Below are 57,671 nucleotides of genomic sequence, written 5' to 3'. Positions count from 1 at the left end.
CCGGTGCCCCGGCAGAAGGCCCTGGACGTGCGGACGGGTCCCGGTGAGCTGCCGCCGACGCTGATCCTCCAGGCCGAGCGGGACGCGGCGACGCCGTACTCGGGCGCGCTGGAGATGAACCGGCGGCTGGCCGGTTCGGTGCTGGTGACCGAGCGGGACGCGGGCACGCACGGCATCGGCGGCGGGCCCAACAAGTGCGTCAACGGCTACCTGGAGGCCTACCTGCTGGAGGGCCGGCTCCCGGGCCGGCGCGCGTCCTGCGCGGGGCGTCCGGAGCCGAAGCCGGCGGCGCCGGCCGGCGCGTCCGCGCACAAGGGTGTGCGGGACTCCCTGAAGGGCAAGGCCGACCAGCGCTGACGGGCGTCAGGCGAGGCCCGCGACCAGCTCCGCGATGTCCTTGCGGCGGCCCGTGAAGAACGGGACCTCCTCGCGGACGTGCATCCGGGCCTCGGAGGCGCGCAGGTGACGCATGAGGTCGACGATGCGGTACAGCTCGTCGGCCTCGAAGGCCAGCAGCCACTCGTAGTCGCCCAGCGAGAACGAGGCGACCGTGTTGGCGCGCACGTCCGGGAAGCCGCGGGCCATCTTGCCGTGGTCGGCGAGCATGCGGCGGCGGTCCTCGTCGGCGAGCAGGTACCACTCGTAGGAGCGCACGAACGGGTAGACGCTGACGTAGTTGCGCGGCGTCTCGTCGGCCAGGAACGCCGGGATGTGCGAGCGGTTGAACTCGGCGGGGCGGTGCAGCGCCATGTTCGACCACACCGGCGTCAGGGCGCGGCCCAGCCGGGTGCGGCGGAACAGGTTGTACGCCTCCTGGAGCTGGTCGCTGGTCTCGGCGTGCCACCAGATCATCAGATCGGCGTCGGCGCGCAGCCCGGAGACGTCGTAGGTGCCGCGGATGGTCACGTCCTTGGCGGCGAGCTGGTCGAAGAGCTCCTGGACCTCGTCGGCGTAGCCCGCGCGGTCCTCGGGGAGCACGTCCTTCAGCTTGAAGACGGACCACAGGGTGTAGCGGATGACCTCGTTGAGGTCCTTGGCCAGCTTGCCCTTGTTCGGGATCCTGCCGGACTCGGTGGTGGGGGCGTCGTCACTCATGGTCCCTATTCTCCCGCTCCGCCGTGCAGGCTCTGCACCGGGTCGGCCGTCAGTTCCTCAAGGGCGCGCAGGTCCCCGGTCAGCTGGTCCACGGCCGCGTGGGCGCTCGCGACGCAGGCGGGGATGCCCACCCCGTCGTACTGCGCCCCGCAGAGCGCGAGGCCCGGCAGCTCGGCGGCGTGCTCGCGGACGCGGGCCACGCGCGCGTGGTGGCCGACGGGGTACTGGGGCAGGCCGTCGGTCCAGCGGGTGACGCGGGTCTCCAGGGGCGTGGCGTCCAGGCCGGTGGCCTCCCGCAGGTCGTGCCGGGAGACCTCGACGAGGCCGGCGTCGTCGCGCTGGAGGACCGCGGTCTCGCCGTGCCGTCCGACCGAGGTGCGCAGCACGACGACGTCCGGGTCCTCGTCGGCGATCCAGCCCCATTTGCGGGAGGCGAAGGTGGAGGCCTTGATGGTGCGGCCGTCGACGGGCGGGACCAGGAAGCCGCTGCCTTCGGGCAGGTCGAGGCCGGCGCGGCGGTAGGCGAGGGTGATCAGGGCCATGGAGGCGTACTCCACGGCGGCCAGTTCGGCCGCGGCGGCGGGCGCCTCGGCCCGCAGGAGGCCGGCGGCGACGGGGGCGGGGACGGCGACGATCACGCCGTCGGCGTGCAGCACGCGGTCGCCGGCCACGACGCGCCACACCGTGCCCGCGTCGGTGCGCACGGGCGGGAGACCGGGCGCACCGGCCGGTGCGCCGTCCCCGCCGGCGGCCCGTACCCCGCCGGACCGCTCCGCCGCCACCCTCCGCAGCTCCGTCACCGGGGTCCCGGTCAGGATCTCGCCGCCACGGGCGCGTACCGACTCGGCGACGGCGAGGGGCAGGGTGCCGATGCCGCCCTCGATGCCCATGAAGACCGGGCCGGTCTGCTGGTCGGCGGCGGCCCTGGCCTGGATCTCGCGGACGGCCTCGGTCAGCGAGTCGTGGGTCCTGGCGGCCTGGTAGAGCTGCGGTACCGCCGAGCGCAGCGAGATGCGGTAGGCGTCGCCCGCGTAGACCCCGCCGAGCAGGGGCTCGACCAGCCGGTCGACGACCTCGCGGCCCAGCCGCGCCGCGACGTACTCCCCCACCGCGACGTCGTCGCCGACCTCGGTGCGGGGCAGTTCGGCGTCGCGTGCGATGCGGGCGACTCCCTCGTCGGACAGCACCCCGGCCAGCGCGCCGGCGGTGCCGGGGACGCCCATGACGTGGCCCTTGGGCATCGGGCGCAGGGCGCCCCGGGTCCAGATCGAGGCCGTCGCGGTGGCCGGCGGCCGGAGCCGGCCGCCGAGCCCCACCTCGCGGGCGAGGGCGACCGCCTCCGGCCTGCGGGCCAGCATCGACTCGGCGCCGAGGTCCACCCGCACGCCCGCGATCTCACCGGGCAGCAGCTTCCCGCCGACCCTCCCCGAGGCCTCCAGCACGGTCACGCGCGCGCCGCGCTCCAGCAGCCGGTGGGCCGCGGCCAGCCCCGCGATGCCGGCTCCGATGACCACGACATGCCCCGTGCCCGTACCCGTTGCGCTCATGACCCCACTCTCTCAGACCGCTCCGGCGGTCCCGCCCCGGCCCGGTGACCGGCACGCGGCCGGACCGTGACCTCATCGGGACCGGCACGGCCCAACGTCCCGGCCCGCCCGGGCGTCGAAGAAGCGTCAGTCGTCATCACCCCCGGGGGGGAACCATGCGCCATCCCGTACGACCCGCCCTCGCCGGCCTGCTGCTCGCCGCCGCGCTCGTGCTCACCGGCTGCGGCGCGGGCGGCAGTTCCGGCGACAGTTCAGCCGGCGACGCCAAGGGTTCCGCGAACGGCGCCGCCCAGGAGGCGGCGGCGGGCTCGGCGGGTGCCAAGGACAGCGGCGGCAAGGGCACCGACCGGACCACGCCCGATCCCACGGCCGGCCACATCATCCGCACCGCCTCCCTGACCGTGCAGGTCAAGGATGTGGCGAAGGCCCTGGACGCGGCCCGCGGCACGGCCGAGAGCGCCGGCGGCTACGTCGGCGACGAGTCCACCAGCCGGGACGCCCAGGGGCGCGAGCGCACCCGGGTGGTGCTGCGCGTGCCCACCGAGCGGTACGACGAGGTGCTCTCCGACCTCCAGGGCGCGGGCCGGCTGCTGAGCCGTACCGCCAAGGCGCGGGACGTCACCGACCAGGTGGTGGACGTGGACAGCCGGATCAGGTCGCAGCGGGCCAGCGTGGCCCGGGTCCGCGCGCTGATGGACCGGGCGACCGAACTCGCCGACGTGGTCACCCTGGAAGGGGAGTTGAGCAGCCGGGAGTCCGATCTGGAGGCGCTGCTGGCCCGGCAGGCGTCCCTGAAGGACCGCACCGGCCTGGCGACCGTCACGCTGTCGCTCACCCCGACGCCGGTGGAGAAGGCGGCCGCGAAGGACGACTCGCCCGGGTTCACGGACGCCCTGTCCGGCGGCTGGCACGCCCTTGTCACCCTGCTGCGCTGGATCTCCCTGGCGCTGGGCGCGCTTTTGCCGTTCGCGGCGCTGGCGGCGGTCCCTGCGCTGCTGTGGTGGAAGGTCGTCCGCGGGCGCCGTGCGGCCGCCCGGCCGGGCAGCGAGACCTGAGCGGGCCCGAAATGCCGGGGCCCCGTAGCGTGTTCGCATGAGCATGGACGGTGGGCGGGAACGACTGGTCGTGATCGGCGGGGACGCCGCGGGTATGTCCGCGGCGTCCCAGGCGCGTCGGCTGCGGGGACCTGACGAGCTGGAGATCGTGGCCTTCGAGCGCGGGCACTTCAGCTCCTACTCGGCGTGCGGCATCCCGTACTGGGTCGGCGGGGACGTCGAGGAGCGGGACGAACTGGTCGCCCGCTCGCCCGAGGAGCACCGGGCGCGCGGGATCGACCTGCGGATGCGCACCGAGGTCACGGAGATCGACGTGGCCGGGAAGCGGGTACGCGCGCGTGCCCTCGATTCCGGCGCCGAGTCCTGGACGCCGTACGACAAGCTCGTCATCGGTACCGGGGCGCGTCCCGTACGGCCCGTCCTGCCGGGGGTGGACGCGCCGGGCGTGCACGGGGTGCAGACGCTCGACGACGGCCAGGCGCTCCTGGACACGCTGGCACGCACGCGTGGCCGTCGTGCCGTCGTGGTCGGCGCCGGTTACATCGGCGTCGAGATGGCCGAGGCGATGATCAACCGCGGGTACGAGGTGACGGTCGTCAACCGGGGCAGCGAGCCCATGTCGACGCTCGACCCGGACATGGGCCGCCTGGTGCACAAGGCCATGGCGGGCCTCGGTATCACGATGGTCGACGACGCCGAGGTCACGGAGGTGCTCACCGGCGCGGACGGCAGGGTGCGGGCGGTGGCCACGCGGGACGGCGAGTACCCGGCGGACGTGGTGATCCTCGGCATCGGCGTCCGCCCGGAGACGGGCCTCGCCGCGGCGGCGGGTCTGCCGCTGGGCCGCCACGGCGGTCTGCTGACGGACCTCGCGATGCGGGTGCGCGGCCACGAGGACATCTGGGCGGGCGGCGACTGCGTGGAGGTCCTGAACCTGGTCTCGGGCCAGGAGCAGTACGTGCCGCTGGGCACCCACGCCAACAAGCACGGCCAGGTCATCGGGACCAACGCGGGCGGCGGCTACGCCACGTTCCCGGGCGTCGTCGGCACCGCGGTGAGCAAGGTCTGCGACCTGGAGATCGCCCGCACCGGTCTGCGCGAGAAGGACGCGCTGCGCGTCGGTCTCCGGTTCGAGACGGTCACCGTCGAGTCCACGAGCCGCGCCGGCTACTACCCCGGCGCTGCCCCGATGACGGTCAAGATGCTCGCGGAGCGCCGGACGGGCCGCCTGCTGGGCGTCCAGATCGTCGGACGGGAGGGCGCGGCCAAGCGGGTCGACATCGCGGCGGTCGCCCTCACGGCGAGGATGACGGTGGAGCAGATGACGGCCCTGGACCTGGGCTACGCGCCCCCGTTCTCACCCGTGTGGGACCCGGTGCTGGTGGCGGCGAGGAAGGCGGTGGCGAAGGTGCGCGCGTCGTGACGGGCGCGCCTCAGGCCGTCCCGCTGATCCTCGGCAACGAGGTGACGCCCGCCCCTCCCGGCGCTGCCGCGGCCGTGGTCGCGGTCGCGGTCGGCTGCTCCGTCCCGGGGCGGGCGTGCGCCGCCGCCGGCCGGGTGGACCGGAGCCGGTTGCCCACCGCCTCGTCCAGCGTCACCGGCCGCTGGAGCTGCGCGGCCAGCCGCCCCGCCTCCTGACCGAGCCGCGCCACGTCCTCCCAGGGCAGCCGCACGACGAGGGAGATCTCCGCCTCGCCGTCGGGCATGGCCTGCATGGGAGGGAATGCCTGGGAGGTGACCCGCTCGTTCATCGCCTGTTCCTCACGTCGCGTCGCCCGAACCTCACGTCGGTCGCAGAGACATACGCACCCGCCCGGGCCGACGTTCACATGTTCGCCCCCGGCTTCGGCCCGCCGCTGCCTGGGCACTACTTACCTGTGGTCATCCCCGTCCATGACGTGAACCCGGTGCGCCGTACGCCGTACGTGACGTACGCGCTGATCGCCGTGAACCTCCTCGTCTTCCTGTTCACGCCCGGCATCGCCGACTCCGTGGCGGGCGGCAGCGACCTGGCGCAGCTGTGCCACCTCCAGGCCTTCATGGACCACTACGCGGCGGTCCCCCGGGAGCTGATCCACCATCAGATGCCCCGGAGCGTGCCGACCGGCCAGGTGGGCATGGGCCGGCACGGCCCCGGCTGCGTGATCGGCCCGCCGGCCTACGACAAGTCGCCGGCGCTGTCCGTCTTCACGGCGATGTTCCTGCACGGCAGCTGGCTGCACCTGCTGGGCAACATGCTGTTCCTGCTGATCTTCGGCAACAACGTCGAGGACCGGATGGGCCACGTCCGGTTCTTCCTCTTCTACGTCGTCTGCGGCTACGCGGCCGGTTACGGCTTCGCGCTCGTCAACGACACCTCGGGCGACCCGCTGATCGGCGCGTCCGGCGCGATCGCCGGCGTCCTGGGCGCCTATCTGGTCCTCTATCCGCGGGCCAGGGTCTGGGTGCTGGTGCCCTTCCTGGTCTTCCTGCCGCTGCGGCTGCCGGCCTGGCTGGTGCTGGGCTTCTGGTTCGTGCTCCAGGCCGTGTACTCGTCGGGGCACGGTGTCTCGGACGCCGGGACGGTGGCGTACGCGGCGCACATCGTCGGCTTCCTCGCCGGCATGCTGCTGGCGTGGCCGCTCAAGGCGGGCACGCCTGAGCCGCCGGAGCCGCGCGGCCTGCTGTTCGGCAGGCGGGCCCGGCCCCGGCACGGCTGGTAGGCGGGGTCAGCGCGTGCTGTGCGTGTGGACGTACTCGACGAGACGGGTGAGCGCGTCGGGGTCGGTGGACGGCATCACACCGTGGCCGAGGTTGAAGACATGGCCCTCCAGACCGGCGGCCGCGTCGAGGACCTCGCGCGCCTTGGTCTCCACGACGTCCGTGCCCGCGAACAGGACGGTCGGGTCGAGGTTGCCCTGGAGCGCCTTGCCGGGGCCGATGCGGCGGACGGCCTCGTCGAGCGGGACGCGCCAGTCGACACCGACGACGTCCGCGCCGGCCTCGCCCATCAGGCCCAGCAGCTCGCCGGTGCCGACTCCGAAGTGGATGCGCGGGACGCCGTATCCGGCGACGGCGTCGAAGACCTTCGCGGAGGCGGGCAGCACCGAGCGCCGGTAGTCGGCGGGGGCGAGCGCGCCGGCCCAGGAGTCGAAGAGCTGGACGGCCGAGGCACCGGCCTCGATCTGCACCTTCAGGAAGGCGGCCGTGATGTCGGCGAGGCGGTCGAGGAGGTCGGCCCAGAGCTGGGGGTCGCCGTACATCATCGACTTGGCGTTCTCGTAGGTGCGCGAGGGGCCGCCCTCGACGAGATAGCTCGCGAGGGTGAACGGGGCGCCGGCGAAGCCGATCAGCGGGGTCGGGCCGAGCTCGGCGGTGAGCAGACCGATGGCCTCGGTGACGTAGGAGACGTCCTCGGGGGTGAGGTCGCGGAGCTGGGCGAGGTCGGCGCGGGTGCGGATCGGCTGCGCGACGACCGGACCGACGCCGGGCTTGATGTCCAGGTCGATGCCGATGGCCTTGAGCGGCACGACGATGTCGCTGAAGTAGATCGCCGCGTCCACATGGTGCCGGCGGACGGGCTGGAGGGTGATCTCGGCGACCAGCTCGGGCCGCGTGCACGACTCCAGCATCGGGATGCCCTCGCGCACCTTGTGGTACTCGGGCAGCGAGCGGCCGGCCTGGCGCATGAACCAGACGGGGGTGTGCGGCACGGGTTCACGCCTGCACGCCTTCAGGAAGGCACTGTCGTACGTCGCTGTCGGCTGCTGGCCCGCGGGGCTTCCGTTCGCACTCACGACGGCAAGTCTCCCACGGCCGGGAACCCGGCGTGGCCGCACCCCGCGCGGCACCCCGGGTGGTGCCTTAGGTGGTGTCTCTCCCTGCGCGAAGGCGTCGTTCCCCTTACTCTTCCCCGCATGGCTGCGGCTCAGGGACGACTGTCGGACGGCGCTGGCGGGATGGGCGAGGGGAAGGACACCGGGGAGGGGCAAGGGCATACGGGGAGTACGGCGCCACCGGTACCACCGGCCTTCCGGGCCGCGGTCGACGGACTGCGCGGGGCGCGGCTGCGGCCGCAGGTCGAGGTGGAGGCGACGCCGGCGCCGCAGCGGCTCGCCCCGTTCGCGTACGCGCTGGAGGCGGCGGTGGTCGACGGCGACGAGGATCTCGCCGACGGGCGGCTGGTGCTGCTGCACGACCCGGCCGGGCACGACGCCTGGCGGGGTACGTTCCGGCTGGTGACGCTGGTGCGCGCGGAGCTGGAGCCGGAGATGGCGGCCGATCCGCTGCTGCCGGAGGTGTGCTGGTCGTGGCTGACGGGCGCGATGCAGGCGCGCGGTCTGTCGTACGGCGAGGTGAGCGGGACGGTCACGCGCGCGAGTTCGCACTACTTCGGCGGGCTGTCCGAACGCCCGGCCGCCTCGCAGATCGAGATCCGGGCCTCGTGGACGCCCCGGGAGGGCCGGGCGGGGGTGCCGGACACCGCGGCCCATCTCGCCGCCTGGTGCGATCTGCTGGCGCAGATCGGCGGGCTGCCGCCGGCCGGCCCCGGGGACGCGTCGGTGGTCACGCTGCCGCAGCGCCGCGACCCGCAGGCCCGCTGACCCTCACCGGCGTCTCACCTGCCCCTCACCGTCGTGGGCCGGGACCCGTCCACCCGGGTCCCGCAGACTCACCCTCCGTTGACCATCTCTTTGTCGATACGGCCACTTTCAGTCCCGTACGACAACGGCCCGAACCGACTCGATCTTCGGATGATCGATCGCGTGTCCGAATTGCACGTATTGTTACTCACCAGATCGTGATCATTCTCTAAAGGCGGACGGGTTTGGTGCCGAAGACGACTGTGACCTTGAAAGCACGGTTCGTCCCGGCTTCATCCCCACAAGCCGGCCCCCCGTCCCCCACCCCAGGAGGCCTGGTGTCCGTTCTCCTAGAGCAGCCCGCAAGCCTGGTCGCCTACCGCCCGAACAAGCCCACCGCCATGGTGGTCGTGGCCGACCCCCGCGTCCGTTCCACCGTCACCCGCCACCTGTGGGCACTCGGCGTGCGCGACGTCATCGAAGCCTCGTCCATCGCGGAGGCTCGTCCCCGCATCGGCAACCCCCGCGACATCTGCGTCGCCGACGTCCACCTCCCCGACGGCTCCGGCCTGACCCTCCTGTCCGAGACCCGTGCGGCGGGCTGGCCCAACGGCCTGGCCCTGTCCGCCGCCGACGACATCGGCGCCGTGCGCAACGCCCTGGCCGGCGGCGTCAAGGGCTACGTCGTCACCGGCACCCGCACCAACATCGGGCTCCCCAGCCGACCCGGTGCCTCCCCCATCGGCGCCGCCGCCCGTATGCACCGCCGCCCCCCGGGTGCCCCGAGCCACCCGGGCGGCTACCGCGAGCTCTCCGGCCGTGAGGTCGAGGTGCTCCGACTGGTCGCCGAGGGCCAGTCGAACAAGGCGATCGGCGTCTCGATGGGCCTGTCCGCCCTGACCGTCAAGAGCCACCTCGCCCGCATCGCCCGCAAACTCGGCACCGGCGACCGCGCCGGGATGGTCGCCGTGGCCCTGCGCACCGGCATCATCCACTGACCGAGCGGGTCACCGACCGGTCGTACGTTCACCGACGTGAACCTGATCGGCCGCTGGTCCACGGTCACGTCCCGCCCCGCTGTCCCCCGTTCGTGAACCTGATCTTTCACCGACCTGACTGGTTTACGACCCTCCGGCGCCCGTCGGCGGAACGTTCCGTCGACGGGCGCCGTCCACACACGGATACCCTTGACATGTGACCGACGCCCAAGACACCGCAGCAGACAGTTCACTGCGCACCACCGGGGGTACCCCTCCGGACGACGCCGGATCTTCTGTGACGGGGGCGCCGGTCCCTTTGCTGGAGCCGCGTGAGGGCATTCCGCCCGTGGTCGCCGACGAGGCCGCGCTCGCCCGCGTGACCGCCGCGTTCGCCGCCGGCTCCGGCCCCGTCGCCGTCGACGCGGAGCGCGCGTCCGGCTACCGCTACGGGCAGCGCGCCTACCTCGTCCAGCTGCGCCGCGAGGGCGCCGGCACCGCGCTGATCGACCCCGTCGCCTGCCCCGACCTCTCCGGCCTCGACGAGGCACTGGCCGGCGTCGAGTGGGTGCTGCACGCGGCCACCCAGGACCTGCCCTGTCTGCGCGAGATAGGCATGGCACCCGGCACCCTCTTCGACACCGAGCTGGCCGGACGCCTGGCCGGGTTCCCCCGGGTCGGACTCGGCGCGATGGTCGAGAGCGTCCTCGGCTTCGTCCTGGAGAAGGGCCACTCCGCCGTCGACTGGTCGACCCGGCCGCTGCCCGAGCCGTGGCTGCGCTACGCGGCGCTCGACGTCGAACTCCTCGTCGACCTGCGGGACGCCCTGGAGAAGGAGCTGGACCGGCAGGGCAAGCTGGAGTGGGCGCGGCAGGAGTTCGACGCGATCGCGGCCGCCCCGCCGGCCGAGCCGAGGAAGGACCCCTGGCGCCGGACGTCCGGGATGCACAAGGTGCGCAGGCGCCGGCAGCTGGGCGTGGTCCGCGAGCTGTGGGAGACGCGGGACCGGATCGCCCAGAAGCGGGACGTGTCGCCCGGCAAGGTGCTCAGCGACGCGGCGATCGTGGAGGCGGCGCTCGGCCTGCCGCCGAACGTGCACGCCCTCGCGGGGCTGAACGGGTTCGGGCACCGGATGGGCCGGAGGCAGTTGGAGCAGTGGCAGGCGGCGGTGGACCGCGCCAAGGCGCTGCCGGACTCCGCGCTGCCGCAGCCGGGGCAGCCGGTGACGGGGCCGCCGCCGCCACGGGCGTGGGCCGACAAGGATCCCGCCGCGGCGGCCCGGCTGTCCGCGGCGCGGGCGGCGGTGTCGGCGCTGGCCGAACAGCTCGGCATGCCCCAGGAGAACCTGATCACCCCGGACACGGTGCGGCGGCTGTGCTGGGAACCGCCGGCGGTGGCGGACACGGTGAGCGTGGGGGATGCGCTGGAGCGGTACGGCGCGCGCCCCTGGCAGGTGGAGCAGGTCACGCCGGTCCTCGTGGGCGCGTTGTCCGCGTAGGTGCCGCCGCGGGGCGCGTCATCTGGTCGCGCCCCGCGTGAAGCCGTTGTAGATGAGTCTCTGCAAACACAGGAAGACGATCAGGGTCGGCAGGATGACCAGGATCGCGCCCGCGGAGATGATCTCCCAATGGGCTCCATAAGGACCGCGGAAGCGGAACAGCGACGTCGAGATCACGCCAAGATCTTGTGACGGCATGTAGAGAAAAGGGATGTAGAAGTCGTTGTAGACGGCTATCCCCTTCACTATCACCACCGTCGCCGTCGCCGGTTTCAGAAGCGGCAGGATGATTCGACGGTAGATCGTGAACGCGTTCGCGCCGTCGAGCCGGGCCGCCTCGTCCAGGGAGATCGGGATCGAGCGGACGAACTGCAGGAAGATGTAGATCGAGACGATGTCCGTGCCCATGTAGAGCGCTATCGGCGCCCACCGGGTGTCGAACAGGCCGAAGCTGTTGACGATCTGGAAGGTGGCCACCTGGGTGGTCACTCCGGGAACCAGCGCGGCCAGCAGGAAGAGCACCACCACCAGCTTTTTGAAACGGAACGTGAAGCGGTCTATCGCGTACGCGGTCATCGAACCGATCAGGACCGTGCCGCCGATCGAGAAGACGACGATGAAGAGCGTGTTCCCGAAGGCGCGCAGCATTCCGCCGTCCCGGAACGCGATCACGTAGTTGTGGAAGTTCAGCAGGTCGTCCGGGAGGGTCAGCGCGCCGCTGCCGTCCGCCATCTCCGACGACGACTTGAGGGACGTCAGCAGGACCACGGTGAGCGGGAGCAGGACGACGACCGCGGCCGCGGCCAGGGAGAGGTGGACCGCCGCGCGGGCCGGTCCGCGGCGCGTCATACGAGGTCCACCCTCTCGTCGGGCACCAGCCGCCGTTGCAGCCAGGTCACCGCCAGGACGATCAGCAGCAGGACGACGGCGGCGGCCGAGGCGAGTCCGGTCTTGTTGTACTGGAAGGCCAGCTTCACCGTCTGCGTCACGAAGGTCTCCGTGCCGGTCGCGCCGCCGGTCATGATGTACGGCACCTCGAAGACGGACAGCGAGCCCGAGACGGAGAGGACGACCGTCAGCGTCACCACCGGTTTGATGCCCGGCGCGATGATGTACCGGAACTGGTGCCAGCGATTCGCGCCGTCCAGTTCGGCCGCCTCGTAGAGTTCCCCGGGGATCGACTGGATCGCGCCCAGGAAGAGGACGAAGTTCAGGCCCATGTAGCGCCATACCGAGACGCCGGCCAGGGAGGTGTTCGCGGATACCGGGGTGCCCAGCCAGGCGTGGTGCGTGTGGACGCCCAGCAGGGCGAGGACGGAATCGAGTGTGCCGCCGTCCTGGAAGAAGTAGAGGAACACGAATCCGATCGCGACGCCGTTGATCAGGGACGGGAAGAACAGCACCCCTTTGAAGAAATTGCGGAAACGGACGTCGAAACCGAGGACCGTGGCGAAGTACAGCGCGGCGACGATCTGGACGGCGGAGGCCGCCAGGTAGTACGCGCTCACCAGGAAGACCTCGAAGAGGTCGGGGCGGGTGAAGATCTCCGCGTAGTTGCGGGCGCCCGTGTAGTGGAGTTCGGGGCTGACCCCGTCCCAGTCGGTGAAGCTGTACGCCAGCATGTTGACGATCGGCGCGTAGGTGAAGGTGACCAGGAGCGCGAGCGGGGCCAGCAGGAAGAGCCAGGGGGTGAGGCGCCGCGAGAACGTCATGACGTCCCCGCCGTCCCGCGGGCCTCGGTCCACTTCTCGCCGAGGTCGTCCAGGAAGCCGTCCAGGGTGCCGCCGCGGGCGCCGCGGGCGAGGTCGACGAGCTTCTGACGGTAGTCGGGGGCGTAGATGCCGGTCTCGGCCTGGGCGTCGATGAGCTTGACCCGGGCACCGGCCGAGTCGTCCAGCTCGATGAGCTTGACGCCTTCTTCCTCGTACGGCTTGAGGACCGCCGGCAGGGGGGCGTCCTTGAGCGGGGAGATCGCCAGGTTGTCCTTGTCGTAGCCGGACTTGTCGGTGAACCAGTCGATCCAGGCGCGGGCGGCCGCCTTGTGCCGGGAGTGGATGTTGACGGCCTGGTTGTAGTCGGGGCCGACGGTGCCGCAGAACTTCCCGTCGGTCTGCGCCGGGAAGGGCATGAAGCCGATGTCGTCGGGGTCCGTGCCGGCCTTCTTCGCCGCGTCCTCGAACTGGACGCCGGCCCAGGTGCCGAGCCACTGGGTGGCGATCTTCCCCTTGGCCAACTGGCCCTTGGAGGCTTCCCAGTTGGTGGTGGTCGGGTCGTTCTCGGCCAGCCCGTCGTGCACGATGTCGTACAGCAGGGTGTCGCCCACCCGCAGATCGGCCCCCGCCGCCCACGGGTTCCCCTCGGCGAGCTTCGTCGTCGCCTGCGGGTCGCAGTGGACCGAGCCGTTGACGGAGGTCCAGGAACTCAGCGGCCACTGGGCGGCGTAGTTGGTGTAGTACGGGGTCGCACCGGTCCTCGCCTTGATCGCCTTGAGGTCGGCGAGGAACTCGGCGGGGCTGGTGGGCCATCGGGTGACCCCGGCCGCCTTCCAGACCCGTTTGTTGTAGACGAAGCCCGGCATCACGCCGATCGGGCTCTGGCCGTAGACCTTGCCGCCGACCGTGGTGTAGCCGGTGAACCGGTACTTGCCGGAGAGTTCGGCCTGACTGCCGAGGGAGGCGAAGAACTTCGGGTAGTCGCTCTTCTTGATGACCCCGGGGATCATCAGGACGTCGCCGTAGTTCTCCGTGTTCATGCGGATCTTGACTTCGGCCTCGTAGTTGGTGAGCGCCTGGAACTCGACCTTCACCTTCGGGTAGACCTTGTTGAACTCCGCCGCGTACCTGTCCAGCGTGCCGTCCTGCTTCAGATCGGTCCGCTGGGTGAGGACCGTGATGGTCCCGGTCACCTTCGAGGGGTCGTCGGGCGCCTTGGCGTCCGCTCCCTTCGTCGCACCGCCTGTACCGGTACAGGCGGCCAGCAGGAGCGCGGTTGCGGTGGCGAGGGCGGCGAGCGTACGTCCGTTCATGTGCGTCCACTCCGTTCGGCAGAGACGGAAGAGCACTTGCGGGGTTGGCTGATTCGGCACTCTGACAGCGCTTTCCTCAACCGGTAAAGTCCCAATCCCGCCAAGGATGCGGAAAGTACGCCCAGTGCTGGAGTGAACCGGTTTAGGGAGTGCGCATGCTGGAGGTCACGCCGTTCGGCGCGGGTTGGGTCCTGGAGTACGAGGGGGGCGGGCTGCCGGCGGCGGTGCCGGGGTGTGTGCACACGGACCTGCTGGCCGCGGGGGTGATCCCGGACCCGTTCCTCGGACGGAACGAGACCGAGGTGGCCTGGGTCGGGCGGCGGGGGTGGACGTACACGGCCGGGCTCGACGCGCCGTCCGGGCACGAGCGGACCGACCTGGTCTTCGAGGGGCTGGACACCGCGGCCGAGATCACGCTGGACGGCCGGCTGCTGGGCCGCACCCGGAACATGCACCGCTCGTACCGCTTCGACGTGACCGGGCGGGGAGGGCCGCTCGCGGTGCGGTTCGCCTCCGCGTACACCGAGGCGGCCGCGGTGCGCGACCGGCTGGGCGAGCGGCCCGCCGCCTACGCCGAGCCGTACCAGTACATCCGGAAGATGGCCTGTTCCTTCGGCTGGGACTGGGGGCCGACCCTGGTGACGGCCGGTCTGTGGCGGCCGGTGCGGCTCGAACACTGGTCGACGGCCCGGATCGAGCGGGTGCGTCCGCTGGTCACCGTCGAACAGGGCGTCGGTGTCGTGGAGTTGCACGTCGACGTGGAGCGGACCCGGCCCGGGGCGAAGCTGGACGTCGAGGTGCGGGTGGCCGGGCGGACCGCCCGGGCCGCCGTCGCAGGGACGGCGGGGACGGTACGGGTGGAGGTGCCGGACGCGGCCCTGTGGTGGCCGCGCGGGTACGGCGAACAGCCGCTGTACGAGGTCGAGCTGACGCTGCTGCACGGGGACGCGGTGCTCGACTCCTGGCGGCGGCGGGTCGGCTTCCGGACCGTGGAGCTGGACCGGCGCGCCGACGCGCACGGCACCGGGTTCACCCTCGTCGTCAACGGCGAGCGGCTGTTCGCACGGGGCGTCAACTGGATCCCGGACGACGTGTTCCCCTCGCGGGTGACGAGGCAGCGGTACCGGCAGCGGCTCGGGCAGGCCGCGGCGGCGGGCGTGGATCTGGTCCGGGTGTGGGGCGGGGGGATCTACGAGAGCGAGGACTTCTACGACGCCTGCGACGAGTCGGGGCTGCTGGTGTGGCAGGACTTCCCGTTCGCGTGCGCGGCCTACCCGGAGGAGCAGCCGCTGCGCGGCGAGGTGGAGGCGGAGGCCCGGGAGAACGTCGTACGGCTGATGCCGCATCCCTCGCTGGTGCTGTGGAACGGCAACAACGAGAACCTGTGGGGCTTTCGGGACTGGGGGTGGGAGGAGCGGCTGGCCGGGGAGTCCTGGGGCGAGGGGTACTACCTGGGGCTGCTGCCGCGGGTGGTGGCCGAGCTGGACCCGACGCGGCCCTACGCGGCGGGCAGCCCGTGGTCCGGGGCGTGGGAGCGGCATCCGAACGATCCGGCGCACGGCACGCACCACTCCTGGGAGGTCTGGAACCGCGCGGACTACGCGGACTACCTGCGTGAAGTGCCGCGCTTCGTGGCCGAGTTCGGCTGGCAGGCACCGCCCGCGTACGCCACGCTGCGGCGGGCGCTGCCGGACGAGACGCTCGCGCCGGACTCCCCCGGCATGCTGCACCACCAGAAGGCCGACGACGGGAACGGGAAGCTGAGGCGGGGGCTGGAACGCCATTTCGCCTTCCCCGAGGGGGACTTCGACCGGTGGCACTATCTGACGCAGGTCAACCAGGCACGGGCCGTGGCCGCCGGGATCGAGCACTGGCGCGCGCACTGGCCGGTGTGCGCCGGCACGGTCGTCTGGCAGCTCAACGACTGCTGGCCGGTGACCTCCTGGGCCGCGCTCGACGGGGACGGGCGGGAGAAGCCGCTCTGGCACGAGCTGCGGCGGCTGTACGCGGACCGGCTGCTGACGCTTCGGCCGCGGGGCCGGGAACTGGTGCTGACCGCCGTCAACCAGGCGCCGGAGGCGTGGGAGGGGCCGGTCACCCTGCGCCGGGCCACCGTCGACGGGGTGGTGGTCGCGCGGGTGAGCGTGGAACTGGCGGCCGGGGCACGGGCGGTGGCGTCGGCCGACGTGCCGAGGGAGCTGCTCCCGGACGGCGCGAAGGAGTTCCTGGTCGCCGACGCGGGCCCGCTGCGCGCGCTGTGGTTCCCGGCGCCGGACCGCGAGATCCCCTATGTGCGGCCGGAGTTCGAGGTGACCGTGGCTCCGGGCGAGGTCACGGTGATGGCCCGCACCCTCGTACGGGACCTGCTGCTCCAGGCCGACCGGCTGGACCCGGCGGCGCGGGCCGACCGGGGGCTGGTCACGCTCCTTCCCGGGGAACGGGTCACGATCGGGGTGAGCGGCTGGGAGACTCCCGACGTGGCCGCCGCCCGGGCCGCCCTGTACTGCGTGGAGCCCTCCCGATGACAGCACCCCGCGTCACCATCAAGGACGTCGCCGCGCGCGCCGGGGTGTCCAAGGGCGCCGTGTCGCTGGCCTTCAACCACAAGCCGGGGCTGGCCGAGGCTACCCGGGACCGGATCTTCACGGCCGCGCGGGAACTGGGCTGGGCCCCGGACACCACGGCGCGCTCGCTGGCCGGGGCGCGGGTGGACGTGGTGGGCCTCGCGATCTGCCGGCCGGCCCGGATGCTCGGGCTCGAACCCTGGTACATGGAGTTCATCTCGGGTCTGGAGAGCGTGCTGACCGAGCACTCCTGCTCGCTGCTGCTGCGCCTGGTGCGCGGCCTGGAGGAGGAGGTCGGGCTGCTGGAGTCCTGGTGGAAGGGGCGGCACATCGGCGGGGCGATCCTCGTCGACTTCCGGGCGGACGACCCCCGGGTGGCGGCGGGGCGGCGGCTGGGGGTGCCGGTGGTGGCCGTGGGGCATCCCTCGCTGACGGGCGGGCTGACGTCGGTGTGGACGGAGGACGGGGACGCGGTGGCGGAGGCCGTGCGGTACCTGGCGGCGCTGGGGCACCGCAGGATCGCGCGGGTCGGCGGGGCCGCGGCGCTCGGCCACACCGCGCTGCGGACGGCGGCGTTCGAGGAGGCGGCGCGGGTGCTGGAGCTGGCCGGGGCGTGGCAGGTGACGACCGACTACTCCGGGGAGGCGGGGGCGCGGGCGACGCGGTCGCTGCTGAGCGCCGCCGCGGCGGAGCGGCCGACGGCGATCGTGTACGACAACGACATCATGGCGGTGGCGGGGCTCTCGGTGGCCGCGGAGATGGGGCTGCGGGTGCCGGGGGACGTGTCGTTGCTGGCGTGGGACGACTCGCAGCTGTGCCGGCTCACCCATCCGACGTTGTCGGCGATGAGCCATGATGTGCACGGGTTCGGGGCGGATGTGGCGCGTACGTTGTTCGGGGAGGGCGGGTCGCATGCGGTGGCCACTCCGGTGCTGACCCCGCGGGGGTCCACCGCGCCGCCGCGGTGAGGCGCCGTGCGGGTCCGCGGGTCCGTCGTGACTGGTCGCGCCCACGCGGCGGAGCCGCGTATCGGCTACGCCCCGCGCCCCTGACGGGGCGCTCCCCGGCCGTCGGCTCCAATGTGACCTTCGCCGCTCCCGGCGTCGGGGCTGTGCAGTCACGTTACTCATAAGTAGCATGGGGCTGAGCGCGCGCTCAGCGCATCGCAGCAGTGCCATCCCGCACCCTGGAGGAGAGCCATCGTGCCTCGTACCGTCAGGGATGTCGTCTTCGTCGACGGCGTCCGCACCCCGTTCGGCAAGGCGGGCCCGAAGGGCATCTACCACGAGACCCGCGCCGACGACCTCGTCGTGAAGGCGATCCGGGAGCTGCTGCGCCGCAACCCCGGTCTGGACACCAAGAAGATCGACGAGGTCGCCATCGCCGCGACCACGCAGATCGGTGACCAGGGTCTGACCATCGGCCGTACCGCGGGCATCCTCGCGGGTCTGCCGCAGTCCGTGCCGGGCTACTCCATCGACCGGATGTGCGCCGGCGCCCTGACCGCCGTCACCACGGTCGCCGGTTCCGTCGCCTTCGGCGCGTACGACGTCGCCATCGCCGGCGGTGTCGAGCACATGGGCCGCCACCCGATGGGCGAGGGCGTCGACCCGAACCCGCGGTTCGTCAGCGAGAAGCTGGTCGACGAGTCGGCGCTGTTCATGGGCATGACCGCCGAGAACCTGCACGACCGCTACCCGACGATCACCAAGGAGCGCGCGGACGAGTACGCGGTCCGCTCCCAGGAGAAGGCCGCCAAGGCGTACGCCGACGGCAAGATCCAGGCCGACCTGGTGCCGATCTCGGTGCGCCGGACCAGCCCGGAGGGCGGCGAGACCGGCTGGGGCCTGGTGACCGCCGACGAGCCGATGCGGCCGGGGACCACCCTGGAGAACCTGTCGGGTCTCAAGACGCCGTTCCGCGTCCACGGGCGGGTCACCGCCGGTAACGCGGCCGGTCTGAACGACGGTGCGACCGCCTCGCTGATCGCCTCCGAGGACTTCGCCCGCGAGAACAACCTGCCGGTGAAGATGCGTCTCGTGGCGTACTCCTTCGCGGGTGTGGAGCCGGAGGTCATGGGCTACGGCCCGATCCCGGCCACGGAGAAGGCGCTCGCGCAGGCGGGGCTCGGCATCTCCGACATCGGTCTCTTCGAGATCAACGAGGCCTTCGCCGTGCAGGTGCTGGCCTTCCTGGAGCACTACGGCATCGCGGACGACGACGAGCGCGTCAACCAGTACGGCGGCGCGATCGCCTTCGGCCACCCGCTGGCCTCTTCGGGCGTGCGTCTGATGACGCAGCTGGCCCGCCAGTTCGAGGAACAGCCGAACGTCCGCTACGGCCTGACCACCATGTGCGTCGGCTTCGGCATGGGCGCGACGGTCATCTGGGAGAACCCGCACTTCGAGGGGGACAAGTGAGCACCACCGCCGAGCTTCTGAAGCAGGCCTCGGACCTGTTCCCCGACGAGGTCGTGACGTCGGCGCACGTACGCCACTTCGACCTGCCGTCCGGGGCCGGCCGCTTCGCGCTGATCACCCTGGACAACGGCCTGGACCACACCAAGCCGACCACCTTCGGTCCGGCCTCGCTGGCGAACCTCGACACCGCCGTCGACCAGGTCGAGAAGGAGGCGGCCGAGGGCACGATCGTCGGTGTCGGCATCACCGGCAAGCCGTTCATCTTCGCGGTCGGCGCCGACCTCAAGGGTGTCGAGCTGCTGAAGGAGCACGAGCACGCGCTCGCCATCGGCAAGGGCGGCCACGAGGTCTTCAAGCGGCTGTCGGGCCTCGCGGTGCCGACCTTCGCGTACTACAACGGCGCCGCCATGGGCGGTGGCGTCGAGGTCGGTCTGCACTGTACGTACCGGACCGTGTCCAAGGCCATCCCGGCGTTCTCGCTGCCCGAGGTCTTCCTCGGCCTGGTTCCCGGCTGGGGCGGTTGCGCCCTGCTCCCGAACCTGATCGGCGCCGACAAGGCCGTCTCGGTGATCATCGAGAACAGCCTCAACCAGAACAAGCAGCTCAAGGGCCAGCAGGTCTTCGACCTCGGCATCGCCGACGCCCTCTTCGAGGGTGCCGACTTCCTGGAGCAGTCGCTGATCTGGACCGCCCAGGTGCTGAAGGGCGACATCGAGGTCGAGCGCCCGGTGATCGACCGCGGCGAGGCCTGGGACCAGGCCGTCGCGCGCGGCCGGTTCATCGCGGACTCCAAGGTGCACGGCGCGGCCCCGGCCGCCTACCGCGCCCTGGACATCATCGCCGCCGCCCGGAACGGCGACCTCCAGCAGGGCTACGACGCCGAGGACCTGGCGCTCGCCGACCTGATCATGGGCGGTGAACTGCGCGCCGGCATCTACGCGTTCAACCTGGTGCAGAAGCGCGGCAAGCGTCCGGCGGGTGCGCCCGACAAGAACCTGGCGCGTCCGGTCACCAAGGTCGGTGTCGTCGGCGCCGGTCTGATGGCCTCCCAGCTCGCGCTGCTCTTCCTGCGCCGCCTGGAGGTGCCGGTCGTGCTGACCGACATCGACCAGGAGCGCGTCGACAAGGGGGTGGGCTACGTCCACGCCGAGATCGACAAGCTGCTCGGCAAGGGCCGGATCAACCAGGACAAGGCCAACCGCCTCAAGGCCCTGGTCACCGGTGTGCTGGACAAGGCCGAGGGCTTCTCCGACGCGGACTTCGTCATCGAGGCCGTGTTCGAGGAGATCGGCGTCAAGCAGCAGGTGTTCGCGGAGGTCGAGGCGGTCGCCCCGGCGCACGCGATCCTCGCCACCAACACCTCCTCGCTGTCGGTGACGGAGATGGCGTCGAAGCTCAAGCACCCCGAGCGGGTCGTGGGCTTCCACTTCTTCAACCCGGTCGCGATCCTCCCGCTCCTGGAGATCGTGCGCGGCGAGCAGACCGACGACGCGTCCCTCGCGACCGCGTTCGCCGTCGCCAAGAAGCTGAGGAAGACCGCGGTGCTGGTGAAGGACGCCCCGGCGTTCGTCGTCAACCGCATCCTCACCCGCTTCATGGGCGAGATCCAGAACGTCATCGACGAGGGCACCCCGGTCGAGGTCGCGGAGGAGGCGGTCGAGCCGCTGGGTCTGCCGATGTCCCCGCTGGTGCTCCTGGAGCTGGTCGGTCCCGCGATCGGCCTGCACGTCTCGGAGACCCTCAACCGGGCCTTCCCGGACCGCTTCACGGTCTCCCCGAACCTCGCGGCCGTCGTCAAGGCGGGCAAGCGCGGCTTCTACGTGTACGACAGCGGCAAGCCGGAGCTGGACCCCGAGGTCGCCGCGCTGCTGAAGCAGGGCGACTCGGTCCTCTCCGAGGAGCAGGTCCGCGCGCGCGTCCTGGACGCCGTCGCCCAGGAGATCGGGCTGATGCTCGACGAGGGTGTCGTCGCCGAGGCGCAGGACATCGACCTCTGCCTGATCACGGGCGCCGGCTGGCCCTTCCACCTGGGCGGCATCACGCCGTACCTGGACCGCGAGGGTGTCTCCGAGCGGGTGAACGGCAAGAAGTTCCTGGCCCCGGGGCTGGCCTCGGTCCCGGTGTGACGGCTGACGCGTGAAGGGGGCCTCCGCGGTGTGCGGAGGCCCCCTTCCGTAGGCCCGGACGGCTACGGGCCGTACGCCGGCAGTGCGCCCGGCGAGGCCCCGAAGTCGCCGATGTGGACGGTGACCTCGGACCAGACGCGGTGACCGAGGTCGTCCTCGAAGGCCAGCTCGAAGCGGTCGTAGCCGAGGTGTTCGGGGTCCGCCTGGTAGATGACGCTGCCGTCGGACATGCAGGTGAGCGTGGCGTGCCGGGCGAGACCGACGCCCATGAAACGCAGGCCGGGGGCGGGGCTGTGGCCGGCGGGCAGCACCGCGCGGCCGCCGGGGCGCAGGTTCATGCTCTGGCCGGGCAGCCAGTGGCGCCGCACCCGGAAGCCGGCCTCGGAGACGGCGGCCGACGGGATCAGCTTGCCGCCCTGGGCCGGCATCAGACCGACGACGATCCGGGGCAGCAGTACCGCGCCCTCGGCGGCGTTGTCGCCGATCCGGATCCGGCAGGTGACGGTGCGGGGTTCGGCGTCGCTGGCGTAGGTGGCGTAACGGCCGTTGTGGAGATGGCTCATGCCCTGGTGCCCGACCATCGCGGCGACCCCGCCGAGGAAGTCGTCGAGCAGGTAGCCGTAGGTGCGCCAGGCGCCGCCGGTGGGGGTGACGGCGACGGTCAGGGCGATCTCCTGGCCGGGGGCGACCGGCTGGGCGGGGTCGGTGTCGGCGAAGAGTTCGAGCGTGCCGCCGATCCGGGCGTCCTGCGGATGCGTCACCCACGCACGGGCGAGCGGGTACCGGTCGCTCACCGCAAAACCTCGCCGGGCGCCGCCGCTTTCGCGGTTCTTTCCCTGGTCACGCGCTGGACGTCGTGGTCGTCGAGGAAGGCGATGGCGGTCTCCGGGATGTCGGTGTCGAGGTTCTGGAAGTGCGCGGGGGTGAGCTGGGAGCGGGCGCGCAGTTCGCCGGCCACGTAGCGGGCGCACTCGGTGGCGCCCTGGCCGCGCAGATGGGTGTTGTCGGCGATGCCCTCGGGGTAGTTGGGGTGCTCGCCGGGCGCCAGGTGGAGGAAGAGGTCCCTGGTGCCGTGCGGGCCCGCCTGCCGCCACCGGCCGGCGCTCCACTCGTTGAGGTCGACCAGGGGCACGGACAGCCCCGCCGCCAGTTCGCGCATCGCCGCGGGGTAGAGGCCCAGGGGGCGACGCAGGTTGCCGTGGGAGTCGAAGACGCGGCGCTCGTGGCTGGTGACGAACACCGGGTGGGCGCCGCGCTCGCGGGCGCCGTGGGCGTACCGGCGCAGGAACCGCTGGTAGTCGCCGAAGGGTTCGGTGAAGCGGCCGGCGCCGGGCAGCATGTCGATCAGCCCGAAGGAGACCAGCAGCAGATCGCCGGGGACGAGCCGGTCCAGGATCCAGGCCAGCCGGCCGCGCTCCAGGAAGCTGCGCGAACTGGAGCCGGCCCGGGCCGCGTTGACGACCTCGGCGTCGCGGAGGAAGAGCTGGAGCACCTGGCCCCAGCCGGCCATCGGCGCCATGCTGCGCGGCCGGCCGGTCACGCTGGAGTCGCCGGCGAGGAAGATCCTGGGGTGCCGCACGTCAGCCCCCTCCGTGCCCGTGGTCCTCGGGCCGCCCCATGACCAGGGGCGCGGACGGCCGGCCGGGGTCGCCCGCGACGGTGGCGTCCATGCTGTCGATCACCTCGAAGGCGCGTCGGCAGTTGTTGGTGTCGCGCAGTACGAAGAACTCCTCCGCGCGCCGGGTGTAAGCGGGCTCGACCGCGAAGCCCCGCTCGATCGAGGCGACGATCTCGTCGACCGCGTGGTCCACGGTGGCGCAGGCCGGGCCGAAGCCGTCGCGGGCCAGGTCGAAGTAGCCGCGCTTGTAGTGCTTGCTGTAGAAGGCCTCGTCGTCGAAGTTGGTGTAGACGATCGGCTTGCCCATGTAGGCGACGTCGAAGAAGACCGAGGAGTAGTCGGTGACCAGCATCGAGCACTCGCGCATGGCCAGCTGCACGTCCCGGCCGGTGGTGGAGACGGTGACGGCCGGGTGGTCGATGCGGAAGTGCCTGAGGTAGGGCCGGATCTCGTAGTGCGGCATGAACTCCAGCTCCACGTTGTGGTACTGGAGCGCCTTGAGCAGCCGTTCGTCGCGCAGCAGGGCGGAGAAGAAGCGGTAGTAGTCGGAGGCCGCGAACGGGATCTCCGGCTTGGCCGCCTTGTTGTAGGAGGGGGCGACGATGTCCCGGCGCCAGGTGGGCATGACGAGGATGCGGCGCGGTCCGTCGACGGGTTCGAGCGCGTCGAAGCGGGGCAGGCCGGTGGCGGCGACGCGGTCGTAGCCGTAGCCGCAGTGCTCGGCGTAGTAGGCGCGTTCGCTGCGGCCGGTGGTGAGCACCATGTCGACGTTGGTGACCTGGGCGTGGATGGAGGGGGCGACGTCGTTGTAGACCACGCCGTGCTGGAGGAAGACCCGCCGGTAGCGCAGCAGGTCGCCGTAGCCGGTGAGGAAGGCGCGCTTGGACAGGCCCGGGAAGCCCAGGTAGGCCTCCAGGTCGTAGGCGTTGACCAGCCGGCTCGCGTGCAGCAGGTAGACGCGGTACTTCCAGGACAGGCGGTCGAGGACCCGGCCGTACGGCTTGAGCTTGGCGCGGTCGGGGGCGTCGCCGTTGATGGCGTAGTACACCCGGCGCCCGGGCTGGTGCTGCCGGATCCACTTGAAGAGGTGGTACGAGTTGTCCTGCGCGGTGTCCTCGCGCTCGCCGATGATCCAGATGTCCTTGCCGCGCAGCCAGGGGTGCCAGATCCAGTAGAGCAGGCGGGTGCGCCAGCCGGGGCGGCCGGGCAGGGCGGCCCGGAACTCCCGGCCGAACCGCTTCAGCGCGTGCCGTGCGCGGCTGCCGGCTCCGGCGACGCGGCGCAGGGTGATCCGCTCCTCGGCGTCGATGGAGAGGACCACGGTGGCGCGGCCGGCCCGGTGGACGCCCTTGAAGCGGTGCAGCATCTGGCGGGCGTCGACGACGGTGTCCAGGTGCCGGTCGCCGTCGTGGACGCGCAGGGTGAGGGCGAGGTCCTCGTTGTCGAGGCCGGCGAAGTCCTCGGGGCGGGCGACGGCGCGCCAGCCGGCGAACCAGTCCTGCTCCTTGCGGGTGCGCCAGCGGTCGCGCCGGTAGACCTGCTCGACGGGGAGGGCGCGCTCGGTGCGGCCGTCGCCGAGGACGAGTTCGACGTGGTTGGCGAACCGGTGGGCGATGTCGACGCCGCTCAGCACCAGCAGGCCCTCGAAGGCGATGTCCTCGTCCCGGACCTCGCAGGTCTCCAGGACCACCTTCTGCCGGTCCACGCGCAGCAGCGAGGTCTCCACCCGGTCGGCGGCCAGCCCGCGGTACAGGCCCTGGTCGTCGATGCGCAGGTAGGGCTGGTACTCGGGCCTGGCGTGCGGCTCGCAGAACAGGCCGAGGTCGCCGGTGCGCACGGCGTGGTGCTGGAGCCGGGACTGCCCGGCCACCGCGTACTGGAGGATCAGGTCGTCGGAGATGCCCGCGTACACCTCGTGCAGGGTCGGGAAGATCCCGGCGAGTTCGGTCCGGCTCATGATCCGGTGCAGGTTGCGCAGGTACGGCTGGAAGGTGCGCACCACGAACCGCTGGGCGAGCCGCCGGGTCCGGACGTCCAGGCCCTCGGCGCGCCGGACGACGTACCGGCACAGCCGCAGCAGTTCCTGGGCCTTGACCGCGTCGTTCCAGGCCACGTCGAACAGCGAGTCGCTGCGGCCCCGGTCGCGTTCGTAGGCGGTGGCGCGGGGCGCGGTGGCGACCCGCGCCGCGTGCAGCAGCGCGGGTACGGCGATCCAGGCGTCCTCGAAGCCGGGGCCGCCGCCGGCCCGCAGCCGCTGGTCGCGCACCAGCCGGGTGCGGAACATCTTGGCGCCGAGCCCGGTGGAGAAGACGAGGTACGGGGCGTCGTCGAGCTTGGTCACGGCGCGGGCGCCCTTGCCGAAGTACCGCTTCCACGGCTCGTCGGTGTGGCGCGGCGGTCCGGGGAAGCTGTCGGGGTCGCCCACCGCGACGTCGGCCTTGGCCTTGCGGGCGGCGCGCAGCAGGTGGCCGACGCTGTCCTCGCCGAGGATGTCGGCGGCGCGCGCGAACATGACGTAGGGCGCGGCGACGTAGCGCAGTCCGTTGTCGAAGGCGGCCCGCATGCCCATCGGGACCTGCGGCACGACCTGGGTGTTGGGGTAGTGCGCGGCGAAGTCGGCGAGCAGTTGAGGGGTGCTGTCGGTGGAGCCGTCGTCGACGAGGACCACCTGGGTGTGCTCGAAGTCGCGCTGGGCGGCGAGCGAGCCGAGGAACTCGTAGAGGTTGTACTCGTCGTTGTGGCAGTGCACGACGACGGCGGCGCCGGGGCGCTCCGGCGGGGCGAACGGCGCGGGCAGCTGCCGCTCCGCCCACCACAGCCACGGGGTGCCGCGCGGATCGGCCCTGACCTGCTGCTCACTGGTCTCGGGACGCAGCGCGAGGTTGCCGCTGACGGTCTCGTAGATCTCGTACGTCGTCCCGCCGGCCGCGTAGCGCTCGGCGGACGGGTCGAGTCCGCGTACGCAGACGGTGGTGGTCGCCCGCTGTCCGGAGTGCCGGATCTGGAGGAAGAGGTTCCAGACGGCGGGCCGGCCGGCCTTGCCGAGGGTCGCCGCCAGATCGACGGTGGTCTGGTAGCGGATGTACTCGTCGTCGACCTCGACGCCGGTCACCTTGAAGGTGTGGTCGGTCCTGGGGCTGCGGCGGCGCAGTACGGCGGTCAGCTCGACCTTGTCCTTGGGGCCGACCCGGCCGAACTGGTTGCGCAGGTGTCCGCCGACGTGGAGGGCGCCGTCCCGGATCTCCACCCGGGTCGCCTGGTTGAACAGCCGGGCGTCGCCGAGGGCGGTGCCGGTCAGGTCGAGGTCGGTGACGTCGAGGAAGCGTTCGGCGTGCGGTCGGCCGAGCAGCGAGCCCGACCAGTAGACCCTGCCGTCCCGTTCGACCAGGTCGGAGCTGAGCACGCTGCGCCGCTGGGTGTAGTCGGCGACGGACAGCGCCAGGTCGACCCGGCCGTGCATCAGGCCGAAGGCGCGCACCCGCTCCAGCGGGCCGCACAGGTCGTACGTCTCCTGCGGCAGGGACCGCAGGTAGGGGGCGACGGCGCGGACGAAGGCGTCCCGGAAGGCGTCGTCGCCGGTGCGCAGTTCGGGGGTGTACAGGCGCAGGTCGTGGGAGAGGAACTTGGCCGCCTTGTGCGCGACGAGTTCACGGGCGCCGTGCTGGACGAGGAAATCGTCGGCCCACTGGTGCACCCGGACCCGGTCGCGGATGCTGCGCGCCTCGCCGCGCCGGTTGGTGATGGAGGGGGTGTCGGTCTCCCGCTCCCACATCCACCGGTAGACCGGCTCGGTCAGCAGCGTGACGGTGTGCGCGCACAGTCCGGCGACGGTGGAGAAGTAGGTGTCCTCGAAGTGGACGCCCTCGGGGAAGCGGATGCCGCCCTGGTGCAGGAAGTCGACACGGTAGAGCTTGGCGGCGGCGATCGGGTCGTCGAACAGCTCGGGCATGGCGGCGAGTCCGCCGGTGACCGTGCGGTCGGCGCCGTACAGCTGCGGCTGCCAGACGGTGGTCTCGTCCTTGGCGAGGTTGACGCGCAGCGCCCGGCCGGCGGTGATGTCCGCGCCGGTGGCCAGGGCGGAGGCGAGCAGCGTCTCGCAGGCCTTGTGCGGGAGTTCGTCGTCGGCGTCGAGGAACATCAGGTACTGGCCGCAGGCGGCCTCGATGCCGTTGTTGCGGGGGGCGCCGACGCCGCCGCTGTTCTGCGGGCGGGACAGGATCCGCACCCGGGGGTCGCGCCGGGCGTGTTCCTCGGCGACGGCCAGGGTGGAGTCGGTGGAGGCGTCGTCCACCACGAGGACCTCGACGTTGCGGTGGGTCTGGCGCAGGGCGGAGCGCAGGGCGCGGTCCAGGGTGGCGCTCGCGTTGTACGCCGCGACGACGACGGTGACCGTGAAGAGGGAGGGGTCCGGGTAGGAGACCGTGTCGACGTGGGCGTGCCGGGACGGGGCCGTCAGTCCGCCGTCGGGTCCGGAGTACGGCTCGGCGTACGGCCGGTTCGGCGCGGTCATCCGCCGCGCCTCTCGTGCTCGGCCTCCGCTCGCGCGTCCGCCCATCCGGGGCCGCCGTAGGAGCGGATCCGGAGCGGCTGGGTCAGCACGTCCTGCGATTCGCCGCGCGGGGTCGGGATGCCCTGGAGGTCAGCGGTCTCCCGGACGTCCAGCTGGTGGTACTGCGGCTGCGGATAGGGCTGGAAGAAAGGATCCTCCTCCGGCGGCGGCGCCTGGTAGCGCCCGTCCTGGAGGAGGGCGTCCGCTTCTGCGCCGCGCTGCCGGTGACGGCCCCGGTGCAGGTGCGGGGCGATGGTGCCGGCGGTGGTCGGCGTGGGGTCCAGTTCCTCCATGACCCGGGTGAAGTCCCGGGTGGAGAGCCAGAACTTGTACATGATCACGAGCTCGAACAGCACGAGGAGGGCGGCCGAGACGACGGTCGTCCACAGGATCCGGCCGATCAGCGGACCGACGATGAAGATGAACATCTGGAACTCGATGCCGCTGATCAGGTGCGGGCGCACCCGGGTGCGCAGCATCGCCCGGCGGACCCGGACGTACCAGGGGAAGCGGTCGCGGAACTGCTCGTGCAGGTCGACGACGTTGCCGGCGCCGGCCTCGGCCGCTTCCGCGCGCAGCGCCTCGGCGGAGGTGCCGGGGTTGTCGCGCAGCAGGTCCTCCATGAAGACGACCTGCGGGGCGGCGGCACCGGGCTGCTCGGCGCCGGGTACGGCGGTGCGGGCGCGGACGGCGGCCTGCCGGCGGGCCTCCTCGGCGGCCTCCTCGGCCTCGCGCTCGGCGCGTTCGGCGGCGGCCTTCTGCTTGGTGACCTTCTCGATCTTGGCGCGCATCGACATGCGCATCTTGTAGATCTGGAGGGCGTCGACGTAGCGCAGCATGTCGAGGAAGACCACGACCAGCGCGGCGAGCAGGTAGCGCTCGTCCTGCGTGCGCAGGAACTGACCGCCCATCAGGGCGAGGGCGCAGAACAGCACGCGGATGCGGTCGAAGACGTAGTCCAGCCAGCCGCCGAAGACGGTGCCGTTGCCCTTGAGCCGGGCCAGCTTCCCGTCGATGCAGTCCAGGATGAAGCTGACGTGGTAGAGCAGGGCGCCGATGAGCAGCGAGCTGCGGTCGCCCTGGAGGAAGAGGCCGGCGGAACCGAGACCGATGAAGAGGGCGGCCCAGGTGACCCGGTTCGGGGTGATGAACCGGAAGCGGGCGACCACCAGCAGGATGCGGGTGGCGACGGGGTCCACGAGGAAGACCGTCCACCAGGCGTCGCGCTTCTTGCAGGTCAGTTTTTGGACAGCCCTGAGCGAAAGCCTGGCCATAGCTCCTCAGTTGCACGCAAGACAGGACAAAGTGCCCCATGGTCGCCATGGTGCGCCCCCGGGTTTCGCACACATGAGCCGCACCCTTCACAGGCCAGTCACATGAACGACCTGAACTTTAACAACGCTTCACCTGCGCGTCGACGCGCGTTGACCTGCGGATAAGGGCGACGTTCATCACACGTGGCCAGTACAACCATTTACGGTCCTCGCCCTCTGCAACCGCAGGGAAGCCCTCGTGGACCGCTGCCCGAACATCCCTCGCGAAGTACCCTCAGGGCCACCTCGCCGGCCCCGCCAGGCATTCACAGGTCGGAATCAAGCCATCCACTTCCCCTTGCCGACAAGCGGACTTGACATCTCCGCATCCGGGGATCACGTCCGGAAAACCGGACGCCCCCACTCCGGCCGACCGGGGCACCACACACCGCACCGGACCGCGCGCCGGGCGCGACTCCGGCGGCACCTCGGGCCGCACAACCCTGCCCACATCGACCCATGACGGAACAAGAGGCCTCGATCGGCCCCCGAGGGCGGCCACTTGCGCATCCCGCGTCCCGCACCGCCCGCTCGGGTCAGCCGGTCGCCGGGTGCCAGTCGGTGAAGGCGAGGGTGTCGGGGGTGGGGTCACGGTGGGTCAGGCGGAGGCCGGCGCCCGGGGGCCAGGAGGCCACGGCGAGCCGGCCGGTGCGGGTGAGCGCCGCGGCCGGGGGGGCCGTAGGCCGGGGTGTCGAGGGGCTGCCACCAGGTACCCGCGTCGGGCCGGGTCTCCGGGTAGCCGCCGGCCGAGCCCGCGGCGAGCAGCAGCGAGTAGGGCCAGCCGTCGAGTTCGACGCCCCGGGCGACGGCCAGGGGACCGCCGCCCTCCGGTCCGCCGAGCGGGAAGGCGGCTCCGGCGGCGGCCGACCACACGGCGGCCGCACCGGTCCGCAGGTCGCGAAAGACGACGGTGCCCGCCTCCGGAGCGGGGGTCAGCGTGCCGGGGCGCGGGGCGAAGGGAAGCGCGCGGTCCTCGGCCCACACCCCGTCGGCGCCCACGGCCCACCGCACCGCGCCGGCCGTGTCGCGCAGCCTGCCGTACACCTCGACCCCGCCGTGCGCGGCCGGCACCGCGACGAGGTCGTCGGCGACCCGCGCCCCGCCCAGGTGCTGCCACGCCGTCCAGCGGCCGTCGGCCGGCCGGCAGCGCCAGCTGATGCTGTGCCCGAAGTTGCGGACGAAGACGAACAGCGTGCCCGACGCGTCGAACGCGGCGGCCGGGAAACCGACCTCGCGCCCCTTGCGCGGGTCGGCGGCGTTCGGCCCGCCGAGCGAGTGCCAGGGGGTGACGGAGCCGGGCCCGGTCCGGTACTGGGCCGCGTGCACCACCTCGACGTCCGCACCGCCGTCACCGCGGAGCGTGCGGCGCAGCCCGAACAGGTGCGGGAAGCCCTGCGGGTCCGGCACCACTCGCAGCCCCGGCAGCAGCCCGCCGCCCTCGACCGGCTCCGGCCCGCTCCAACGCCCCTGCGCGTCCTGCCAGCTGCGGACCACGCCCGCGGCCGTCGGCCGGAACGCGGTGAGCCGGCCGTCGAACCCGGCGGACAGCCAGTTCACGGGCAGCGGATGGCGGCGGCAGGCGTCGAGCCCGAACCCGGGGTCGGACAGGGCGCGGTGGCAGTCGACGGACAGGGGCCGGCCGGCCGCGGTCTGCCAGGCGCGCGCCGCGGCCAGCGCACCGGCGGCCGTCTCGGCGTGCGCGGCCGGTACGTCGTACGCCGGTGTGCCGGAGGCCCGGTCGAAGGAGCTGTGCACGGGGTCGGGGTCCAGGGTGTGCAGCCGGTCCGGTTCGAGGTCGCCCAGCGCGTCGAGCAGCGCGGTGACCGTCGCCGGGTCGTCGGTGCCGGTGGCGCCGAGCACCCGGGGGCCGCCGGGGACCCGGCAGCCGCGGTCGCCCGCGGTGGCGAGGGCGCGGTCCAGGACGGCCCGGCCGTCCTTGGCGCCGGGGCGCAGGCAGACGACGGCGATGTCGGCGCCGGGCGGCTGGAGTTCGACGAGCGCGGCCGCGTCCGCGGGTTCCGGGACGACCACGGCGACCGTGTGGGCGGGGGCCGTCGGGGCCCCGGCGACGGCGGCGCCCGTGTTCCGGTCGGGTCTGCGGGGCATCGCGTCACGCTCCTTCGTGCGGGAGCGCGTCCCGGCGGGGCATCGTGTCCGGGTTCGCACCGACAGGCGAACCGGTGAGCGAACCGGTCGGCGCGTCGAGGGCCGGGCGGGGGCGCTTGTCCGGTCTCATATGCGGATCCAGTCGCCCAGCGTCAGTCCCGGGCCGTCGGTCTGGCGGGCCAGGACCAGGGTGCCGTCGGGGGCCGTGGCGAGCACCGCGACCCGGCCGCGGGCGTCCCGGGCGAGGGCGGGATCGCCCAGGCAGGGGGTGCCGGTGGCGGTCCACCACACCCCGTACCGCTCGCCCCCCGTGGGGCACAGGCCGAGCACGACCCGGCCGTCGGCGTCGCGGTGGGCGAGCGCGGTGCAGGAGTGGCCGTCGACGACGGTGGTCACGGCCGCGTGCCGGCCGTCGCCGGGGTTGCCGCCCACCGGCACGGGCCAGTCGCCCGCGCGGGCGGCGACGATCTGGCCGCTGGGCACGTCGGTCAGGTAGTACGTGACCCGGCCCGGCGAGGTCTCCAGGCCGGTGACGGAACCGGGCAGCGGCACGGCGCCGAGGTCGGGGCCGGGTTCGAGGGCGGCGCCGGGCCGGTCCTGGTGCCAGGTCAGGGCGCCGGCCGGGGTGGGGACGAGGAGTTCCAGCTGCCCGGTGGCGGTGGCGACGGCGGCCGGGGTGTCCGGGCAGGCGCGGGTGTTCAGGTCGAGCCAGGGTTCCCAGCGGCCGTGCGGGTCCTCGCGGCGCAGGAAGACCCGGCCGTCCGCGGTGGGCGCGAACACGTGCAGGGTGCCCGTCGAGGCGACCGCCGCGGCAGGCACCGCGACCTGCGCGGAACGCTCGCGCCGGGCGTAGGGGTTGCCGACCGCGCGCCACTCGCTGAGCGGCCGGCCCGCCTGGTACTGGACCGCGTAGACCAGGTCCACCGCCGGGGGTGCCGTGCCCCCGCCGCGCACCCGGCGGCCGAGCAGGTGGGCGTAGCGGTTGCGGCCCTGGACGACGGTGAGCGAGGTGATGTCCTCGGCGGGCAGCACGTCGGGGCCGTGCCAGTCCGGGCCGCCGGGGGTGCTCTCGGTCCAGCGCAGTACGGCGCCGTCCACGTGCGCGAACGCCAGGAGCCGGCCGTCGTGTCCGGGCAGCAGCCAGGGCCCGGACAGCACGGTGTGCCGCCCGCCGCTCCGGCCCGGCCGTGCGCCGTCGGCCGCGGGCTGCCGTGGTCCGTCGGCGTGCGCGGTACTGGCCCGCATGATCGGTTTTCCTTCCCCCGCGGCCCCCTGCGGCCCGCGAACATCCGCCGCCCCGATCGGTCGTGATCAGGCGTGATCGGTCAAAGCGGCAGCGGCATACTATTTGTTGGATTTCTGTTTACAAGCCCATCACATCGCATGCATGATCTGTCGGACGTCTGTCTATAGTGCGGGATTGATCGGGCAGTACACGGACCGGCCCTCCCCCCACCCGAGTCCTCACGCCAACAGCACGCCCTCAGGGCACGACCAGCGAGGACTCGACCAGGATGAGCCATGTCTCGACGCCCCAGCGCGACGACTCCGACGTGCCCGGCGGGCGCTGCGGCGGGCGGGGCCGCAAGCGCGAGCGCACCGGCAAGCGCCGTACCGGCCGCTGGATCCTGGTCTCCCTGGCCGTGCTGGTCCTCGCCGGAGCCGGCACCGGTTACTGGCTCTACAGCGGTATCGACGGCAACATCAAGGGCGTCGACATCGACCGGGCGATCGGTGACGACCGCCCGGAGAAGCTGCCCACCTCGGGTCAGAACGTCCTGATCCTGGGCTCCGACTCACGGGCCGGCGCCAACGCGAAGCTGGACAGCACCAAGGTGTCCGGAGCCCGTTCGGACACCGCGCTGGTGATGCACATACCCGAGGGCCGCAAGAAGGCCGTCGCCGTCAGCATCCCGCGCGACACCCTGGTGAACCGCCCGCGGTGCACCAGGGCGGACGGCACCGAGGCCGCCTCCGCGAAGCGTGTGATGTTCAACTCCATCTACTCCCAGGTCGGGCCCGCCTGCGTGGTCAAGACGGTGGAGCAGATGTCCGGGGTCCGCATGGACCACTACGTCGAGATCGACTTCGCCGGCTTCAAGGACCTGGTGGACGCGATAGGCGGCGTGACCGTCACCGTCGACCAGGACATCCACGACTCCTCCAGCGGCCTGGACATCACCAAGGGCACCCACAGGCTCGACGGCACCCGGTCCCTCCAGTTCGTCCGCACCCGGCACGGCATCGGCGACGGCAGCGACCTGGGCCGGATAGGTCTCCAGCAGCAGTTCATGGTCGCCCTGCTCGCGGAGATCCAGAAGCAGGACCTGCTGGGCAGCCCGGTGAAGGCGTACAGGATCGCCGACAAGCTGACCTCCGCGCTCACCACCGACTCCGAGCTCTCCTCGCTCACCAAGCTCGCGGAGTTCGGCCGGAGCCTGAACGGCGTCAACCCGTCCACCATGGAGACGATCATGCTCCCGGTGGCGTACGACAAGGCCGACCCGAACCGGGTGGTGGCCGCCGAGCCGCAGGCGTCGACGCTGTGGAAGGCGATCCGCAGCGACTCCACGATCCCGGCGTCGGCGAAGAAGTCCCCCGCCACCGGCGGCAGCTGACCCTGCGTCAGACCTCGCGCCAGGCCTCCAGCGCGAGCCCCGGCTCGTCCTTGCGGCGGGTGAGGAGCAGTTGCCCGGTGGCCGGGGAGAGGGTCGCCGCGGTGACCCTCTGTGCCTCGTCCGTCGTCAGGGCGACCAGGGCGTCGGCCGGGAGCTGGGGCCCGGACTCGGTCCACCAGGCGCCGGCCTCCTCCTGTTCCGTCGGGTACGCGGCGAAGGCGACCCGGCCGCTCGCCGAGCGCTGGGCGAGCAGGGTGCAGTCGTGGCCGTCGAGTTCGCAGCGGACCGCCACCGCCGGGCCGGGTCCGGCGGAGGGCAGCAGGGTGCGCGGCTTGCCGCCGGGGCGCCAGGCGCACAGGTCGCCGGAGTCGTCGGTGTAGAAGACGGTGGTGCTGCCGGGCGAGGTGGCGAGCGCGGTGAGGGTGCCCGGCCGGGCCGGCGCCTCCAGGGCCTCCAGGAGCACCGGCGGCCTGCCCGGCTCCTCCTGACGCCAGTGCACGATCCCGGCGGGTACGGCCGCGTAGACCTCGACCCGCCCGGACTCGCCGGTCACCGCCGCGAGCCCGTCCTCGACCTGGCGGCCCTTCAGGTCGCGCCACGGGTCCCAGCCGCCCTTCGCCTTCTGGGCGGCCATGCTCACCCCGCGGCCCCGGTTGCGGACGAAGACATGGGCCCGGCCCTGCGCGTCCACCGCCACCGCCGGAGCGCCGGTGACCTCGCCCTTCCTGCCCGGATGACCGATCGGCCGCCAGTCCAGGGCGGCCAGGTGCGGGCGGAAGTGGGTGGAGTGGACGAGGCCCGACTCGCCGTTCACGGTGGGCCGCCAGGCGACGAGATGGGCGTATCCGTCGCCGCCCCGCCCCACCGAGAAGCCTGGGTGCAGCCGCTGGTCGCCGCCCACCCGCCGCGGGGTGCCCCAGGCGCCGCCGGCACCGCGCTCCGCCCGGCACAGTACGGCGTCGCCCGACGGCAGATAGACACTGAGCCGGCCGTCACGGCCGCGGAGGAGCCAGTCGCCGTTCACCGCTTCACTCTAATCCGGGACCTGCGGGGCAGTGGTCCGGACCCTGGCGTGCGAGGCTGGGGACATGGAAGACGAAGCTCCCCTGCTGGTGATCGTCGACGGCGCGAACGTCGTGGGGTCGCGGCCGGACGGCTGGTGGCGGGACCGCAAGAGGGCCGCCGAGCGGCTGCGCGACCGGCTGGCCGAGCGCGGACTGCCCGGCCGGCCGACCCCGGTGGAGCTGGTGCTCGTCGTCGAGGGTGCCGCCCGCGGGGTGGAGTCGGTGCCCGGGGTGCGGGTGGAGCCGGCGCCCGGCAGCGGTGACGACCGGATCGTGGAGCTGACCGCCGAGGACCCCGCCCGGCCCCGGCTCGTGGTCACCGCCGACCGCGAACTGCGGCGCAGGGTGACGGAGTTGGGCGCCGATGTGATCGGTCCGAGCACCCTGCTGCCCTGAGCCGGGCGACCGCGGTCACTCCCCCGGCACCCGCGCGTACAGCACCGCCCCGTCCACCTCGCCGACCCGCTCGTACCGGGCCGCGAGGAGCCTGCGCAGGCCGGGGACGCGGTCGGGGCCGTAGGGCTTGCCCCGGGAGTCGTCGACGACCAGGGCCGGCGGACGGCCGGTCAGTTCCGCGCGGAAGACCGGCCAGGCGCCCGCGACGGCGTACTTCTCACCGACCTGCGGGCCGTCCCGGCCACCGCTGAAGTTGGTGAGCAGCCCGGCGGTGAGGTAGCGGGTGGCGGGGGTGCGGTCGGCGAGCCAGTACGTCTCCGGGTGCATGCCCCAGACCAGGACCCGGTCGCCGGGTGCGGTACGGCGGTCCAGGCTGAGCGCGAGCCGCTGGGCGTGGGCGAGTTCGGGGCGCGGGGCGAGCAGGCCCCAGGCCAGGAACAGGGCACAGGCGCAGCAGGAGGTGAGGACGGCGGCCGTCGCCCTCTCCCGGGGCAGGACCTGCAACGCGGCCGTCGCCAACAGGGCTGCGGGCGGGGTGAGTTGCAGGAAGTAGTGGCCGAAGAAGTGGAAGCCGAGGGTGACGGCGCCGGCGGACGCGGCCAGCCACAGCCACAGGTCGGCGGCCCCGGTGCGGGCGATGCGCAGGGCACGCACGACGGGTGGGAGCAGCCCCGCGCAGGCCGTGGCGAGGATCGCCGTGTTGGTCAACGCTCTGGCCAGGACGTGGAGTTCGGAGCCGGCGAAGGAGGCGTAGGCACCGGAGCCGGTGACCGTCCAGAAGGCGAAGCCGGCCGGGTCGGTGACGAGGGCCGCGCCGAGCACGGGCAGGACCGCGCCGGCCGCCAGCCGCGGCAGGGCGCTGCCCCGGGCGCCGTACCGGTGCAGCAGGAAGGCCACCGGGAGCAGGACGGCCCCGCCGGTCTGCTTGGTCAGGAAGGCGCAGCCGACGGCGGCCCCGGCGAGGCCCCAGTGGCGGCGGTCGGCGCACCACATCGCGGCGGCGGTGGCGGGCAGTATGAACACCTCGAAGGTGGCGGCCTGCGCGTCCTCGGGGTTGAGCCCCACGGAGACCAGCAGGTACAGCGCCCCCGCGGTCCGGCCCGCGCGGTCGCCCCAGCGGCGCCGGGCGAGCGAGGCCAGCAGCACGGCGGTGGCCAGCTGTGCCAGTACGGCGAGCACCCGGACCGGTGCGAGGGAGTGCGACCCGAAGAGCGCGAACGCCCCCTCGTACAGCCAGGGCACCAGCGGCGGCTTGCGGTCCACGACCGTCAGGTAGAGCTGCCCGCCGTCCGCCAGCAGCCGTGCCTGTACGGCGAGGTAGCCCTCGTCCGGGTTCCACAGCGGCCGGACGAAGGACGGCAGCCGGGTGGCGCAGGCCAGCAGGGCGAGCAGCGGCAGCAGCCGCGTCCAGTACCCCTTCCGTGCGGTTGCCGGGGGTGGCGGGGCGAGGGGCGCGACGAGCATGGGGTGCACGCTATCCGGCCCTGCGGCCCCTCCCGGAAGGGACATACGGGGCCGGGGCGAGGAGCCTGCCGTTCACGGTGCGTCGGCGCCGGACCGCTGCCGTTCGGCGAGCCGGCTGTGCGTGCGGCCGTAGCAGAAGTAGACGACGAAGCCGATGATCATCCAGATCGCGAACCGCAGCCAGGTCTCGGCGGGCAGGTTGAGCATCAGCCACAGCGAGGCCAGCACCGACAGGATCGGCAGCACCGGCACCCACGGGGTGCGGAAGGACCGCTCCAGGTCCGGGCGGGTCCGGCGCAGGATGACGACGCTGATCGCGACGACGATGAACGCGAAGAGCGTGCCGATGTTCACCAGCTCGGCGAGTTCGCTCAGGCTGGTGAAGCCGGCGACGATCGCGATGACGACGCCGAGCAGGATGGTCGGCCGGTACGGGGTGCGGAACCGCGGGTGGGTGTGCGAGAAGAACCGGGGCAGCAGCCCGTCCCGGCTCATCGCGAAGAACACCCGGGACTGGCCCAGCAGCAGGATCATGCACACGGTGGTCAGGCCGATCGCGGCGCCGAAGCTGATCAGACCGGCGAACCAGGGGTGCCCGGTGGCCTTGAAGGCGTCGGCGAGCGGGGCGTCCACGGACAGCTCGGTGTACTTCTGCATGCCGGTCACCACGATGGCGACGGCCACGTACAGCGCGGTGCAGATGATCAGGGAGCCGATGATGCCGCGCGGGATGTCCCGCTGGGGGTTGCGGGTCTCCTCGGCGGCGGTGGCGACGACGTCGAAGCCGATGAAGGCGAAGAAGACGACGGAGGCGGCGGTGAAGATGCCCATCACGCCGAAGTTGGACGGCGCCCAGCCGAACATCAGCTGGATCAGCGGGGCCTTGAGGTCGCCGCCGGCCGGCACGGGCTGCTTGGGCGGGACGAAGGGGCTGTAGTTGCCGCTGTGGATGAAGAAGGCGCCCGCGATGATGACGACGAGGACGACGGCGACCTTGATGGCGACGACGACGGAGGTGACCCGGGCGGAGAGCTTCATGCCGACGACGAGGATGGCGGTGAGCACGAGCACCAGGGCGGCGGCGAGGATGTCGAAGCCGAAGCCGTGAGCGCCGTCCCGGCCGCTGAGGTACTCGGGCAGGTGCCAGCCCGCGTTGTCGAGCAGCGAGTGGATGTACCCCGACCAGCCGACGGCGACCACCGCCGTGCCCAGCGCGAGCTCCAGCACCAGGTCCCAGCCGATGATCCAGGCCGGGAACTCGCCGAGCGAGGCGTACGAGAACGTGTACGCGGAGCCGGCGACCGGGACGGTGGAGGCGAATTCGGCGTAGCACAGCGCCGCGAGGCCGCAGACGACGCCGGCCACGGCGAAGGAGATGGCCACCGCGGGCCCGGCGGTGTTCTTGGCGGCCGTGCCGGTCAGGACGAAGATACCGGTGCCGATGATGACACCGACGCCGAAGACCGTGAGGTCCAGGGCCGACAGCGACTTTCTGAGCGCGTGCTCGGGTTCCTCGGTGTCCCGGAGGGACTGTTCGACGTTCTTGGTCCTGAAGAGGGTACTGCTCACGTGCCTACCTCCCACGTTGGTGAGACCTCGATATGGCTCAACATGATCGAGAGGGCCGGGGGTGCGTATGCCCCGGCAAGGGCAGGTTCACGCAGATGGGTCGGTTTCGCCACTTGGAGGAGTGGTGAAACCGACCCATTGGAGTGGTGGGTGTTGCGTCGGGGGCCGCGGGCCGGGGGGGCGGGTCGCGCAGTTCCCCGCGCCCCTTTCGGGGCGCGTTTCCGCTCAGTCCCTCGCGGGTTCGACCGAGTCGACCTCGGTCGTCGTGCCGTCCAGCTTCGCGACCAGGCCGGTGACCTGGCGGGCGATGTCGGGGGCGGTCAGGCCGATCTCCGCCATGATCTCGGCCCGCGAGGCGTGGTCGAGGAAGCGGGGCGGGATGCCGAAGTCGCGGAGGGGGACGTCGACGCCGGCGTCGCGCAGGGCCTGGGCGACGGTGGAGCCGACGCCGCCGACGCGGCTGTTGTCCTCGACGGTGACGACCACCCGGTGGCGCTCGGCGAGCGGGGCCATCGCCTCGTCGACCGGCTTGACCCAGCGCGGGTCGACGACGGTCGTGGAGATGCCCTGCTTGTCGAGGAGGCCGGCGATCTCCAGGCACATGGGCGCGAGGGCGCCCACGGAGACGAGGAGCACGTCCGGGGTGTCGGTGCCCGGCTCGCGGAGCACGTCCATGCCGCCGACCCGGCCCACGGCGGCCACCGCGGGACCCACGGCGCCCTTCGAGAACCGTACGACCGTGGGGGCGTCGTCCACCTCGACGGCCTCGCGGAGCTGGGCGCGGACCTGGTCGGCGTCGCGCGGGGCGGCGAGCCGCAGACCGGGGACGACCTGGAGGATCGACATGTCCCACATGCCGTTGTGGGAGGCGCCGTCGGTGCCGGTGACACCGGCCCGGTCCAGGACGAAGGTCACCCCGCACCGGTGCAGCGCCACGTCCATCAGCACCTGGTCGAAGGCGCGGTTGAGGAAGGTGGCGTACACGGCGAAGACCGGGTGCACCCCGGCGGTGGCGAGGCCGGCGGCGGAGACCGCGCCGTGCTGCTCGGCGATGCCGACGTCGTAGATCCGGTCCGGGAAGGTGTCCGCGAACTTCTTCAGGCCGACCGGCTGGAGCATGGCCGCGGTGATCGCGACGATGTCCTCGCGCTCCTTGCCGAGCTTGACCATCTCGTCGCCGAAGACGGAGGTCCAGTCGGCGCCGGAGGCCTTGACCGGCAGGCCGGTGTCGGGGTGGATGGGGCCGATGCCGTGGAAGCGGTCGGCCTCGTCCTGGAGGGCGGGCTGGTAGCCGCGGCCCTTCTCGGTGAGGCAGTGGACGATCACCGGGCCGCCGAAGCGCTTGGCGCGGGCCAGCGCCGACTCCAGGGCCTCCATGTCGTGGCCGTCGATCGGACCGACGTACTTGAGGCCGAGGTCCTCGAACATGCCCTGCGGGGCGATGAAGTCCTTCAGCCCCTTCTTCGCGCCGTGCAGGGTGTCGAACAGCGGCTTGCCGACGACCGGGGTGCGCTCCAGCAGGTCCTTGCCGCGGGCGAGGAACCGCTCGTAGCCGTCGGTGGTGCGCAGGGTCGCCAGGTGGTTGGCGAGGCCGCCGATGGTGGGGGCGTAGGAGCGCTCGTTGTCGTTGACGACGATGACCAGCGGGCGGTCCTTGGCGTCGGCGATGTTGTTGAGCGCCTCCCAGGCCATTCCGCCGGTGAGGGCGCCGTCACCGATCACGGCGACGACGTGGTCGTCGCGTTCGAGCAGCTGGTTGGCCTTGGCGATGCCGTCGGCCCAGCCGAGCACGGTGGAGGCGTGGCTGTTCTCGATGACGTCGTGCTCGGACTCGGCCTGCGAGGGGTAGCCGGACAGGCCGCCCTTCTGCTTCAGCTTCGAGAAGTCCTGCCGGCCGGTGAGCAGCTTGTGCACGTAGGACTGGTGGCCGGTGTCCCACAGCACCTTGTCCCTGGGTGAGTCGAAGACGCGGTGCAGGGCGATGGTGAGCTCGACCACGCCCAGGTTGGGACCGAGGTGTCCGCCGGTCTTGGAGACCGCTTCCACGAGGAAGCTCCGGATCTCCTCTGCCAGCTGGACCAGCTCCTCGGGGCTGAGCCGGTCCAGATCGCGCGGTCCCCTGATACGGGTCAGCAGCGGCACCCGTGCCTCCTTGCAGTAGAGCTGATCGAGCTGTTGCCGGGCTTGTCGAGTCTAATGTTCCGCCCGGGCGGCCGACGTCCGGGCTGGGGGTGATACGTCACGCGAACGGCCGTACCCATCATGAGCCGCTTCCATGACACGGCTGTGCCCGGCACCTTCGCGGTGCCGGGCACAGGTGGGACCGGGGGGCGTCAGCCGCGTCCGGCCGCCTTCTGGCTCTTGCGGGACACCGAGTCGATGACGACCGCGCCGAGCAGCACGCCGCCCGTGATCATGTACTGGATCGACGTGTTCATGTTCAGCAGGTCGAGGCCGGTCTGGATGGACTGGATGACCAGCATGCCCAGCAGCGCCGACCACACCGAGCCGCGGCCGCCGAAGAGCGAGGTACCGCCGATGACCGCCGCCGCGATGGCGAGCATCAGGGTGTTGCCGCCACCGGCGTTGAGCGTCGCGCTCGCCGTCTGACCGGCGAAGAACATACCGCCGATCGCCGCGAACCCGCCGGAGATCGCGAACACCGCGATCCGGACCATCGGCACGCTGATACCCGCGCGGCGGGCCGCCTCGATGCCGCCGCCGACCGCGAAGACCTTGCGGCCGAAGGTCGTACGGCGGAGCACGAAGTCGACCACGACCAGGGAGGCGAGGAAGATCACCAGCGCGTTGGAGACGCCGGAGGCGCCGTTCAGTACGGCCGCCGCCACGAAGGACGCGATCGCGAGCAGGACCACGCGGACGATGATCTCGCTGGTGGGCCGGAAGGGCACACCGGCCGAACGGCGCCGGCGCTGCTCGTTGAACTGGCCCAGGGCCGAGAGCACGACACCGAGGCCGGCCAGCAGGTAGGCGCCGATGATGGCCTGGTCCATGAAGAAGGAGGACTGGCCGAGGATGTGCACCGGGCCGCTGTCGGCCGGGATGTTGATCGTGCCGCTGTCTCCCAGCAGCCACAGCATCAGACCGTTCCAGCCGAGGAAGCCGGCCAGGGTGACCACGAACGCGGGGACGCCGATCCGGGCGAAGAACCAGCCGTGCAGCGCGCCGATGCCGACGCCGGTGACGATCGTGAGGATCAGGGCCAGCCACTGGTTCATCCCGTGGTTGACCACGAAGACGGCGAACACGGTGGAGGCCAGACCGCTGACCGAGCCGACGGACAGGTCGATCTCGCCCAGCAGCAGCACGAAGACCAGGCCGATGGCGAGCATGCCGGTGGCCGAGAGGAAGTAGCTGATGTTGGACAGGTTGTCCGCGCTGAGGAACAGGCTGTTCTTCAGCTGGAAGATCGTCCAGATGATGATCAGGCCGATGACCACCGGCAGCGAGCCCAGCTCGCCGCCCTTGATCTTCCGCTTGAACTCGGTGAGGTAGCCCTTGAAGCCCTCTTCACGGACCAGCAGCCGCGGGTCGACGACCGCGACCGGCGCTGCCGTGGGGTCGTCGGCGGGCGCCACCGTCGTGGTGGCCGTGTTCTTGTCGACCTGGGGCGTCTCGTCGCCCTGCACGGTCCTGGACGTCTCGCTCACTTCGCGGCCTCCGTGGTGCGACGCTCCGCACGACGGGTCACGGCGTTGTCCGTGGCGCCCGTGATCGCGGCGATGATCTCTTCGTGGCTGGTGCTCTTCACCGGGAAGGAGCCGTTGTTCTTGCCGAGGCGCAGCACGGCGACGGTGTCCGCGACGGCCTTCACATCGGCCATGTTGTGGCTGATGAGGATGACGCCGAGGTTGCGCTCGCGCAGCCGCTCCACCAGGTCGAGGACCTGCGCGGTCTGCTCGACGCCGAGGGCGGCGGTGGGCTCGTCCAGGATGACGACCTTCGGGTCGCCGATCAGGGAACGGGCGATCGCCACGACCTGGCGCTGACCGCCGGAGAGGCTGGCGATCGGGATGCGGACGCTCGGAATGCGGATGGAGAGCGTGCTCAGCAGGTCGCGGGCCTGCTTCTCCATCGTCACCTCGTCGATGACGCCCCGGTGCAGGAGCTCACGGCCGAGGAAGAGGTTGCCGACCACGTCGAGGTTGTCGCAGAGGGCGAGGTCCTGGTAGACCGTCGCGACGCCGAGACCCTGGGCGTCGTGCGGCTTGTTGATGCTGACCGGCCTGCCCTCCCACTCGATGACGCCCTCATCGATGGGATGCACACCCGCGATCGTCTTGACCAGGGTCGACTTTCCTGCGCCGTTGTCGCCCACCAGGGCGACCACTTCTCCGGCGTGGACCTCCAGATCGACATCGGTGAGTGCCTGGACCGCACCGAATCGCTTGGAGACTCCGCGCAACGCCAGCACGGGCGTAGCGGACACGTGAACCATCTCCTTCGCCGCCTGACCGGCGGGGATGCCGCGCTTGCTGATCAGGCGCGGAGGGACGTGCGGTACCTCGGGACGGCCCGGGTCCTCGCACGCGGTTTACAAGATGAACATGCGCGAATCCGCTGCGCTTGGCAACGGGTCCGTCCGACGCCCGCTCCGGCAGCGGGGTATGAAGGCCGGAGCGGGCGTCGGAGGAGTCTTCGCGGGGCCGCCGGACGGACGGGGCGCCTTGTGGAAAGGGCCGGTCGAGTCGGGCGGCCGGGACCCGGGTGTCGTACTGCGATCACCCGGGTGCTCGGCGACCGGGGCCTGGCGGCTCCGGGGCGCCGGCCGGACTACTCCAGGCCGGCGGCCTTGCAGGCCTTGGCGAAGTCGGCGGTGCAGATGTCCGCGACGGTGTACAGCTTGTCCTTGATCACCGTGTCCTTGATGTTGTCCTTGGTGACCGAGACCGGGGTGAGCAGCTGCGAGGGCACCTTGTCGCCCGAGCCGCTGGTCTGCGTGGTGGTGGCGAGCGAGGAGATGCTCTTGCCCTCCAGCAGGTTCACCGCGATGGTGGCGGCGGCGTCGGCCTCCGGCTTGAAGGCCTTGTAGACCGTGGAGGACTGGGTGCCGGCGACGATGCGCTGGATGCCCGCGAGCTCCGCGTCCTGACCGGTCAGCGGGATGCCGCTGATGCCGGCGCCCTTGAGGGTGGTGGCGATACCACCGGCCATGCCGTCGTTGGCGGAGTAGACGCCCGCGATGTTCTTGGCGCCCAGCTGGGTGATGGCCGCCTTCACCTTCTGCGCGGCGACGGTGTCCTTCCAGAGGCCGGACTGCTCGTAGGCGATGTCGACCTTGCCGTCGAGGGCCTCGTGCGCGCCCTTCTTGAACATGGCGGCGTTCGGGTCGGCGTCGTCACCGTTGATCATGACGACCTTCGACTTCTTGGTCGCCTTGGAGCCGAGGGAGTCCAGCAGGGCCTGGCCCTGGAGCTCGCCGACCTTGACGTTGTCGAAGGAGACGTAGGCCGACACCGGGCCCTGGGCGAGGCGGTCGTACGCGACGACCTTGATGCCCTTGTCCACGGCCGCCTGGATGGAGGACTTGATGGCGGCGGAGTCCTGGGCCGAGATCACGATGACCTTGACGCCCTTGGTGACCATGCTGCTGACCTGCTGGGCCTGCTTGGCGGAGTCACCCGCGGCGTTCGCGTACTCGACCTTGCAGTCGGCACACAGCGAGCTGACCTGCGCCTCGAAGTACGGCTTGTCGAACTTCTCGTAGCGCGCGGTCACGCTGTCGGGGAGCAGCAGGCCGATGGTCTTGCTACCGGAGGAGCTGCTGCTGGACGAGTCGCTCTTCTTGTCGTCGCCGGCCTTGCCGCAGGCGGCGAGTGACAGCGCCATGGAAACCGCGGCGGTGCCGATCACGACTCTACGCGTCGTTGCGTTCATTTGGGGGTGCCTCCCTGACAGGGCCGCAACGCTGCGGCCGAGGTGGCTGGAAGTCAACTCGGCCGTGCGTTCGGCGTCAAGAAGTAAATACTTAACGAGATGGCAACGGCGCCATTCGTTCTCTAAGTGAAGGCAGGTGTCGCCGCCGGCAGCGAGCCGTCCAAAAGCGTCGAATCACCCATCTCACTGAGCGCGAGGGCGAGCGCACCGAGCACTTCCGCACGGCCGCCCAGCGCCCCCGGGAGCACGGTGAGCTGACGTGCGGCGCTGGGGATGGCGTAGCGCCCCACGGACTCCCTGATGGGTCCCAGGACCAGCTCTCCGGCCTCGGCGAGATCGCCGCCGAGAACCACCCTGCTGGGGTTCAACAGATTACAGAGATTGGCCACACCGCTGCCGATGTGACGGCCGACGTCGGCGATCACCCGACGGCAGCCGGCGTCACCGTCCCTGGCCATCCGTACGACGCTCTCCATGCTCAGATCGGTTCCGTGACTGGGCTGGAGCAGCGGCAGCACGTAGCGGGCCGAGGCGAAGGTCTCCAGGCAGCCGCGGTTGCCGCAGCGGCAGACGGGGCCGGCCTCGTCGAGCGTGATGTGCCCGATCTCCCCGGCCGTGCCGCCGGGACCCCGGTAGATCTTGCCGTTGATCACCAGTCCGGCGCCGACGCCGCTGGCGACCTTGATGTAAGCAAGATCACGTACCCCCTTGCCGCTGCCCCAGACCAGTTCGCCCAGAGCGCCCAGGTTGGCGTCGTTGTCCACGTGTACGGGCACTCCGAGGCGGATTCTGAGTTCCTCGGCGGGTCTCGCGCCGATCCAGCCCGGCAGGATGGCGCTGGAGCCGAGGGTGCCGGACTCCACGTCGATCGGCCCGGGGACGCCGACGCCCACGCCGGCGATCTTCGAGCGGTCCACGCCGGTCGCCGCGATCAGGCGGTTGACCAGTTCCTCGGCCCGGTCGAAGCCCTGGCTGGCCGAGGCGTCCACGTCGAGCGGCTCGGACTCCTCGGCCAGCACCTGGTGGGCGAGGTTCCCGATCGCGACACGCAGGTGGGTGTGGCCGAAGTCGACCCCTATGACGATGCCGGCGTCACCGCTCAGACTCACGCTGCGGGCCCTGCGTCCGCCCGCCGACGTGGGCGTGACCTCGACGGTTCCGGCGTCCTTGAGCTCGCGCACGATGTTGGAGACCGTCGCCGCCGACAGACCGGTCGTGCGCGCGATCTCCGCCTGCGTGAGCGATCCGGCCAGACGTACGGCCCGTACGACACGTTCCAGGTTGGCTCGGTGCAGCGACGACTGCGACCCCGGAGTCTCCATCGACCCATCCACTCCCGCCATCGAAGGCGGCCACGGCGCCGCCAAGGTGACCCAGGTCACGCCTACGGAACCGGGCCACTTACAAGTTATGAACTCCAAGCTCTGCTGAACGGGTTACCGGCGTCAAGACCTTGACAGAAATCATTGGCGGTTCACCGGTTTCCCCACGGCCATGCATTGGACATGTCTAGGCCATTGCGAAGCAGGTCGGAGCGGGGATGGAGAGGGCGTTCACCGGCGCCTGCGGCGCCGTCGTGGCTGGTCGCGCAGTTACTCGCGCACCTTTAGATCAGCAAGCCGGGCCTTACTTCAGAGCTCCCGCCGTAAGTCCCGCCACCACCTGGCGCTGGAAGACGATGTATGCGGCAAGTACCGGCAGCATCGCCATCACCAGGCCCGCGAAGAGACCGGACCAGTCGCCCTTGTAGCCCTGGCTGACCGCGAGCTGGACCAGACCCTGGGTGAGCACGTGTTTGTCGGGGTCGGTGTTGAGAACCGTGGGGAGCATGTACTGGTTCCACTGGCCGAGGAAGTTGAAGATCCCCACACTGATCAGGCCCGGCTTGGCCATCGGGAGCATGATCTGGAAGAACGTACGGGTGTGCGAGGCGCCGTCGACGAAGGCGGCCTCGGCCACGGAGGTCGGCAGGGTGCGGAAGAACGCCGTCAGGAAGAAGACCGTGAACGGCAGCGAGTACGCGATGTAGACCAGGATCAGGCCGTGGATGGTGTTCAGCAGGCCCATGTTGTTCACGACGTAGAACAGCGGGACCAGCGCGAGCATGATCGGGAAACTCATGCCGCCGATGAACAGGAAGTAGATGAACCGGTTGCCGGGGAAGTCGAAACGGGCGAGGACGTAGGCCGCCATCGAACCGAGGACCAGCGTGCCGACGAGCGAACCGCCGACCACCAGGACGGTGTTCAGGAAGTAGTCGCCCATGTTGGCGTCGGTCCAGGCCCGCGCCCAGTTCTCGAAGTGCAGCCGGTCGGGCAGCGCCCAGGGCGAGCCGAAGATGGAGCGGTCGTCCTTGAAGGACGTCATCACCGCCCACAGCAGCGGCATCACCACCATGACCGCCCAGATGACCAGGATGCCGTGCGAGAAGGCGTTGAGGACCCCGCCCTCGCGCCCGCGCCGGGGCGGCTCGGGCGCGGGTGGCTCGGTCTTGGTGACGGTGACATCGGTCTCGGTCGTCGTCATCGCTTCAGTACTCCAGCCGCTCGCGACGGCCCAGCCGCATCACGACCGCCGCGAAGGCGAGCGTGACGACGAGCAGGGCGACGCCGATGGTGGTGGCGTAGGCGGCCTGACCGTCCCGGAACGCCTTCTGGTACACGTACAGGACCATCACGGTCGTCGAGTAGTCGGGCCCGCCCGGTCCGGTCGTCATGATCTGCACGACCGCGAACGACTCGGCGCCGAGCGCGAGGATGCCCATGTAGACCCAGCCGGACTGCACGGTGTCCCACAGCAGCGGCAGGGTGATGCGGAAGAAGGTGGTGGCGCGGCCGGCGCCGTCCAGCAGCGCGGCCTCGTAGAGGTCGGCGGGGATCGACGCCATGCCCGCGGAGAAGAGGACCACGAAGAAGCCGACCGTGGACCAGACCAGTACCGCCATCACGCACCACAGGGCGAGGCCCGGGTCGCCCAGCCACAGGGGCTGGACACCGCCGAGGCCGATCCCGCGCAGCAGGGAGTTGATCGCGCCGCTGTCCGGGTTGTACGCGAAGGCGAACAGCAGCGAGACGATCGCGATCGACAGTACCTGCGGGAAGAAGTAGACGATCTTGTAGAAGGAGGAGCCCCGGACGCCGGAGACGGCCGGGCCGCCCTTCCGCCGGCCGCCGCCGACATTGATCATGAAGGCGAAGAACAGGGCCAGCCCGATCGTCACCAGCGGCAGCACGACCGCGAACATCAAGCTGTGCTGCAAGGACTTCCAGAAGATCTCGTCGTGCAGCATCCTCCGGTAATTGTCCAGGCCGACCATCTTGAATTCGGGGCTGAGGCCGGTCCAGTCCGTGAACGAGTAGTAGATGGACTGGACGAACGGCCACACCACGAAGAGCGCGTACAGTCCGAGGGGCAACGCCAGAAACCCCACAATGAACCGGTACTTGCCGTGCTGCATCGCCACTCCGGTGCCGTGAGGGTGTGTCCTACTGGTGCTTGTAGTGCTTGATCGAGCTGTCCTTGGCGGCCTCGTCGGCGAAGCCCTGGATCTTCTTGATCGCCTCGGCCGGGGTGAGCCGGCCGGCCATCATCTCGCCGAGGCCGGAGACCCCGATCTTCTCCTTCTGGAGCTGTACGTACCAGTCCTGGAGGCGCGGGTTGACCACGTTGGAGCCGGCCAGTTTCAGCGCGGCCACACCGGACGTGAGGCCCGGGGTGAGGGTGATGCCGTCGGTGCCGCCGTTGTACGCGGTCAGCGACTTCACCTTGCTCGTGAAGTTCTTGGAGGACGCCTCGCTGAGCATGATGCGCAGCTGTTCCATGCCGCCCTCGGCGTTCTTGGCCTTGGCCGGGACGATGAACGGCTCGCCGCCGGAGGCCCAGATGGTGCCGAACGGCATCTTGTCGTTCTTGTCGATGCCGGTGGGCGCCGAGACCGCGAGATCGAAGTCGGAGGGGATGACGTTCGCCGACTCGTTCTCCACCCAGGAGCCGTTCGGGATGAACAGCGCCTTGCCCTGCGCCCAGGCGGTCTGCGACTGGATGTGGTCGAGGCCCGGGGTGCCCTTGAGGATGTAGCCCTTCTTGTAGAGCTCGTAGTAGGCCTCGAAACACGCCTTGACGGCCGGGTGCTTCCAGGCGTTCGGTTCCAGGTTGTCGATCGCGTTCAGGACTTCGACGCCGCCGACCTTGCCGATCATCGGGTAGAGCGAGAAGGGGATGTAGTACGGGTACTTGCCCGCGTACGTCCAGCCCGCCATCCCCTTCTTCTTGGCCTTCGCGCAGACGGCGAGCATCTCGTCCCAGGTCTGCGGGTACTCGGCGTCGAGCGAGTCCAGGGCCTTCTGCGAGTACCAGACGCCGTAGACCGTGTAGGCGTAGTACATGATCCAGACCGGGTCGCCGTCGAACTGGCCCATCTCGACGATGCCGGGGCGCAGCGTGTCGCGGACCTTCTTGTCCGGGTCGTCGTACGACGGCGCGTCCAGCAGCGGGGTGAGGTCGGCCAGCTGGTTCTTGCCGACCAGGACGCCCATGTCCATCTGCTCGGCACCGGAGTTGTCGATGAGGTCCGGCGGGGTGCCCTGGTTGAACCGGGGCTGGAGGGTGGACTGGATCTTCTGGGTGGCGGAGAACTTGACCTTGGCCTTCGGGAAGTCCTTCTCGTAGATCTTGACCGCGTCCTCGGCGTACTCCTTGCCGAAACCGCCGTCGAAGAGGACGAATTCCATCTGTGCGGAGTCGTTGACGCCGAGCGGGTTCTCGGCCGTCTTCTTGCCGGCCTTGTCCTTGGACTGGCCGCCTCCGCCGCTGCTGGCGCAGGCGGAGAGGAATCCGACGGTGGGGACGGAAATCAGGCCGAGCGCGGCGGACCGCTTGATCAGATCGCGGCGGCCGACACCCTCGAAACCGTGGTTCGGTGCGGAAGTGGATCCCATGCTCAAGTCCTCGCCTTCTCCAGGACTCAGGCGGTGAACCGGATCCTCCCGGCACCGCGGTCGGGTAGTGCTGGGCAGTGCAGGAAGTCATGCGGGAAACGCCGACAGGTATAGTCCACTTCCCGCCGACGGGGCAAGATCGAATGCAAGGTTGGCCGCGGGTCTTTTCCTAGTTGAGACCTGCCGGAAATATGAGCGACCTGTGTACGGCTTGCCGGAAAAAGAGGCGACATAGCCCCCTGAATGCCGCACCCAACACCCTTGACATCAAGGGCCACTTGACCACCTACTGGTTCCTGCGCCTCGCATCTGACAACGTTGTCTCGTGTGGCAGGGAGGGTACCCGTTTTGATGCAGCGGAAGACGCAGCGAAGAACAGGACACAGATCCGGTACGGCGGCCGTGATCACGGCCGCCGTAGTCATGGCGCTCAGCTCCCAGGGAGCCGCGGTCGCCCTGCCCGCCAAGGCACCGGCCACCGCCACCCAGTTCGCATCCTCGTTCGAGTCCGGCGAGCCCGCGCCCGACTGGACCGACACCGTCGACACCGGCCCGGACGGCGCCCCGCGCGCCTCGGGCGTGGACGGCGGCTACAGCACCGGCATCCCCGGCAACGTCACCGACCATGTCACCGACCTCCGGGCCAGCGCGGAGAACACCGGCGCGGGCGAGGTGAAGGAGAACCTCGTCGACGGCGAGCCGGGCACCAAGTGGCTCACCTTCGAGCCCACCGGCTGGGTCGAGTTCGACCTCGACAAACCCGTCAAGCTGGTGACGTACGCCCTCACCTCGGCGAACGACTACGCCGAACGCGACCCCAGGGACTGGACCCTCCAGGGCTCGGCCGACGGCAAGGACTGGAAGACCCTCGACACCCGGACCGACGAGTCCTTCCCGGAGCGGTTCCAGACCAGGTCGTACGACCTCGCCGCGCCCGCCGAGTACCAGCACTTCCGGCTCGACGTGACCCGGAACAACGGCGCCTCGGGCATCCTTCAGATCGCCGACGTGCAGTTCTCCACGGGCGGCAGCGGCGGCCCCGTGCCCCAGGACATGCTCTCGCTGGTCGACCGGGGCCCGAGCGGCTCGCCGACCGCCAAGGCGCGGGCCGGGTTCACCGGAACGCATGCCCTGCGCTACGCCGGACGGCACACCGCGAGCGGCCAGGCGTACTCGTACAACAAGGTCTTCGACGTGAACGTGAAGGTCGGCCGCGACACACGGCTGGCGTACCGGATCTTCCCGTCGATGGCCGACGGGGACCTGGACTACGACGCCACGAACGTGGCGGTGGACCTCGCCTTCACCGACGGCACCTACCTGAGCGGCCTCGGCGCCGTCGACCAGCACGGGTTCACGCTCTCGCCGCGCGGTCAGGGCGCCTCGAAGGCGCTGTACGTCAACCAGTGGAACGACGTCTCCTCGGTGATCGGCTCGGTCGCGGCCGGCAAGACCGTCGACCGCATCCTGGTCGGGTACGACTCCCCCGCCGGGCCCGCCAAGTTCCGCGGCTGGATCGACGACGTCTCGCTGCGGCCGGTGGCCCCCGAGAAGCCGAAGGCACACCTGTCCGACTACGCGCTGACCACCCGGGGCACCAACTCCAGCGGCAGCTTCTCGCGCGGCAACGACTTCCCGGCGACGGCCCTGCCGCACGGCTTCAACTTCTGGACGCCGGTGACCAACGCGTCCTCGCTCAGCTGGCTGTACGAGTACGCGCGGGCCAACGACGACGACAACCTGCCGACGATCCAGGCCTTCAGCGCGAGCCACGAGCCCAGCCCCTGGATGGGCGACCGGCAGACCTTCCAGGTGATGCCGTCGGCGGCGTCCGGCACCCCGGACACCGGCCGGGAGGCGCGCGAACTGGCGTTCCGGCACGAGAACGAGACCGCGCGGCCGTACTACTACGGGGTGCGGTTCGAGAACGGGCTCAAGGCGGAGCTGGCGCCCACCGACCACGCGGCCTCGCTGCGCTTCACCTACCCGGGCTCCGACGCGAGCGTCGTCTTCGACAACGTCACCGAGCAGGCGGGGCTGACCCTGGACAAGGAGCACGGGGTCGTCACCGGCTACTCGGACGTGAAGTCCGGTCTGTCGACGGGCGCGACCCGCCTCTTCGTCTACGGCGTCTTCGACAAGCCGGTCACGGACGGCGGCTCCAGCGGGGTGAAGGGCTACCTGCGCTTCGACGCGGGCGCCGACCGTACCGTGACGCTCCGGCTGGCCACCTCCCTGATCAGCGTCGACCAGGCGAAGGACAACCTGCGCCAGGAGATCCCGGACGGCACCTCCTTCGACACGGTCAGGGCGCGGGCGCAGAAGGTCTGGGACCGGCTGCTGGGCAAGGTGGAGGTGGAGGGCGCCACGACCGACCAGCTGACCACCCTCTACTCCAGCATGTACCGGCTGTACCTGTACCCCAACTCCGGCTACGAGAAGGTCGGTTCGACCTACCAGTACGCCTCCCCGTTCTCGCCGATGACCAGCCAGGACACCCCGACGCACACCGGCGCGAAGATCGTGGACGGCAAGGTGTACGTCAACAACGGCTTCTGGGACACGTACCGGACGACCTGGCCGGCCTACAGTCTGCTGACGCCCTCCCAGGCCGGTGAGATGGTCGACGGGTTCGTGCAGCAGTACAAGGACGGCGGCTGGACCTCGCGCTGGTCCTCCCCCGGCTACGCCGACCTGATGACCGGCACCTCCTCGGACGTGGCGTTCGCGGACGCCTACGTCAAGGGCGTGGACTTCGACGCGAAGTCGGCGTACGAGGCGGCGCTCAAGAACGCGACGGTCGTACCCCCGTCGTCCGGCGTGGGCCGCAAGGGCATGACGACCTCTCCCTTCCTCGGCTACACCGGCGACGACACCCGCGAGGGCCTGTCGTGGGCGATGGAGGGGTACGTCAACGACTACGGCATCGCCGAGATGGGCAAGGCCCTCTACAGGAAGACGGGCGAGAAGCGCTACCAGGAGGAGTCGGAGTACTTCCTCAACCGCGCCCGGGACTACGTGAACCTCTTCGACTCCAAGGCCGGTTTCTTCCAGGGCAAGGACGCGCAGGGCAAGTGGCGGGTGGACTCCTCGTCGTACGACCCGCGCGTGTGGGGCTACGACTACACGGAGACCAACGGCTGGGGCTACGCCTTCACCGCCCCGCAGGACAGCCGGGGCCTCGCCAACCTGTACGGCGGCCGGTCCGGCCTCGCCGACAAGCTCGACGAGTACTTCGCGACACCCGAGACGGCCTCCCCCGACTTCGTCGGCTCCTACGGCGGGGTCATCCACGAGATGACCGAGGCACGGGACGTCCGGATGGGGATGTACGGCCACTCCAACCAGGTCGCCCACCACGTCATCTACATGTACGACGCGGCCGGCGAGCCCTGGAAGGCGCAGGCCTACGTCCGTGAGGCGCTCTCCCGGCTCTACCTCGGCAGCGAGATCGGCCAGGGCTACCACGGCGACGAGGACAACGGCGAGCAGTCGGCCTGGTACCTCTTCTCGGCCCTCGGCTTCTACCCGCTGGTGATGGGCAGCGGCGACTACACGATCGGCTCCCCGCTGTTCAAGAAGGCCACCGTCCACCTGGAGAACGGCCGCGACCTGGTGATCAGGGCGCCGAAGAACAGCGCGGCCAACGTGTACGTGCAGGGCGTGAAGGTCAACGGCCGGATCTGGACGTCGACCTCGCTGCCCCACTCGCTGATCTCCAAGGGCGGCGTCATCGACTTCACGATGGGCGCGAAGCCGTCGACGTGGGGCACGGGCAAGAACGCCGGCCCGGTCTCGGTCACCCAGGACGACAAGGTCCCGGACCCGCGCGCGGACGTCCTCAAGCCCGGGGGCGCGCTGTTCGACAACACCTCGGCCACCCAGGCGACGGTGACGTCGGTGGACCTGCCGGTGAGCGCCGCCGCGAAGGGCGTGCAGTACACGCTCACCTCGCCGGCGGACCGGACGAAGGCTCCGACCGGCTGGACCCTCCAGGGTTCCGCGGACGGCACCGACTGGCGGACGCTGGACCGCCGTTCGGGCGAGACCTTCACCTGGGACCTCCAGACCCGGGCCTTCACCATCCGCCAACCCGGGTCGTACCAGCACTACCGCCTGGTCCTGGACGGTGAATCGACCCTGGCGGAGGTGGAGTTGCTGGCCTGAGCCACGGCCGCGGCAGAGCAGGAGGGGGCGGACCCGTGCGGGTCCGCCCCCTGTGCCGCTGCGCGGTCAGCCGGTGGCGAGGGCGAACACGTGCAGGTCGGCGTCGTCCGGGAGCCGGACACTGCGGATGCTCCTGCCCTCCGGCGCCTCGAACGGCCTGGTCGCGAACACGTAGGTGGCCACGGGGTCCTTGTCGGCGCCCGCGACGTTGCGGTAGGCGGTCCTCGCCACGGTCTCGTTGCCGTACTGGACGGTGCCGCCTCCGCCGCCGACGGTCCAGTCGGTGAAGGAGAGGTCGGCCGTGCCGGTGCTGCCGTCGGTGTAGGTGAGGGTCGCGGTGGTGGACCGGTTGCCGTTGGCGGCGCTGCCCACGAAGGACAGCCTGGCCGCCGGGGTGTCGAGGTCGATGGTCTGCCCGTCGCCCGTCGCGTTGTCGGGGCGGCCGGCGGGGGCGTCGGGCCAGGTGAAGGACAGGCCGTCGACCGTGCCCTCGGCGCCCGGGGTGAGGCCGGCCGCCGCGAGGGCCTGGCGGGAGTAGCTCCAGCCGCCGCCGTCGAAGTCGGCCTCGTCGTGCTCGCCGGAGTCGTCCGAGATCCCGGTGTTGTCGTAGGCGGCGAGGAGGGTGCCCGGTGCGGCGACGGTGAGGGCGACCGGCTGGGAGTAGGAGGTGCCGGTGGAGGTCACCGAGACCCGGACGTCGTAGTGGCCCTGGGGCGTGCCGGCGGTGGTGGACAGGGTGATCTGCTGCGAGCCGTCGGTCACCGTGCCCTCGGCGGGGGTGGCCTCGACGCCGTCCGGGGTCTCCACCCGGAAGCGGACCTCGGGGCCGGTGCCGCCGCTCAGGGCGAGGGCGCGGATGCCGACCCGGGTGCTGTCACCGGGGGCGAGGGTAGCGGTCGTCGGCCCGACACCGATCTGGTACGGCTGTTCGCCCGCCCGGAACGACGGGGGCGCGGAGCCGGTGCCCCAGGCGCGGTCCGGGGTGGCGGCGAGGGTGTAGTCGAGGCGGCCTCCGTCGCGGACGAAGCTCTCGGGGAGCCAGGCCCGGTCGCTGGTGCGGCCGTCGACCTTCAGGGACTGGACGTAGGGGGCGTCGGCCGCGGCGCCCGGTGCGCTGATCGAGATGTCGTTGCCGCGCGGCCGGTGGATCTCGACGCGCTCGAACAGGGGTGAGGCGAGGACGAGTTCGGCCCTGGAGGGGACCTGCGGGTACATGCCGAGGGCGGAGAAGACGTACCAGGCCGACATCGCGCCGAGGTCGTCGTTGCCCGGGATGCCGCCGGGGCCGGTGGACCACAGCGTCGTCATCGCCGCGCGGACCGTCTCCTGCGTCTTGTACGGGGCGCCCGCGTAGTCGTACAGGTAGGGCACGTTGATCGAGGGTTCGTTGTCCAGCTCGGACTTGTCGCCGCCACTGCCGGTGAAGGCCCAGCCGCCGTCGCTGTCGTGGAAGAAGGCGTCGAGGCGGGCGAGGGCCCGGTCGGTGCCGCCCATCGCCGCGAAGAGCCCGGCGGGGTCGTGCTGGACCATCCAGGTGTACTGGGCGGCCGTGCCCTCCACGAACCCGCTGCCCGTGCCCGGGGTGAAGCCGGTGGCCCAGCTGCCGTCGGCCTTGCGGTTGGCGATGTAGCCGCCGGTCTCGTCGGCGGCGATGTCGAAGTTGTTCTGCCACCACTGGGAGCGGTCGGCGAAGGCCGCCGCCGTGTCCTGGTCCCCCGCGGCCGCCGCCAGCTGGGAGATCGAGAAGTCGGCGGTGGACATCTCCAGGGTCTCGGCGGCGCCGCCCCAGGCGTTGGACACGGACGGCATGTAGTGCTTGTCCAGGTACTTGTCGAGGGACGGGCGCTGTCCGGCGGAGAGCACCGGCTTGCCGGCCGGGGACAGGTCCTCGGCCGTGGGCACGGTCGCCGCCCGCACCAGCGAGGCCAGCGCGCCCGTGAGGTCGAAGTCCGTGCCGCCGAAGGCGCGGATGCCGGCCAGGGCGGTGGGTGACGGGTCGCCGTTCATCACGTGGGTGCCGCTCGCGCCGTGCAGCCAGCGGTCCCAGACCCCGCCGTTCTGCCCGGCGAGTTCGTAGAGCGACTGGGCGATGTCCGAGCCGGTCCCGGGGTCCAGCAGGGTCAGCAGCTGCACCTGGTCGCGGTAGACGTCCCAGCCGGAGAAGGTGCCGTACTGGGCCCGGTGGCCGCGCGCGACGCGGTGCACCCGGTCGTCGCTGCCCCGGTAGCGGCCGTCGGCGTCGCTGATGACGTTCGGGTGGAGGAGCGAGTGGTAGAGCGCGGTGTAGAAGGTGGTGCGGTCGGGGTCCGTGCCGCCGCCGACGCGGACGGCGCCCAGCCGGTCGAGCCAGGCGCGGTGGGCCGCGTCGCGGACCGCGTCGAAGGAGCGCCGCGGCGGGTTCTCCGCCCTGAGGTTGGCCTCGGCGGCGGCCCGGCTGACGTAGGAGATGCCGACCTTGACGCCGACGGGGCCGCTGCCGGACGCGAACTGCACGTATCCGCCCGCGCCCTTGCCCGCGACGGGCCGTCCGCCGTTCGTGAAGCCGCCGGTGCCGCCGGAGGCGGTGGTCGACCCCGGGGTCAGCAGGTCGTCCCGCCAGGTGCCGGTGGCGGTGAAGGCGCGGTCGAACTGGGCGGTGAAGTACAGGGTGTAGTAGGCGCGTTGGCCTTCGGGGTCGAGGTAGCCGCAGAAGTCGCCGGAGGTGACCGAGCCGGAGACGGTGCGGGTGTCCGGGTCGATGGTGACCGTCGAATCGGTGGAGCCGACCTCGGAGTTGGCGGTGCGGATCAGCAGTGAGGCGGGCTTGTCGGCCGGGTAGGTGAACCGGGCCGAGCCGGTGCGGGCGGTCGCGGTGAGGTCGGCGGTCACGCCGGAGGCGAGGCCGACCTTGTAGTGGCCCGGCTCCGCGGTCTCGTCGCCGTGGCCGAAGTCCGAGGCGTAGACGGCGTCCTTGGTGTCGCTCGCCGGGGACGAGGTGACCTCGCCCGCGTACGGGAAGAACGGGATGTCGCCGCTGCCGCCCGCGCAGCCGGTGCCGGACATGTGGGTCAGGCTGAAGCCGCGGATGCGGGTGGCGTCGTACTGGTAGCCGCCGGGCGCGGCCGTTCTGGTCGCGTCGCCCCTGGTGTTCTCGGGGCTCCAGGAGAGCATGCCGAAGGGCACGACGGCACCGGGGAAGGTGTTGCCGCCGTTCTTGCTGCCGATCAGCGGATCGACGTACGCCGTGGGGTCCTTGACCAGTTCGGGGGGTGCGCTCGCGGTCGCCGCGAGGGCGGGGGTGGCGCCGCCGGTCGCGAGCACCGCGGCCAGCAGCAGGGACATGGGACGGAAACGCATGACGCGGCCCCTCCTCCGGACGGGTCGCGCATCACAGGTCGCACAAGCCGCAGGGACAGTAACGTGCGCCACCGCTGTCGCGGAAGACCGCGGGCGCCTCGGACGGCGTGGTCCGGTTTCACCCGGTCGGGCTACCGAAGTGGGTTGACATCGTTGTCGGTTGGGGCGGTAGAGTCATGTACAGACCATCAGACAACGTTGTCGCGTACACAGCTCGACACAAGCCGCACGGCAAGGCGCAGCAGAGGCACTTCGAGCAACTCCCACCCGGACAGGCCCACCCACCCCCCTCGCCTGCCCGGCTCGCGGACCCGGTGTGCACCGACACCGGGTCCGCCCAGAGCGGATCACACGGCTCAGCCGACCTGACAGGGCAGGTCGGTCGCACTGTCCCCGCCGTCGCCCTGGACGACGTAGCCGAACGTGGTGCTCTGCCCGGGGCTGAGCGAGCCGTTCCAGTCGACGTTGTGGACCATCACGTCCTGTCCGCTGTAGGTGGCGTTGCCGGACCAGAGGCTGGCCACCGTCTGACCCGCGGGGAGCGTCCAGTCGACCATCCAGCCGAGCATCGCCACGTCACCGCTGTTGGTGACGGTGACCTCGGACTGGTAGCCGCCGGGCCAGCTGTTGGTCGTGGTGCGGGTGGCGGTGCAGGTGCCGGGCGGGGGTTCGGTGGGGTTGCCCGGGTCGTGGATGCCGGTGACCTCGCCGTTGCCGCCGTCGAAGACGACGTCGGAGCAGGAGTAGAAGGTCTCCGTGCTGTCCGAGCGCTGCCACACCATGTAGATGATGTGCCGCCCGCTCTTGTTCGACGGAAGGGTGCCGGTCCAGGAGTAGTTGGCCTCGACCGTGCCCGGGGTGCCGTTGAGCGGCGGGTGGTCGACGGTGAGGAACGGGGTGTCCTCCATGTCGTCCCAGGTGAGCGGCTGGGTCGGGTCGTAGCCGTCCTTGGTGACGTAGACGTAGAACCAACCCGGGTGCGCCGCCCAGGCGTTGTAGGAGAAGTCGACGGTCGCACCCGAGGTGAGATGGGTGACCGGCCAGTCGTCGCGCGGCAGGTTGAAGCCGGTGAAGTTGGTGTTGCCGCCGCTGCACAGCTCGCCGTCGGGCACGAAGCCGCGGGTGCGGCCGGCGCCGTCCGAGCGCAGCACCGAGAACCAGTTGTAGAACGGCGTGGTCCCGCTGACCTGCTGGGCCGCCTTGCAGGCGGGGTTGACCGGTTTGATCTCCCCGGTGTCGGTGAGCGCGTCCTGCCAGCACAGGAAGGTGCGGCTGGCCGGCTTCATGGGGGTGCCGTGCGCCTGGGCCGGGGCGCCGGCGGTCAGGATCAGGGCGAGGGCGGGCAGCGCGGTGAGGACGGCGAGGAGGGTCAGGAAGAGGGCCCGGCCCCGGGTGGGGAGCGGTAACCGGGGCGGTCTGGACGGATCTCGTAGTTTTGTCATAGCCATGACACATCAACCTCTGTGTGGGGTGAACGGTCGTGCGCGGGTCATGGAGACGGACGCGGGGCGGGAGCGGGCCCTGCGCGCGGCGGCGGGTTCCGGTCCGCCGCCGCGCGGATGGGAGCGCTCCCACCCCACTCCCCTGTGAAGCTAGCGCGGACCGGGGCGACTGTAAACGGCACGGCATGGCTTCACCGCTGCGGGCGGCGGTACGGTGTGCGCCGAAACCCGGGGGTGCCTCTATGTCTTCCGTCAAGGCACCCCTGTCGGGTTTGGTGTGGTTCGGTGTTGCTGGGGTTATGCGGCGAGCTCGATGTCCGTCGGT

At 71.3% G+C, this 57,671-nt stretch carries 40 protein-coding genes (1 of these 40 running past the window's edge); 14 read left to right on the top strand and 26 right to left on the bottom strand.

Annotated elements, in window-relative coordinates; all coding sequences use genetic code 11:
- On the top strand, window positions 1-357 hold the end of the coding sequence (locus ACZ619_RS25985; protein WP_469603408.1) for an alpha/beta hydrolase. 1,290 nt of this gene lie to the left of the window's left edge; the window shows 357 of its 1,647 coding nt (coding positions 1,291-1,647); its start codon lies beyond the left edge, outside the window; its stop codon occupies window positions 355-357.
- Between the two features lie 6 nt (window positions 358-363).
- Here the strand turns inward: ACZ619_RS25985 and hemQ are convergent, their stop codons facing one another.
- Together hemQ and hemG are read right to left on the bottom strand one after the other, a co-directional pair.
- On the bottom strand, window positions 364-1,095 hold the full coding sequence (gene hemQ, locus ACZ619_RS25980) for a hydrogen peroxide-dependent heme synthase (RefSeq protein WP_469603406.1): 732 nt from the start codon (window positions 1,093-1,095) through the stop codon (window positions 364-366).
- 5 nt (window positions 1,096-1,100) lie between these two features.
- Window positions 1,101-2,642 (bottom strand): protoporphyrinogen oxidase, encoded by a 1,542-nt coding sequence (gene hemG, locus ACZ619_RS25975; RefSeq protein ID WP_469603404.1) that lies wholly within the window; start codon window positions 2,640-2,642, stop codon window positions 1,101-1,103.
- A 155-nt stretch (window positions 2,643-2,797) separates the two neighbouring features.
- Between hemG and ACZ619_RS25970 the strand changes: the two genes are divergently transcribed.
- A complete protein-coding gene (locus ACZ619_RS25970; protein ID WP_469603401.1) occupies window positions 2,798-3,697 on the top strand; it encodes a DUF4349 domain-containing protein in 900 nt (299 codons plus the stop codon).
- 37 nt (window positions 3,698-3,734) lie between these two features.
- On the top strand, window positions 3,735-5,120 hold the full coding sequence (locus ACZ619_RS25965) for an FAD-dependent oxidoreductase (protein WP_469603398.1): 1,386 nt from the start codon (window positions 3,735-3,737) through the stop codon (window positions 5,118-5,120).
- A 10-nt stretch (window positions 5,121-5,130) separates the two neighbouring features.
- On the opposite strand, the gene ACZ619_RS25960 is transcribed toward ACZ619_RS25965, so the two are convergent.
- Window positions 5,131-5,448: a hypothetical protein gene (locus ACZ619_RS25960; protein WP_469603396.1), complete on the bottom strand. Its 318-nt coding sequence runs from the start codon at window positions 5,446-5,448 to the stop codon at window positions 5,131-5,133.
- Window positions 5,449-5,574: 126 nt separating this feature from the next.
- Here ACZ619_RS25960 and ACZ619_RS25955 point away from each other — a divergent pair, with 126 nt between their 5' ends.
- Window positions 5,575-6,399, top strand: a complete 825-nt coding sequence (locus ACZ619_RS25955) for a rhomboid family intramembrane serine protease (protein WP_469603721.1) — start codon at window positions 5,575-5,577, stop codon at window positions 6,397-6,399.
- Window positions 6,400-6,405: 6 nt separating this feature from the next.
- On the opposite strand, the gene hemE is transcribed toward ACZ619_RS25955, so the two are convergent.
- On the bottom strand, window positions 6,406-7,473 hold the full coding sequence (gene hemE, locus ACZ619_RS25950; protein ID WP_469603393.1) for a uroporphyrinogen decarboxylase: 1,068 nt from the start codon (window positions 7,471-7,473) through the stop codon (window positions 6,406-6,408).
- Between the two features lie 120 nt (window positions 7,474-7,593).
- Here hemE and ACZ619_RS25945 point away from each other — a divergent pair, with 120 nt between their 5' ends.
- The 3 genes from ACZ619_RS25945 (at window position 7,594) to ACZ619_RS25935 (ending at window position 10,734) form a co-directional block, all read left to right on the top strand.
- Window positions 7,594-8,280 carry a DUF3000 domain-containing protein gene (locus tag ACZ619_RS25945; protein ID WP_469603390.1) on the top strand — a complete coding sequence of 229 codons (687 nt, stop codon included), beginning with the start codon at window positions 7,594-7,596 and terminating at the stop codon, window positions 8,278-8,280.
- A 317-nt stretch (window positions 8,281-8,597) separates the two neighbouring features.
- Window positions 8,598-9,257, top strand: a complete 660-nt coding sequence (locus ACZ619_RS25940; RefSeq protein ID WP_469603387.1) for a helix-turn-helix transcriptional regulator — start codon at window positions 8,598-8,600, stop codon at window positions 9,255-9,257.
- Window positions 9,258-9,453: 196 nt separating this feature from the next.
- Window positions 9,454-10,734 carry an HRDC domain-containing protein gene (locus ACZ619_RS25935; protein ID WP_469603384.1) on the top strand — a complete coding sequence of 427 codons (1,281 nt, stop codon included), beginning with the start codon at window positions 9,454-9,456 and terminating at the stop codon, window positions 10,732-10,734.
- A gap of 18 nt (window positions 10,735-10,752) precedes the next feature.
- Here ACZ619_RS25935 and ACZ619_RS25930 read toward each other — a convergent pair whose 3' ends face one another.
- The 3 genes from ACZ619_RS25930 to ACZ619_RS25920 are packed head-to-tail and all read right to left on the bottom strand — an operon-like array spanning window position 10,753 to window position 13,759.
- Window positions 10,753-11,583 (bottom strand): carbohydrate ABC transporter permease, encoded by an 831-nt coding sequence (locus ACZ619_RS25930; protein WP_469603381.1) that lies wholly within the window; start codon window positions 11,581-11,583, stop codon window positions 10,753-10,755.
- The gene (locus ACZ619_RS25925) at window positions 11,580-12,446 is read right to left on the bottom strand and encodes a carbohydrate ABC transporter permease (protein ID WP_469603379.1); all 867 of its coding nucleotides are present in this window, start codon (window positions 12,444-12,446) and stop codon (window positions 11,580-11,582) included. Before ACZ619_RS25925 ends, ACZ619_RS25930 begins: the two co-directional genes overlap by 4 nt.
- Complete coding sequence (locus ACZ619_RS25920) at window positions 12,443-13,759, bottom strand: ABC transporter substrate-binding protein (RefSeq protein ID WP_469603376.1); 1,317 nt, start codon at window positions 13,757-13,759, stop codon at window positions 12,443-12,445. Before ACZ619_RS25920 ends, ACZ619_RS25925 begins: the two co-directional genes overlap by 4 nt.
- Before the next feature lie 155 nt (window positions 13,760-13,914).
- Here ACZ619_RS25920 and ACZ619_RS25915 point away from each other — a divergent pair, with 155 nt between their 5' ends.
- From ACZ619_RS25915 to ACZ619_RS25900, 4 genes are all read left to right on the top strand, one after another.
- Entirely contained in the window at window positions 13,915-16,284 is a 2,370-nt protein-coding gene (locus ACZ619_RS25915) for a glycoside hydrolase family 2 protein (protein WP_469603373.1), read from the top strand.
- On the top strand, window positions 16,281-17,291 hold the full coding sequence (locus ACZ619_RS25910) for a LacI family DNA-binding transcriptional regulator (protein WP_469603371.1): 1,011 nt from the start codon (window positions 16,281-16,283) through the stop codon (window positions 17,289-17,291). Before ACZ619_RS25915 ends, ACZ619_RS25910 begins: the two co-directional genes overlap by 4 nt.
- 234 nt (window positions 17,292-17,525) lie before the next feature.
- Window positions 17,526-18,743, top strand: a complete 1,218-nt coding sequence (locus ACZ619_RS25905; RefSeq protein ID WP_469603368.1) for a thiolase family protein — start codon at window positions 17,526-17,528, stop codon at window positions 18,741-18,743.
- A complete protein-coding gene (locus ACZ619_RS25900; protein WP_469603365.1) occupies window positions 18,740-20,869 on the top strand; it encodes a 3-hydroxyacyl-CoA dehydrogenase NAD-binding domain-containing protein in 2,130 nt (709 codons plus the stop codon). Before ACZ619_RS25905 ends, ACZ619_RS25900 begins: the two co-directional genes overlap by 4 nt.
- Window positions 20,870-20,931: 62 nt before the next feature.
- Here ACZ619_RS25900 and ACZ619_RS25895 read toward each other — a convergent pair whose 3' ends face one another.
- From ACZ619_RS25895 to ACZ619_RS25870, 6 genes are all read right to left on the bottom strand, one after another.
- Window positions 20,932-21,663: a hypothetical protein gene (locus ACZ619_RS25895; RefSeq protein ID WP_469603363.1), complete on the bottom strand. Its 732-nt coding sequence runs from the start codon at window positions 21,661-21,663 to the stop codon at window positions 20,932-20,934.
- Entirely contained in the window at window positions 21,660-22,448 is a 789-nt protein-coding gene (locus ACZ619_RS25890) for a rhamnogalacturonan acetylesterase (protein ID WP_469603360.1), read from the bottom strand. Before ACZ619_RS25890 ends, ACZ619_RS25895 begins: the two co-directional genes overlap by 4 nt.
- A 1-nt stretch (window position 22,449) precedes the next feature.
- Complete coding sequence (locus tag ACZ619_RS25885; protein ID WP_469603357.1) at window positions 22,450-26,997, bottom strand: glycosyltransferase; 4,548 nt, start codon at window positions 26,995-26,997, stop codon at window positions 22,450-22,452.
- The gene (locus ACZ619_RS25880; RefSeq protein WP_469603354.1) at window positions 26,994-28,310 is read right to left on the bottom strand and encodes a CDP-alcohol phosphatidyltransferase family protein; all 1,317 of its coding nucleotides are present in this window, start codon (window positions 28,308-28,310) and stop codon (window positions 26,994-26,996) included. Before ACZ619_RS25880 ends, ACZ619_RS25885 begins: the two co-directional genes overlap by 4 nt.
- A gap of 627 nt (window positions 28,311-28,937) precedes the next feature.
- Window positions 28,938-30,455, bottom strand: coding sequence for a DUF8189 domain-containing protein (locus ACZ619_RS25875; protein WP_469603351.1), 1,518 nt, complete (start codon window positions 30,453-30,455; stop codon window positions 28,938-28,940).
- 126 nt (window positions 30,456-30,581) lie between these two features.
- Window positions 30,582-31,700, bottom strand: coding sequence for a PLL family lectin (locus ACZ619_RS25870; protein WP_469603349.1), 1,119 nt, complete (start codon window positions 31,698-31,700; stop codon window positions 30,582-30,584).
- A gap of 269 nt (window positions 31,701-31,969) precedes the next feature.
- Between ACZ619_RS25870 and ACZ619_RS25865 the strand changes: the two genes are divergently transcribed.
- Entirely contained in the window at window positions 31,970-33,073 is a 1,104-nt protein-coding gene (locus tag ACZ619_RS25865) for an LCP family protein (protein ID WP_469603346.1), read from the top strand.
- Between the two features lie 7 nt (window positions 33,074-33,080).
- Here the strand turns inward: ACZ619_RS25865 and ACZ619_RS25860 are convergent, their stop codons facing one another.
- Window positions 33,081-34,097 carry a PLL family lectin gene (locus ACZ619_RS25860; RefSeq protein ID WP_469603343.1) on the bottom strand — a complete coding sequence of 339 codons (1,017 nt, stop codon included), beginning with the start codon at window positions 34,095-34,097 and terminating at the stop codon, window positions 33,081-33,083.
- Window positions 34,098-34,161: 64 nt separating this feature from the next.
- Between ACZ619_RS25860 and ACZ619_RS25855 the strand changes: the two genes are divergently transcribed.
- Window positions 34,162-34,533 carry a PIN domain-containing protein gene (locus ACZ619_RS25855; RefSeq protein ID WP_469603341.1) on the top strand — a complete coding sequence of 124 codons (372 nt, stop codon included), beginning with the start codon at window positions 34,162-34,164 and terminating at the stop codon, window positions 34,531-34,533.
- Window positions 34,534-34,548: 15 nt separating this feature from the next.
- Here ACZ619_RS25855 and ACZ619_RS25850 read toward each other — a convergent pair whose 3' ends face one another.
- From ACZ619_RS25850 to ngcE, 10 genes are all read right to left on the bottom strand, one after another.
- Complete coding sequence (locus ACZ619_RS25850) at window positions 34,549-35,997, bottom strand: ArnT family glycosyltransferase (RefSeq protein ID WP_469603338.1); 1,449 nt, start codon at window positions 35,995-35,997, stop codon at window positions 34,549-34,551.
- Between the two features lie 72 nt (window positions 35,998-36,069).
- Window positions 36,070-37,566, bottom strand: coding sequence for an amino acid permease (locus ACZ619_RS25845; protein ID WP_469603336.1), 1,497 nt, complete (start codon window positions 37,564-37,566; stop codon window positions 36,070-36,072).
- Between the two features lie 225 nt (window positions 37,567-37,791).
- Complete coding sequence (gene dxs, locus ACZ619_RS25840; protein ID WP_469603333.1) at window positions 37,792-39,708, bottom strand: 1-deoxy-D-xylulose-5-phosphate synthase; 1,917 nt, start codon at window positions 39,706-39,708, stop codon at window positions 37,792-37,794.
- Window positions 39,709-39,899: 191 nt separating this feature from the next.
- Window positions 39,900-41,237, bottom strand: a complete 1,338-nt coding sequence (locus tag ACZ619_RS25835) for a sugar ABC transporter permease (RefSeq protein WP_469603331.1) — start codon at window positions 41,235-41,237, stop codon at window positions 39,900-39,902.
- A complete protein-coding gene (locus ACZ619_RS25830) occupies window positions 41,234-42,025 on the bottom strand; it encodes an ATP-binding cassette domain-containing protein (RefSeq protein WP_469603328.1) in 792 nt (263 codons plus the stop codon). Before ACZ619_RS25830 ends, ACZ619_RS25835 begins: the two co-directional genes overlap by 4 nt.
- Before the next feature lie 335 nt (window positions 42,026-42,360).
- Window positions 42,361-43,464 (bottom strand): sugar ABC transporter substrate-binding protein, encoded by a 1,104-nt coding sequence (locus ACZ619_RS25825; protein WP_469603326.1) that lies wholly within the window; start codon window positions 43,462-43,464, stop codon window positions 42,361-42,363.
- Window positions 43,465-43,586: 122 nt separating this feature from the next.
- Entirely contained in the window at window positions 43,587-44,786 is a 1,200-nt protein-coding gene (locus tag ACZ619_RS25820; RefSeq protein ID WP_469603323.1) for an ROK family transcriptional regulator, read from the bottom strand.
- 304 nt (window positions 44,787-45,090) lie between these two features.
- On the bottom strand, window positions 45,091-45,990 hold the full coding sequence (locus ACZ619_RS25815) for a carbohydrate ABC transporter permease (RefSeq protein WP_469603320.1): 900 nt from the start codon (window positions 45,988-45,990) through the stop codon (window positions 45,091-45,093).
- A 4-nt stretch (window positions 45,991-45,994) separates the two neighbouring features.
- Window positions 45,995-46,921 carry a carbohydrate ABC transporter permease gene (locus ACZ619_RS25810; RefSeq protein WP_469603317.1) on the bottom strand — a complete coding sequence of 309 codons (927 nt, stop codon included), beginning with the start codon at window positions 46,919-46,921 and terminating at the stop codon, window positions 45,995-45,997.
- A 28-nt stretch (window positions 46,922-46,949) separates the two neighbouring features.
- Window positions 46,950-48,401 carry an N-acetylglucosamine/diacetylchitobiose ABC transporter substrate-binding protein gene (ngcE, locus tag ACZ619_RS25805; protein WP_469603314.1) on the bottom strand — a complete coding sequence of 484 codons (1,452 nt, stop codon included), beginning with the start codon at window positions 48,399-48,401 and terminating at the stop codon, window positions 46,950-46,952.
- Between the two features lie 423 nt (window positions 48,402-48,824).
- On the opposite strand from ngcE, the gene ACZ619_RS25800 reads away from it, so the two are divergent.
- Entirely contained in the window at window positions 48,825-52,568 is a 3,744-nt protein-coding gene (locus ACZ619_RS25800) for a GH92 family glycosyl hydrolase (RefSeq protein ID WP_469603719.1), read from the top strand.
- Between the two features lie 66 nt (window positions 52,569-52,634).
- Here the strand turns inward: ACZ619_RS25800 and ACZ619_RS25795 are convergent, their stop codons facing one another.
- The gene (locus ACZ619_RS25795; protein ID WP_469603311.1) at window positions 52,635-55,904 is read right to left on the bottom strand and encodes a GH92 family glycosyl hydrolase; all 3,270 of its coding nucleotides are present in this window, start codon (window positions 55,902-55,904) and stop codon (window positions 52,635-52,637) included.
- A gap of 356 nt (window positions 55,905-56,260) precedes the next feature.
- Complete coding sequence (locus ACZ619_RS25790) at window positions 56,261-57,352, bottom strand: lytic polysaccharide monooxygenase (RefSeq protein WP_469603308.1); 1,092 nt, start codon at window positions 57,350-57,352, stop codon at window positions 56,261-56,263.
- Window positions 57,353-57,671: the final 319 nt, after the last annotated feature.

Source organism: Streptomyces sp. NPDC104367 (assembly GCF_055583825.1).
The sequence above is the reverse complement of the archived record's forward strand: the minus strand, read 5'-3'. Positions and strand labels throughout refer to the sequence as shown.

Bases quoted from the DNA above. Each gene is read 5' to 3' on its own strand.
- hemQ (WP_469603406.1), bottom strand. From the start codon at position 1,095: ATGAGTGACGACGCCCCCACCACCGAGTCCGGCAGGATCCCGAACAAG.
- hemG (WP_469603404.1), bottom strand. From the start codon at position 2,642: ATGAGCGCAACGGGTACGGGCACGGGGCATGTCGTGGTCATCGGAGCC.
- ACZ619_RS25970 (WP_469603401.1), top strand. From the start codon at position 2,798: ATGCGCCATCCCGTACGACCCGCCCTCGCCGGCCTGCTGCTCGCCGCC.
- ACZ619_RS25965 (WP_469603398.1), top strand. From the start codon at position 3,735: ATGAGCATGGACGGTGGGCGGGAACGACTGGTCGTGATCGGCGGGGAC.
- ACZ619_RS25960 (WP_469603396.1), bottom strand. From the start codon at position 5,448: ATGAACGAGCGGGTCACCTCCCAGGCATTCCCTCCCATGCAGGCCATG.
- ACZ619_RS25945 (WP_469603390.1), top strand. From the start codon at position 7,594: ATGGCTGCGGCTCAGGGACGACTGTCGGACGGCGCTGGCGGGATGGGC.
- ACZ619_RS25930 (WP_469603381.1), bottom strand. From the start codon at position 11,583: ATGACGCGCCGCGGACCGGCCCGCGCGGCGGTCCACCTCTCCCTGGCC.
- ACZ619_RS25925 (WP_469603379.1), bottom strand. From the start codon at position 12,446: ATGACGTTCTCGCGGCGCCTCACCCCCTGGCTCTTCCTGCTGGCCCCG.
- ACZ619_RS25920 (WP_469603376.1), bottom strand. From the start codon at position 13,759: ATGAACGGACGTACGCTCGCCGCCCTCGCCACCGCAACCGCGCTCCTG.
- ACZ619_RS25915 (WP_469603373.1), top strand. From the start codon at position 13,915: ATGCTGGAGGTCACGCCGTTCGGCGCGGGTTGGGTCCTGGAGTACGAG.
- ACZ619_RS25910 (WP_469603371.1), top strand. From the start codon at position 16,281: ATGACAGCACCCCGCGTCACCATCAAGGACGTCGCCGCGCGCGCCGGG.
- ACZ619_RS25885 (WP_469603357.1), bottom strand. From the start codon at position 26,997: ATGACCGCGCCGAACCGGCCGTACGCCGAGCCGTACTCCGGACCCGAC.
- ACZ619_RS25880 (WP_469603354.1), bottom strand. From the start codon at position 28,310: ATGGCCAGGCTTTCGCTCAGGGCTGTCCAAAAACTGACCTGCAAGAAG.
- ACZ619_RS25875 (WP_469603351.1), bottom strand. From the start codon at position 30,455: ATGCCCCGCAGACCCGACCGGAACACGGGCGCCGCCGTCGCCGGGGCC.
- ACZ619_RS25870 (WP_469603349.1), bottom strand. From the start codon at position 31,700: ATGCGGGCCAGTACCGCGCACGCCGACGGACCACGGCAGCCCGCGGCC.
- ACZ619_RS25865 (WP_469603346.1), top strand. From the start codon at position 31,970: ATGAGCCATGTCTCGACGCCCCAGCGCGACGACTCCGACGTGCCCGGC.
- ACZ619_RS25855 (WP_469603341.1), top strand. From the start codon at position 34,162: ATGGAAGACGAAGCTCCCCTGCTGGTGATCGTCGACGGCGCGAACGTC.
- ACZ619_RS25850 (WP_469603338.1), bottom strand. From the start codon at position 35,997: ATGCTCGTCGCGCCCCTCGCCCCGCCACCCCCGGCAACCGCACGGAAG.
- ACZ619_RS25830 (WP_469603328.1), bottom strand. From the start codon at position 42,025: ATGGTTCACGTGTCCGCTACGCCCGTGCTGGCGTTGCGCGGAGTCTCC.
- ACZ619_RS25825 (WP_469603326.1), bottom strand. From the start codon at position 43,464: ATGAACGCAACGACGCGTAGAGTCGTGATCGGCACCGCCGCGGTTTCC.
- ACZ619_RS25820 (WP_469603323.1), bottom strand. From the start codon at position 44,786: ATGGAGACTCCGGGGTCGCAGTCGTCGCTGCACCGAGCCAACCTGGAA.
- ACZ619_RS25815 (WP_469603320.1), bottom strand. From the start codon at position 45,990: ATGACGACGACCGAGACCGATGTCACCGTCACCAAGACCGAGCCACCC.
- ACZ619_RS25810 (WP_469603317.1), bottom strand. From the start codon at position 46,921: ATGCAGCACGGCAAGTACCGGTTCATTGTGGGGTTTCTGGCGTTGCCC.
- ngcE (WP_469603314.1), bottom strand. From the start codon at position 48,401: ATGGGATCCACTTCCGCACCGAACCACGGTTTCGAGGGTGTCGGCCGC.
- ACZ619_RS25800 (WP_469603719.1), top strand. From the start codon at position 48,825: ATGGCGCTCAGCTCCCAGGGAGCCGCGGTCGCCCTGCCCGCCAAGGCA.
- ACZ619_RS25795 (WP_469603311.1), bottom strand. From the start codon at position 55,904: ATGCGTTTCCGTCCCATGTCCCTGCTGCTGGCCGCGGTGCTCGCGACC.
- ACZ619_RS25790 (WP_469603308.1), bottom strand. From the start codon at position 57,352: ATGGCTATGACAAAACTACGAGATCCGTCCAGACCGCCCCGGTTACCG.